At 70.1% G+C, this 57,671-nt stretch carries 50 protein-coding genes (1 of these 50 running past the window's edge); 23 read left to right on the forward strand and 27 right to left on the reverse strand.

What is annotated here, in order from left to right; translation table 11 throughout:
• The first annotated feature begins 136 nt into the window (after positions 1-136).
• Entirely contained in the window at positions 137-1,126 is a 990-nt protein-coding gene (locus IEY88_RS27890; protein ID WP_189157844.1) for a LacI family DNA-binding transcriptional regulator, read from the forward strand.
• Positions 1,123-1,677, forward strand: a complete 555-nt coding sequence (locus tag IEY88_RS27895; protein ID WP_189157845.1) for a hypothetical protein — start codon at positions 1,123-1,125, stop codon at positions 1,675-1,677. The genes IEY88_RS27890 and IEY88_RS27895 overlap by 4 nt, the downstream gene beginning before the upstream one ends.
• On the opposite strand, the gene IEY88_RS27900 is transcribed toward IEY88_RS27895, so the two are convergent.
• The 5 genes from IEY88_RS27900 to add form a co-directional block, all read right to left on the reverse strand.
• Positions 1,653-2,189: an O-acetyl-ADP-ribose deacetylase gene (locus tag IEY88_RS27900; protein ID WP_189157846.1), complete on the reverse strand. Its 537-nt coding sequence runs from the start codon at positions 2,187-2,189 to the stop codon at positions 1,653-1,655. The genes IEY88_RS27895 and IEY88_RS27900 overlap by 25 nt on opposite strands.
• A complete protein-coding gene (locus IEY88_RS27905; protein WP_189157847.1) occupies positions 2,164-3,429 on the reverse strand; it encodes a tannase/feruloyl esterase family alpha/beta hydrolase in 1,266 nt (421 codons plus the stop codon). The genes IEY88_RS27900 and IEY88_RS27905 overlap by 26 nt, the downstream gene beginning before the upstream one ends.
• A gap of 11 nt (positions 3,430-3,440) precedes the next feature.
• A complete protein-coding gene (locus tag IEY88_RS27910) occupies positions 3,441-3,809 on the reverse strand; it encodes an STAS domain-containing protein (protein ID WP_189157848.1) in 369 nt (122 codons plus the stop codon).
• Positions 3,810-3,882: 73 nt separating this feature from the next.
• Positions 3,883-4,815, reverse strand: coding sequence for a helix-turn-helix transcriptional regulator (locus tag IEY88_RS27915; RefSeq protein ID WP_229693830.1), 933 nt, complete (start codon positions 4,813-4,815; stop codon positions 3,883-3,885).
• 67 nt (positions 4,816-4,882) lie between these two features.
• Entirely contained in the window at positions 4,883-5,890 is a 1,008-nt protein-coding gene (add, locus tag IEY88_RS27920; protein WP_189157849.1) for an adenosine deaminase, read from the reverse strand.
• A gap of 186 nt (positions 5,891-6,076) precedes the next feature.
• Between add and IEY88_RS27925 the strand changes: the two genes are divergently transcribed.
• From IEY88_RS27925 to IEY88_RS27935, 3 genes are read left to right on the forward strand one after another with little or no spacing between them, the layout of a single operon-like run.
• On the forward strand, positions 6,077-6,559 hold the full coding sequence (locus IEY88_RS27925) for a nucleotidyltransferase domain-containing protein (protein ID WP_189157850.1): 483 nt from the start codon (positions 6,077-6,079) through the stop codon (positions 6,557-6,559).
• 10 nt (positions 6,560-6,569) lie between these two features.
• Positions 6,570-7,292, forward strand: coding sequence for a class I SAM-dependent DNA methyltransferase (locus IEY88_RS27930; protein ID WP_189157851.1), 723 nt, complete (start codon positions 6,570-6,572; stop codon positions 7,290-7,292).
• A 60-nt stretch (positions 7,293-7,352) separates the two neighbouring features.
• The gene (locus IEY88_RS27935; protein ID WP_189157852.1) at positions 7,353-9,095 is read left to right on the forward strand and encodes a hypothetical protein; all 1,743 of its coding nucleotides are present in this window, start codon (positions 7,353-7,355) and stop codon (positions 9,093-9,095) included.
• Here the strand turns inward: IEY88_RS27935 and IEY88_RS27940 are convergent.
• The gene (locus IEY88_RS27940) at positions 9,075-9,470 is read right to left on the reverse strand and encodes a nuclear transport factor 2 family protein (RefSeq protein WP_189157853.1); all 396 of its coding nucleotides are present in this window, start codon (positions 9,468-9,470) and stop codon (positions 9,075-9,077) included. The genes IEY88_RS27935 and IEY88_RS27940 overlap by 21 nt on opposite strands.
• Positions 9,471-9,527: 57 nt before the next feature.
• Between IEY88_RS27940 and IEY88_RS27945 the strand changes: the two genes are divergently transcribed.
• The gene (locus IEY88_RS27945) at positions 9,528-10,100 is read left to right on the forward strand and encodes a PadR family transcriptional regulator (RefSeq protein ID WP_189157854.1); all 573 of its coding nucleotides are present in this window, start codon (positions 9,528-9,530) and stop codon (positions 10,098-10,100) included.
• 15 nt (positions 10,101-10,115) lie between these two features.
• Positions 10,116-10,424, forward strand: coding sequence for a hypothetical protein (locus IEY88_RS27950; RefSeq protein ID WP_189157855.1), 309 nt, complete (start codon positions 10,116-10,118; stop codon positions 10,422-10,424).
• Here the strand turns inward: IEY88_RS27950 and IEY88_RS27955 are convergent.
• Positions 10,421-10,813 carry a GNAT family N-acetyltransferase gene (locus IEY88_RS27955; RefSeq protein WP_229693831.1) on the reverse strand — a complete coding sequence of 131 codons (393 nt, stop codon included), beginning with the start codon at positions 10,811-10,813 and terminating at the stop codon, positions 10,421-10,423. The genes IEY88_RS27950 and IEY88_RS27955 overlap by 4 nt on opposite strands.
• Positions 10,814-10,886: 73 nt before the next feature.
• Between IEY88_RS27955 and IEY88_RS27960 the strand changes: the two genes are divergently transcribed.
• The 4 genes from IEY88_RS27960 (at position 10,887) to IEY88_RS27975 (ending at position 15,303) form a co-directional block, all read left to right on the forward strand.
• Complete coding sequence (locus IEY88_RS27960; protein ID WP_189157857.1) at positions 10,887-11,399, forward strand: hypothetical protein; 513 nt, start codon at positions 10,887-10,889, stop codon at positions 11,397-11,399.
• A gap of 63 nt (positions 11,400-11,462) precedes the next feature.
• On the forward strand, positions 11,463-12,767 hold the full coding sequence (locus IEY88_RS27965; protein ID WP_229693832.1) for a PepSY-associated TM helix domain-containing protein: 1,305 nt from the start codon (positions 11,463-11,465) through the stop codon (positions 12,765-12,767).
• A 129-nt stretch (positions 12,768-12,896) separates the two neighbouring features.
• Positions 12,897-13,916: a YbaB/EbfC family nucleoid-associated protein gene (locus IEY88_RS27970; RefSeq protein ID WP_189157858.1), complete on the forward strand. Its 1,020-nt coding sequence runs from the start codon at positions 12,897-12,899 to the stop codon at positions 13,914-13,916.
• Positions 13,917-13,983: 67 nt separating this feature from the next.
• The gene (locus IEY88_RS27975) at positions 13,984-15,303 is read left to right on the forward strand and encodes a M28 family peptidase (protein ID WP_189157859.1); all 1,320 of its coding nucleotides are present in this window, start codon (positions 13,984-13,986) and stop codon (positions 15,301-15,303) included.
• Here the strand turns inward: IEY88_RS27975 and IEY88_RS27980 are convergent.
• On the reverse strand, positions 15,300-17,264 hold the full coding sequence (locus IEY88_RS27980; protein ID WP_189157860.1) for a putative bifunctional diguanylate cyclase/phosphodiesterase: 1,965 nt from the start codon (positions 17,262-17,264) through the stop codon (positions 15,300-15,302). The genes IEY88_RS27975 and IEY88_RS27980 overlap by 4 nt on opposite strands.
• A gap of 194 nt (positions 17,265-17,458) precedes the next feature.
• Between IEY88_RS27980 and IEY88_RS27985 the strand changes: the two genes are divergently transcribed.
• Together IEY88_RS27985 and IEY88_RS27990 are read left to right on the forward strand one after the other, a co-directional pair.
• Complete coding sequence (locus IEY88_RS27985) at positions 17,459-18,460, forward strand: sugar ABC transporter substrate-binding protein (protein WP_189157861.1); 1,002 nt, start codon at positions 17,459-17,461, stop codon at positions 18,458-18,460.
• Positions 18,461-18,549: 89 nt separating this feature from the next.
• Positions 18,550-19,974 (forward strand): amidohydrolase family protein, encoded by a 1,425-nt coding sequence (locus IEY88_RS27990; protein WP_189157862.1) that lies wholly within the window; start codon positions 18,550-18,552, stop codon positions 19,972-19,974.
• On the opposite strand, the gene IEY88_RS27995 is transcribed toward IEY88_RS27990, so the two are convergent.
• The 3 genes from IEY88_RS27995 to IEY88_RS28005 all read right to left on the reverse strand — a co-directional run bounded on the left by IEY88_RS27995 (position 19,958) and on the right by IEY88_RS28005 (position 24,420).
• Positions 19,958-20,944, reverse strand: a complete 987-nt coding sequence (locus IEY88_RS27995) for an alpha/beta fold hydrolase (RefSeq protein ID WP_189157863.1) — start codon at positions 20,942-20,944, stop codon at positions 19,958-19,960. The two genes, IEY88_RS27990 and IEY88_RS27995, sit on opposite strands and share 17 nt — an antisense overlap.
• A gap of 63 nt (positions 20,945-21,007) precedes the next feature.
• The gene (locus IEY88_RS28000) at positions 21,008-23,494 is read right to left on the reverse strand and encodes a helix-turn-helix transcriptional regulator (protein ID WP_189157864.1); all 2,487 of its coding nucleotides are present in this window, start codon (positions 23,492-23,494) and stop codon (positions 21,008-21,010) included.
• Positions 23,495-23,535: 41 nt separating this feature from the next.
• Positions 23,536-24,420 (reverse strand): DUF5829 family protein, encoded by an 885-nt coding sequence (locus IEY88_RS28005; protein ID WP_229693833.1) that lies wholly within the window; start codon positions 24,418-24,420, stop codon positions 23,536-23,538.
• Between the two features lie 62 nt (positions 24,421-24,482).
• On the opposite strand from IEY88_RS28005, the gene IEY88_RS28010 reads away from it, so the two are divergent.
• Entirely contained in the window at positions 24,483-25,541 is a 1,059-nt protein-coding gene (locus IEY88_RS28010; RefSeq protein WP_189157865.1) for a class I SAM-dependent methyltransferase, read from the forward strand.
• Between the two features lie 14 nt (positions 25,542-25,555).
• On the forward strand, positions 25,556-26,251 hold the full coding sequence (locus IEY88_RS28015; RefSeq protein ID WP_189157866.1) for a MerR family transcriptional regulator: 696 nt from the start codon (positions 25,556-25,558) through the stop codon (positions 26,249-26,251).
• Here IEY88_RS28015 and IEY88_RS28020 read toward each other — a convergent pair.
• The 5 genes from IEY88_RS28020 to IEY88_RS28040 form a co-directional block, all read right to left on the reverse strand.
• Positions 26,248-27,549, reverse strand: a complete 1,302-nt coding sequence (locus tag IEY88_RS28020; protein ID WP_189157867.1) for a serine hydrolase domain-containing protein — start codon at positions 27,547-27,549, stop codon at positions 26,248-26,250. The genes IEY88_RS28015 and IEY88_RS28020 overlap by 4 nt on opposite strands.
• A 23-nt stretch (positions 27,550-27,572) precedes the next feature.
• A complete protein-coding gene (locus IEY88_RS28025; RefSeq protein WP_189157868.1) occupies positions 27,573-29,144 on the reverse strand; it encodes a HEAT repeat domain-containing protein in 1,572 nt (523 codons plus the stop codon).
• 67 nt (positions 29,145-29,211) lie between these two features.
• The gene (locus tag IEY88_RS28030) at positions 29,212-30,852 is read right to left on the reverse strand and encodes a glycosyl hydrolase family 8 (RefSeq protein ID WP_229693834.1); all 1,641 of its coding nucleotides are present in this window, start codon (positions 30,850-30,852) and stop codon (positions 29,212-29,214) included.
• A 199-nt stretch (positions 30,853-31,051) separates the two neighbouring features.
• Positions 31,052-32,686: a glycosyl hydrolase family 8 gene (locus tag IEY88_RS28035; protein ID WP_229693835.1), complete on the reverse strand. Its 1,635-nt coding sequence runs from the start codon at positions 32,684-32,686 to the stop codon at positions 31,052-31,054.
• A gap of 120 nt (positions 32,687-32,806) precedes the next feature.
• Entirely contained in the window at positions 32,807-33,637 is an 831-nt protein-coding gene (locus IEY88_RS28040; protein ID WP_229693836.1) for a patatin-like phospholipase family protein, read from the reverse strand.
• A 159-nt stretch (positions 33,638-33,796) separates the two neighbouring features.
• Between IEY88_RS28040 and metH the strand changes: the two genes are divergently transcribed.
• From metH to IEY88_RS28055, 3 genes are all read left to right on the forward strand, one after another.
• Positions 33,797-37,372: a methionine synthase gene (gene metH, locus IEY88_RS28045; RefSeq protein WP_189157872.1), complete on the forward strand. Its 3,576-nt coding sequence runs from the start codon at positions 33,797-33,799 to the stop codon at positions 37,370-37,372.
• 124 nt (positions 37,373-37,496) lie between these two features.
• On the forward strand, positions 37,497-38,531 hold the full coding sequence (locus IEY88_RS28050) for a sugar ABC transporter substrate-binding protein (protein WP_189157873.1): 1,035 nt from the start codon (positions 37,497-37,499) through the stop codon (positions 38,529-38,531).
• A complete protein-coding gene (locus IEY88_RS28055; RefSeq protein ID WP_189157874.1) occupies positions 38,528-40,450 on the forward strand; it encodes a putative bifunctional diguanylate cyclase/phosphodiesterase in 1,923 nt (640 codons plus the stop codon). Before IEY88_RS28050 ends, IEY88_RS28055 begins: the two co-directional genes overlap by 4 nt.
• A 152-nt stretch (positions 40,451-40,602) precedes the next feature.
• Here IEY88_RS28055 and IEY88_RS28060 read toward each other — a convergent pair whose 3' ends face one another.
• Entirely contained in the window at positions 40,603-41,541 is a 939-nt protein-coding gene (locus IEY88_RS28060; RefSeq protein WP_189157875.1) for a phosphotransferase, read from the reverse strand.
• 54 nt (positions 41,542-41,595) lie between these two features.
• Between IEY88_RS28060 and IEY88_RS28065 the strand changes: the two genes are divergently transcribed.
• Positions 41,596-42,036, forward strand: coding sequence for an NUDIX domain-containing protein (locus IEY88_RS28065; RefSeq protein WP_189157876.1), 441 nt, complete (start codon positions 41,596-41,598; stop codon positions 42,034-42,036).
• Here IEY88_RS28065 and IEY88_RS28070 read toward each other — a convergent pair.
• Positions 41,991-42,599, reverse strand: a complete 609-nt coding sequence (locus tag IEY88_RS28070; protein ID WP_189157877.1) for a TetR/AcrR family transcriptional regulator — start codon at positions 42,597-42,599, stop codon at positions 41,991-41,993. The two genes, IEY88_RS28065 and IEY88_RS28070, sit on opposite strands and share 46 nt — an antisense overlap.
• A gap of 231 nt (positions 42,600-42,830) precedes the next feature.
• On the opposite strand from IEY88_RS28070, the gene IEY88_RS28075 reads away from it, so the two are divergent.
• The gene (locus IEY88_RS28075; RefSeq protein WP_189157878.1) at positions 42,831-43,763 is read left to right on the forward strand and encodes a ketopantoate reductase family protein; all 933 of its coding nucleotides are present in this window, start codon (positions 42,831-42,833) and stop codon (positions 43,761-43,763) included.
• A 139-nt stretch (positions 43,764-43,902) separates the two neighbouring features.
• Here the strand turns inward: IEY88_RS28075 and IEY88_RS28080 are convergent, their stop codons facing one another.
• Together IEY88_RS28080 and IEY88_RS28085 are read right to left on the reverse strand one after the other, a co-directional pair.
• Complete coding sequence (locus IEY88_RS28080) at positions 43,903-46,911, reverse strand: amidohydrolase family protein (protein WP_229693837.1); 3,009 nt, start codon at positions 46,909-46,911, stop codon at positions 43,903-43,905.
• Positions 46,912-47,039: 128 nt separating this feature from the next.
• Positions 47,040-47,429 carry a hypothetical protein gene (locus tag IEY88_RS28085; protein ID WP_189157880.1) on the reverse strand — a complete coding sequence of 130 codons (390 nt, stop codon included), beginning with the start codon at positions 47,427-47,429 and terminating at the stop codon, positions 47,040-47,042.
• 188 nt (positions 47,430-47,617) lie between these two features.
• Here IEY88_RS28085 and IEY88_RS28090 point away from each other — a divergent pair, with 188 nt between their 5' ends.
• Positions 47,618-48,772 carry a metallophosphoesterase gene (locus tag IEY88_RS28090; RefSeq protein ID WP_189157881.1) on the forward strand — a complete coding sequence of 385 codons (1,155 nt, stop codon included), beginning with the start codon at positions 47,618-47,620 and terminating at the stop codon, positions 48,770-48,772.
• On the opposite strand, the gene IEY88_RS28095 is transcribed toward IEY88_RS28090, so the two are convergent.
• Positions 48,759-49,289 carry a histidine phosphatase family protein gene (locus IEY88_RS28095; RefSeq protein WP_229693838.1) on the reverse strand — a complete coding sequence of 177 codons (531 nt, stop codon included), beginning with the start codon at positions 49,287-49,289 and terminating at the stop codon, positions 48,759-48,761. The genes IEY88_RS28090 and IEY88_RS28095 overlap by 14 nt on opposite strands.
• A complete protein-coding gene (locus tag IEY88_RS28100) occupies positions 49,286-50,194 on the reverse strand; it encodes a hypothetical protein (RefSeq protein ID WP_189157882.1) in 909 nt (302 codons plus the stop codon). Before IEY88_RS28100 ends, IEY88_RS28095 begins: the two co-directional genes overlap by 4 nt.
• A 377-nt stretch (positions 50,195-50,571) precedes the next feature.
• Between IEY88_RS28100 and IEY88_RS28105 the strand changes: the two genes are divergently transcribed.
• The gene (locus IEY88_RS28105) at positions 50,572-51,687 is read left to right on the forward strand and encodes a hypothetical protein (RefSeq protein WP_189157883.1); all 1,116 of its coding nucleotides are present in this window, start codon (positions 50,572-50,574) and stop codon (positions 51,685-51,687) included.
• Here the strand turns inward: IEY88_RS28105 and IEY88_RS28110 are convergent.
• Together IEY88_RS28110 and IEY88_RS28115 are read right to left on the reverse strand one after the other, a co-directional pair.
• Positions 51,640-52,842 carry an MFS transporter gene (locus IEY88_RS28110; protein ID WP_229693839.1) on the reverse strand — a complete coding sequence of 401 codons (1,203 nt, stop codon included), beginning with the start codon at positions 52,840-52,842 and terminating at the stop codon, positions 51,640-51,642. The two genes, IEY88_RS28105 and IEY88_RS28110, sit on opposite strands and share 48 nt — an antisense overlap.
• Before the next feature lie 64 nt (positions 52,843-52,906).
• On the reverse strand, positions 52,907-54,259 hold the full coding sequence (locus IEY88_RS28115; RefSeq protein WP_229693840.1) for a gamma-glutamyltransferase: 1,353 nt from the start codon (positions 54,257-54,259) through the stop codon (positions 52,907-52,909).
• 100 nt (positions 54,260-54,359) lie between these two features.
• Here IEY88_RS28115 and IEY88_RS28120 point away from each other — a divergent pair, with 100 nt between their 5' ends.
• A complete protein-coding gene (locus IEY88_RS28120; protein ID WP_189157885.1) occupies positions 54,360-54,953 on the forward strand; it encodes a DedA family protein in 594 nt (197 codons plus the stop codon).
• On the opposite strand, the gene IEY88_RS28125 is transcribed toward IEY88_RS28120, so the two are convergent.
• From IEY88_RS28125 to IEY88_RS28135, 3 genes are all read right to left on the reverse strand, one after another.
• A complete protein-coding gene (locus IEY88_RS28125) occupies positions 54,860-56,068 on the reverse strand; it encodes an MFS transporter (protein ID WP_189157886.1) in 1,209 nt (402 codons plus the stop codon). The two genes, IEY88_RS28120 and IEY88_RS28125, sit on opposite strands and share 94 nt — an antisense overlap.
• A 48-nt stretch (positions 56,069-56,116) precedes the next feature.
• Entirely contained in the window at positions 56,117-57,328 is a 1,212-nt protein-coding gene (locus IEY88_RS28130) for an MFS transporter (protein WP_189157887.1), read from the reverse strand.
• A 154-nt stretch (positions 57,329-57,482) separates the two neighbouring features.
• On the reverse strand, positions 57,483-57,671 hold the 3' end of the coding sequence (locus tag IEY88_RS28135; protein ID WP_189157888.1) for a carbonic anhydrase family protein. The gene runs 546 nt beyond the window's last position; only the last 189 of its 735 coding nucleotides appear in the window; its start codon lies beyond the right edge, outside the window; the stop codon is at positions 57,483-57,485.

A 57,671-nucleotide genomic window follows, 5' to 3' on the forward strand; every position in this document is an offset into this window, starting at 1 on the left:
ATGCGAGACATCGTTGGCTCCTACACGGCGGGCTATGCGTGGACGCGCTCTCAGGCGCTAGATTTGCATCGTTGTTCCAACGATGTAAAGACCCGGGTTCGTCCCGGTCTTTTTCCCGGTACTTCTTCTGGAGGCTGTGTTGGCCACGCTCAAGGACGTCGCCCGCCTGGCGGGCGTCTCGGTGAAGACCGTGTCGAACGTGGTCAACGGCTATTCGTTCGTGAAACCGGACAACCGCCGCCGCGTCGAGGAGGCGCTGGAGGCGACCGGCTACCGCCCGAACCTCGGCGCTCGCAACCTGCGCCGCGGCCGCACCGGCTTCATCGCCCTGGTCCTGCCCGAACTGTCGATCCCCTACTTCGCCGAACTGGCGGGCCTCGTCATCGCCGCCGCCCAGGAGCACGAGTGGAACGTGCTCATCGAGCAGACGTTCGGCACCCTGGCCGGCGAACGCTCGGCGCTGGCAGCCCTCGGCCCACACCTGGTCGACGCCGCGATCCTCAGCCCGGAAGCCCTCCAGGTAGACGACTTCCAACTACCCGTGCCCGCCGTCCTGCTGGGCGAGCACGCCGTGGACGTCCCGATCTCCCGCGTGGGCATCGACAACGTGGCCGCCGCCCAGGCCGCCGTCCGCCACCTGGTCTCACTGGGCCACCAGCGCATCGCCGCGATCGGCGCCCACCCCCACCGAGGCACGGCGGCACTGCGCCTCGAGGGCTACCGCCGGGCCCTGGCCGAGGCGGACCTGCCGTTCGTCGACGAACTGGTCGTCCCGGCCCTGAACTACCACCGCGCGGACGGCGCCGCCGCGATGAGGTCGCTGCTGGACCTGCGAAACCCGCCGGACGCCGTGTTCTGCTTCAACGACCTGCTGGCCATCGGCGCCATGCGAGCGGCAGCCGAACGCTTCGTGCGCGTCCCGTCCGACCTGGCCGTGGTGGGCTTCGACAACAACGAGGAAAGCGTTTACAGCTCGCCCTCCCTGACCTCCGTCGCCCCGGACAAGGCTGCCATCGCCCAGGCCGCCGTGGACCTGCTGCACCGGCGGGTCGAGTCCAGCGAGTTCCTGGAGAACGTCGAGACGCCGTTCTCGTTGCAGGTCAGGGAAAGTACGGTGGCGCGGTGACGGTGACGTTCGGCCCCGATCACATCGTTTTCACGGCCTACGAGTTCCCGTGGGCCAGCGTGCACCCGCACGGCTTGTTGCCCGCTGCTCACGTGCGGGACGTGTCGACGGTTCTGCAGCCGGAGATCCGCACGATGGCCGGCGAGACGCTGTTCCTGTCGGTTGATGATCGGCCGGCGCTGGTCGAGTTCTGCCGGCGTCACGGGATCGGGGAGGTGGCGCGGCTCGACGTGTGGGGGAACCTGTTCGAGCCGTTCCTCGACACCGAGTTCACGGACTCGCAGAAGGCCGCGACCGACGCTCGCTTGCACGCCGTAGGGCTTTCGCAGGCGTCGATCGACTCGATCCGAACGCGTCTCACGCCGCTGATGCACGCCTACAACTTCGACAGCATGTTGTGGGATTGGACTGATCTTGGGTTGTACGACCTGCTTTGCGCGATGAACGGCAAGCTCGTGCCGGCCTCGTTGCCGGCGACGCTGGGTGATCTCGGCGAGGTTTACCGGTGGGCGATGGAGATCGCGGACTACGGGCGCGCGAAGGCGTCGTAGGAGCGTTGGTCGAAGAGGACGAACCTGATCAGGTCCAGCTCGGAGTCCTCGACCGCGGCTCGGGCGATTCGGGCGGCGTCCTCGATCGGCCAGCGGTAGATGCCGGTGGAGATCGCGGGGAACGCGATGGTGCGTGCGCCCAGGTCAGCAGCCACCCGCAGTGCGTTGCGGTGGCAGTCGGCCAGGAGCGGGGAACGGTCCTCGGTGGCCGACCAGACCGGGCCGACGGTGTGCACGACCCAGCGTGCTTTCAGCTTGCCGGCGGTGGTGGCGACGGCCTGGCCCGTCTTGAGGCCGCCGCCGTAGTGACCCGCGCGGAGCTTGCGGCAGTCCGCGAGGATCTCCGGTCCGCCCTTGCGGTGGATCGCGCCGTCCACCCCTCCCCCGCCCAGGAGGGAGGAGTTGGCGGCGTTCACGATCACGTCGACTTCCTGCTCGGTGATGTCGCCGAGGACGTACTCGATGGTGGCCACGCCCCCGATTGGATCACGAAAGCGGGCAGGTCGACACATCCACCGGCCGCGCCAGCGTCCCCGACCGAGGCGGCTGCACCCCGTCCAGCCACCGCTCCAACGCCACAAAAGCAGCCCGATGACAAGGCGCCAGGGGCCGCAACCGATCCGGATAGGCATCCACCAGCCCGTCGACGTGCGTGCCCTGCTCCACCCGGTAGTACCGGTGCAACCGATCAGGCGTCATCCCGGCATACACATCAGAATCCTGCGAGATCGGCAGCAACACGTCGTAAGTCCCGTGCACGGTCAGCAAGGGCCGCTTGACCTTCCCCGTCAACGCGACCCGCGACACCAACGGCCCGGCGACACGCCGCCGGTCAAAATACGAGTAGTCCGCGTCGCACAACGGCGTCCCCGAGGCGCAGAACGGCACTCCAGCGTCCAGGTCGCCGTCGAACCCCGGATCGAACTCCTCGCGGTAGATGCGTTGCGTCAGGTCCCAGTAGTAGCGGTAGTGGTAGTCCCACAGGAACTCCGTGCCGGCCGGGAAGCCCGCCGCGACCATCGCCTCGTGCGCGCCCGGCTCGCCGGCCAGGTAGGCAGGGTAGGCGCGCAGGACCGGTGGCAGGAACGTCAGGGGGTTCGGGCCGCGGTCCGTCCACAGTGTTCCCTCCCAGTCGACGCCGCCGTCGTAGAGGTGCGGGCGGTTCTCCAGTTGCCAGCGGACGAGGTAGCCGCCGTTGGAGATGCCGGTGGCGATGGTGCGGCGTGGGGTTCGGCCGTAGCGTTGGGAGACAACGGACTTCGCCGCGATTGTGAGCTGGGTGAAGCGGTGGTTCCACTCCTCCACCGCCCGGCCGTCGCGGTAGAACTGGGCTCCGGTGTTGCCCTTGTCGGTGGCGGCGAAGGCGTAGCCGCGGGACAGGACCCAGTCGGAGATCGCGCGGTCGTTGGCGTACTGCTCGCGGACGCCCGGGGAGCCGGTGACGACGAGGCCGCCGTTCCAATGGTCGGGCAGTCTGACCACGAACTGGGAGTCGTGCCCGCTGTGGTTGGTGTTGGTGCGCGAGGTGTCCGGGAAGTAGCCGTCGATCTGGATGCCCGGGACGGCGCTGGGGACGGGCAGGGCGGTGCTCGTGAGGCCCGCCCAGTCGGCCGGGTCGGTGTGGCCGGTGGTGACGAGGCCGGTCGTGGTGAGGTCGGTCAGGCGGGCGAGTCGCTGGTGTTCGGCGCCGGGGACCGTCATCGCGGACGTCGGCGGGGTGAGCGCTAACACCAGTACCAGCGGGAGCAACATAGCTGGTCAAGCTAGTTGTGACGGCTCCTGGGCGACATGGCTGCCTCCCACACAAGGCCCGCTTTGAAGGTGGCGAAGCCGAACAGGTCGAGCACCCGGCGGACCTGTGGCTGGGTGTCGTGCACGGAGAACGACTTGCCGTTGTGGTGTGCCGCGCACAGCAGGAGCAGCAGGGTGCGCAGGCCGCCCGCGGACAGGAACGTCACCTCGGCCAGGTCGATCGAGACGCGGTCGGTGGTGGTGTCGGTGATGCCGGGCAGCACGGCGGCGAAGAACGCCTCGCAGGTGGTCATGTCCATCTCGCCCTGGCAGGTGACCACGAAACGGGCACCGGAGCGTTGCGTCCGCACGGCGAACGGGCTGGACTCACAGGTGGTCATGAACCACTTCACCGCACCGCGCGCCCGTGCGATAGCAGCGGAAACGAAGCGGTGGCGCGAAAAACGAAGTGTCTCAGCCCGACCGGAGGGTCGTCGACGGCGCGACGTCGTAGGCGGCGCGGTAGTGCGCGGCGAAGACGCTCGGGCGGGCGTAGCCCCATCGGGCCGCGATCTCGGTGACGGAACCGTTGCCTGCCCTCAGGTCGTCGTGGGCGCAGGACAGACGAACACGTCTGAGGTAAGCCATCGGCGTGGTGTCCAGGTGGTGGCGGAAGGCCAGTTGCAACGCACGGATGGACACGCGTGCGGCGCGGGCGACGTCGGCGGCGGAGATGTCCCTCGCTGCGTTGTTCTCGATGAACGAGACCGCGCGGCGCAGGCTCTTGGGGTGCGCGTCACGCCGGTCGGCCGGCGTCGGCTCGGCGGACGTGGTGTTCGGGAACGTGGCGAGGGTGATGGCCACGAGCAGGTGGGTCGCGTTCGCCGTCACCAGCGGGTTGTCCTCGAAGCGGGTCAGCACCTCGTCACGCAGGTGCACGCACGTCGACCACCACGTCGTCGCGGCCGGGGACGAGACCGGCCGGAACCCGGTGAACCGGGCACCGTCTGCCACCTCGTCGATCACCGACTGGGGCAGCGTGACGGTCGACAGCCGCGGGTCGACGATGGCGCCGACGAAGGAGCTGTCGGGCGGGGCGCTCAGGAACACCTCGCCCGGCAGCCAGAAGCGGTCTTCCCCGCCAGACCCGTAGTAGACCATCCCGGCGCCGGCGTGTCCGAACACGTAGTTGTGCATCGGGTCGACGGTGACCTCGATCCCGATGCGCCCGTGCAGTTCGTCGAACCGAACGCGCCCGTTCACCTGCGACGACATCCAGATGTGCGGATGCTCGACGCCGGACTTGAGGCGCATGTGGCCGTAAGTCGCGTTGAGCACCTCGTGCGCCGCGTCCAGTTCCGTCGCCTCGACGACCTGCTCCACGTGCTGCACGATCCTCGTCCACACCGGGAATGTCCACCGGCCAAACGATCGGTTCCGTTGGTGTGGAACCGATCGTCCGGCGCGAGGACCGCTAGCCCGCCGAGGCCAGGACGCCCGCGATCTCCTCCAGCAACGACGTCTTGCGGTCGTTGGGCAGGAACGAGGCCAGCACAGCGTTCTCGGCCAGCCTCGCGACGTCCGCACGACCGAGCCCGAGCGCCGTGGCCACCGCCAGGTACTCGCCCTCCAGCGTCGCGCCGAAGAACGGCGGGTCGTCGGTGTTCAGCGTGACCACCACGCCGGCGTCGAGCATCCGCCGCACCGGGTGCGCCTCGATCGACGCCACCTGTCGAGTGCGGACGTTGGAGGTCGGGCACACCTCCAACGGGATCCCCTTCAGCGCCAGGTGTTCCATCAACCGCGGGTCCTCGTGGCAGCTCGTGCCGTGGCCGATCCGCTCGGCCCGCAGGTCGCGCAGCGCCGACCAGATGGTCTCCGGGCCGGTGGTCTCCCCCGCGTGCGGGACGCTGTGCAGGCCCGCTTCCCTTGCCGCGTCGAAGAACGGCGCGAACTGGGCGCGACCGACGCCTTCCTCCGGTCCGCCGAGCCCGAACGAGACCAGGCCGGCCGGACGTTCGGACCGCGCGAACGCCAGTGTCTCCCGGCCGGCGACCAGGCCCTTCTCACCGGGGATGTCGAAGCACCAGGCCAGGTCGACGCCCAGCGCCGACGCCGCCGCGCGACCGGACTCCAGCCCCGCGAGGAGGTCGTCGCCCGCCATGCCGTCCGTCAGGTGGTTGTACGGCGTCACGGTGACCTCGGCGTACCTCACGTTCTGCCGCGCGAGTTCGCGGGCCAGGCCGACGACGAGGGTGTGGATGTCGGCGCGACCCTTCAGCATCGACTGCACCGCCCAGTACACCTTCAGGAAGTGGTCGAAGTCCCGGAACGCGTAGAAGCGCGCCAGTTCGGCGCGGTCGGCGGGAACACCGGCCTCCGGGTGGCGGCGGGCGAGTTCCAGGACGGTGTCGAGGCCGGCCGAGCCGACGAGGTGGACGTGCAACTCGACCTTGGGCAGGGCGTGGACGAACGAACGCATGGCAAAGCTCCCCGTGCGAGGTGAAGGTGAGAGGGCGAGGCGGACGGGACGACTCAGGGAGCGAGGTCGCCGCGTTCGGTGTCGGCGCCGTAGAGCGGCAGTTTGAAGTCCGGCACGATCCCCAAACTAGCAGCAGCGCGGGAAATGCGGTGGCGGCGTTTCCGGCGCGGTTGCACGATGTGGCACGTGACCGGTGAGGACGTGCTCGAGATCTTGGCCGCGTTGCGGGACTTCGACGTTCACACAGGTGGCGGCTGGGGCGTCGACGCACTGGTCGGCGAGCAGACGCGCCCGCACGGCGACCTCGACCTCATGCACCGCGAGGAGCAGGAACCGCAGGTCCTCGAGGCGCTCGCCGCGCTGGGTTTCGCGGAGACGTTGTCGTGGCGGCCGGTGCGGTTCGTGCTCACCGATCCCCGTGGACGTGAGATCGACCTGCACCCGTTGCGGTTCGCGCGGGACGGCAGCGCGGAGCAGTCCTCGCTCACGCCTGGCGAGCCGTTCCATTACCCGGCATCGTGCTTCGTCACCGGCACGATCCTCGGCACGACCGTGCGCTGCCTCTCGGCCGAGCAGCAGTGGCACTTCCACCAGGGCTACCAGCCACGTGAGCGGGATCTGCACGACCTCGCCCTGCTGCGGGAGAAACTCGGTGGCCACGCGGTCTAGCGTGGGTCGGGTGAAGGGATTCAACCCGAGCTTCGGCCCTGAAACAGCGAAGAACTACGACAACTCACCTCGCGGCGACGAGGCCGACACCGTGCGGTTCCTCAGAACGTTCGGCGCGAGTGCACTGGAGTTCGCGATCGGCACCGGCCGGATCGCGTTGCCCCTGAAGGAATCCGGCGTCGAGGTGGACGGCGTCGAGCTCTCCCCCGACATGGTCGCGCGGATGCGGGAGAAACCGGGTGGCGACAGCATCGACGTCGTCATCGGCGACATGTCCAGAGACGGCACCGACCGCACGTATCCGTTGGTGTACCTGGTCTACAACACGATCACGAACCTGCTCACGCAGGACGACCAGGTGCGGTGCTTCGAGAACGCGGCACGCCACCTCACCCCGGACGGGGTCTTCGTGGTCGAGTGCGGCGTGCCGAGCTGGGCCGCGCGGCAGCGTCACCAGTTCATCGACGTGGAGACCGTCGAGGTCGACCACGTCGAGCTGGACGTCAACCGCTACGACCCCGTCACCCAGCTGCTCGACGAGAACCACGTGCACATCGGTGTGGACGGCATCCGGTTCGGTGCGATCCGGCAGCGGCTGTCGTACCCCTCCGAGTTCGATCTCATGGCGCGGATCGCCGGGCTGCGGCTGCGCGAGCGGCACGGCGGCTGGAACGGCGAACCGTTCGTCGCGGACAGCAAGCGGCACGTGAGCGTGTACGAAAGAGCCGCGTAACGTTCTGCGGCGGCGACCGAGTTCCTCTGTGTCCACTCAGGCGGCACAGAGGAGGCGACGATGATCGCAGTCGTTCCGGTGCGGTACGCGGCCACGGACAGCGTCTGGTCGCGCGAGCAGTTCGAGAACTGGATGCGGCCGGGCATCGACCACGGCCTGGGGGACTTCTGGTGGCGGTGCTCGCGCGGCCTGTACGACGTGAGCAGCCGGGTGTACGACCCGGTGGAGATTCCCAACCCGATTCCGGTGTCGGACAACCAGAAGCGCGCCGAGCTGCACGAGGCCGTGGTGAAGGCCGCGGCCGCGGTCGACTGGGCGCACACGGACGTCCTGCTGATCTGGCTCGCCCGGCCGACCGGCTGGTGGGGCGGTGGTGAGGTGTCGGTGCCAGGCCCGGACGGGCAGCAGAAGAACATCCGGGTGACCGTGGTCGACTCGATCACGCCGTTCGACGCGGCGTGCCAGGAACTCGGACACGGATTCGGGCTCCAGCACGAGATCGACTCCGCCGGCCGGGAGTACGCCTCGCCGTACTCCGCGATGAGCTCCCGCGGCTACGGCCCGACGGCGCCCGGCAACCAGAGCTGGGTCCGCAGGCCCGCGGCGGCGCTGCCGGACGGCGGCCCGAACATGCAGTCACCGCACGTGGGCGTACCGGCAAACCGCATCGTCGGGCCGATGGTGCCGAGCGCGCACCTGTACGGCGACCCGCGCTTCCGCGACAGCTCGTCGGTGGTGCACGTCCGCGCCCTGCCCGCGAAGACGCGGCTGTACAAGCCCGACTACGTCTCGCCGGGCTCGGGCAAGCCCGTGCTGCTCGCCGTGCCGTCCCAGCGACGTGACGGGCGAACGTTCCTCGTGGAGTTCCGCCGCGCCGCGACCGGGGCCTACGACCAGGGCATCGGGGTCGAGGGGCTGGTCGTGCACTCGCCGAACCCCGACGGCTGGGTGCGGTACGACGGCGTGGCCGACCTCCGGAACACCGAGTGGGCCTGCCCCGCGGGCAACTTCGCGCTGCGGTTCGACGCGGTGAGCGAGGACTACGCCGATGTCGAGGTCCGCGCGGAGTCGGTGGTCTCGTTCCCGATCCGCGGGGTCCTGCTGGCGGGCGGGTTCCGCACGCAGCACCAGCTCAACACCATGTCCCGCGACGACATGCGCAACACGCTGATCGTCGTCATGACGTCGCTGAGCAAGCAGAACGACTACCAGCGCTACGACAACGACACGCTGGCCGGCATGGGCGCGGTCATGGTCTTCCTGCGCCGCAACGGCCTGCGCGACGACGCCGCGCTCAAGAGCATGACGGCCGACGACCAGCGCAACGTCGCGATCGTCGAGCTGCACTCGCAGACCGGTGCGGGACAGGCGTTGCAGGGCTTCACGAACCTGCAGCTCGCCCAGATCGCGCTGGGCAGCGACCTGGCCACCCGCGGCAGACGTCCGGGGGCGACGTCGTTCTACGGGCGCGGCGTGCTGCTGGCCGGCCGGTTCCGCACCCAGCACCAGCTCAACACCATGTCCCGCGACGACATGCGCAACACGCTGATCGTCGTGATGACCTCTCTGAGCAACCAGACGAACTACCAGGCGTACAACGACGCGGACCTGGCCGGCGTCGGCGCGGTCATGGTGTTCCTGCGGGAGACCGGGATCCGCGACGACGCGGCGTTGAAGACGATGTCGGCCGACGACCAGCGCAACGTGGCGATCGTCGAGTTGCACGCGCAGACCGGGCGCAACCTGCAAGGGCTGAGCAACCTCGATCTGGCGTTGACCGCGTTAGGAGTTGAACGCTTCTAGCGCTTCGGCCTTGATCTGCTCGAACTGCTTCGCCATGGCCTCGGACAACGCCTGCGCACCCGAGAGCGGGCGCACCATGACGGTGAACTCGTCGATCAGCCCGTTCTCGTCGAGGTGCAGGAAGTCGCAGCCCTGGACCTCCTTGCCGTTCACCTCGGTCCGGAACACCAGCGCCAGGTTCTGGCCGTCGACGATCTCGCGCTCGTAGCGGAAGTTCTCGAACACCCGCATGACGCCACGCAGGATCGCCGCGGTGATCGGCTTGCCGGGGTACGGGGAGAACGCGACGGGGCTCGTGAACACGACGTTGTCGGCCAGGCACGCCGCCATCGCCTCGGTGTCCCGTGCCTCGACTGCCTTGCGGAATGCGTGCACGATCCACTCCCCTGTACTCAACTTGTTGACTAGGCGGATGCACCGTAACCTGCTGGTATGTCGCTGCGCAACGCCGTGATGGCCGCCCTGCTCGACGGTGAGTCGTCCGGCTACGACCTGGCCAAGGCGTTCGACGCGTCCGTGGCGAACTTCTGGATCTGCACGCCGCAGCAGCTCTACCGGGAGCTCGACCGGATGGAGGCGGACGGGCTGATCGCCGCCCGCACGGTCGAGCAGGAGCGGCGGCCGACCAAGCGCCTCTTCTCGCTGACCGCACAGGGACACGAGGAGCTGACGAGGTTCACGGCCTCGCCACACAAGCCCACCGCGATCCGGGACGAGCTGCTGGTGGCTGTGCTCGCGGCGGACTCGGGTGACGTGGAGGCGGTCAAGGCCTCGATCCGCGAGCGCAGGCAGTGGGCCGAGGCGAAGATCGCGCGGTACGAACGGCTGCGGGCCAAGCTGCTGGGTGATCGCACGGAGGACGAGTTCCTCGCCACCGCCGAAAGGGTCGGGCCGTACCTGACGTTGTTGCGCGGCTTGTCGTTCGAGCGGGACAACGTCCGGTGGTGTGCCCGGTGCCTCACCGTGCTGGAGCGGCGTGGTGCCCGGCTCGACACGGCCGGGTGAGGTTGAATCGGGTTCATGAACGGCATCTCGGCTTTGCAGGAGGCACTGGGCGCGCCCGCGGCGGAGGCGCGCGACAGGTTCGCGGGGCGGCTCAACGGCTACCTCGAGGGGTCCGACGTCGTGCACGCCGTCCGGTTGCAGGGCTGGCTCGGGCTGGAGGTGCCCGGCCCCGGCTGCCACGTCGGCACGGGCAGCTGGGACTTCACCCGATTCAAGGCGACGACGTCCCCGGTGACGTGCGGGCGGTGCCGCAGCGCCGGTCTGCTCACCAGCTCGTTCACCGGCGGCCCGCACCAGCAGACGCTGGACCTGGAAGGGATCTAGAGGGCCGCGCGGTTGCGCAGGCCCATGCCGGTCAGCGCGGTCAGGCCGAGGCGCTCGTAGTACGGCCGCAGCGCGTCGTCGCACACCAGGTCCACCGAGTACAGATGCGCCGCCTCGGCCACGATCCGCCGCATCAGCTCCGTGCCGATGCCCTGCCCCTGATGGGCCGGCAGCACCTCCAGCCACGGGATGAACGCGGTCAGCACGCCGTCGCTGATCATGTTCACGAACCCGACGACGTCACCAGCCGAGCGCGCGATCACCACGCGGTAGCTCCCGTGCAGCACGGCGAGGTGCTGGGCGGGCGACGGCGGTGCGGGCCAGCCCACGAAGAAGCCGGCGAGATCGGCTTCTACAAGGCCACTGAGGTCGGTGCTGTACGAGATCACCGCCGCATTGAACCAACCTCCCACATCTTTCGTAGCGGTAATTCCGCCCGGTTCTGTGGTTAAGCTCCTGGTCATGCCCCTGCCGACCGCTCCGCTGCGCCGTGCGCGCTGCGCTGCCGCCGGCATCGTCAACGGCAGTCTCGCGGTGCTCGCGCACTCCAGCGCGGACGGTCAGCTGCCCGCGGCGGGACTGGTGTTCTCGCTGGTCGCGCTGCTCTCGTGGGCGACGTCCGGGTTCGCCCGGCACGAGCTCACCTGGCAGCGGCTGCTCCTGCTGATCGGCGGCGGGCAGCTCGCGATGCACGTCCTGGTGTCGCTCGCGGCGTTCCGGCACACGCACGAGGCCGAGCCGACGCGCATGATCGCCTCGCACGTCGTAGCGACCGCGCTCACGGTCGTCGTGCTCGCCGTCGCCGAACGGTCCGTGCTCGCGCTCGCCCGTGCCGTCACGGCGGCGCTCCCCCGCAGGCCCACCGTCCTGCCCGCCACCGCTCCCCTGGTCGTCGCCACGCCTTCACTCGCGCCGGCCGCGATCGTGCTCCTGGACGTGCTGTCGTGGCGCGGTCCTCCGGCTGAACAGGTCTGAACCCCCTTCCACAGGGCCGCTCACCGAGCGGTCCTGCCCCTGTTCACGCCCATCTGGAGCACCATGACCACCACAGCCGCTCCGTCACGCACGTCGTTCGCGTGGCGGGGACTCTTCCTGCGCCTGCACTTCTACGCCGGAGTGCTCGTCGGCCCGTTCATCCTGATCGCCGCGCTCACCGGCGTCCTCTACGCCCTCACCCCGCAGCTGGAGTCGTGGATCTACTCCGACCAGCTCCGCGTTCCCGCGACCGCACAACAACTTCCGCTGTCCAAGCAGGTCGACGCCGCTCTCGCGACCTCACCGCAGGGCTCGCTCGTGGCGGTCCGGCCGGCCCCGGAACCCGGTGCCACGACCCGCGTCCTGTTCTCCGAGAAGGGATTGGGCGAGTCCGAACGGCGTGCGGTCTTCGTCGACCCCGGCACCGGACGCGTCACGGGTGATCTCGTCGTCTACGGGTCGAGCGGGGTGCTGCCCCTGCGCACGACACTCGACCACCTGCACCGCAACCTGATGCTCGGCGAGCCCGGCCGTCTCTACAGCGAGCTCGCCGCCTCCTGGCTGGGGGTGGTCGCGCTGGGCGGACTGGTGCTGTGGGTCTCGCGGGCCCGCAAGAGCAAGCGCATCCGGGCGCACGGGCTGATCGGCGTGTGGGTGCTCGCGGGCGCGTTGTTCCTGTCCGCCACCGGTCTCACCTGGTCTGCCTACGCCGGTGAGAACGTCGCGATGCTGCGCACGGCGGTCGGCTGGTCCACGCCGACGTTGAAGATGTCCGGCGCCGGTGAGGGCCACGGCGACCACGGGCCGGACATCTCCCCCTCCCCCTCCACAGGTGGGCCCGGCGAGATCGACGAGGTGTTCGGTGCCGCGAGGGGCGCGGGTCTCGACGCGAAGGGCATCGAGATCAGTCTGCCCGCCGAGGCCGGGAGCGCGTGGAAGGTCGCCGAGATCGAGAAGGGCCTGCCGTCGCAGGGCGATGCCGTCGCGGTCCAGGGCGGGAACGTCGTCGGCGAGCTCAGGTTCGACGACTTCCCGCTCGGCGCGAAGCTGACGCGGTGGGGCATCGACGCGCACATGGGCATGCTCTTCGGCTGGCCCAACCAGGTGGTGCTACTGCTCATCGGCTGCGGACTGATCGCCTCGGTCGTACTCGGTTACCGCATGTGGTGGAAGCGCAGGCCCACCAGCGGGTTCGGCCGTCCGACGCCGCGCGGTCAGTGGCGCAAGGCACCCCGCGGAGCTGTGATCGGGCTCGGTGCCGGCGCCCTGGTCGCCGGGTGGTTCGCACCCCTGCTCGGGATCAGCCTGCTGGCCTTCCTGGTCGTCGACGTGCTGCTCGGACGGCGGACCGAAAAGGCGGCCTCCTGACCGTCCACTGTGGACACGGCTTGCCTGATCTGGACATTTACGGCATATTAACGGTCAGGTGAGCCGGGAAGTCTGGTCGGCCCGTCGTCACAACCAGGTGATGGTGGACAGCTGACGAGGGGTGCCCCCATGACACTCATTCCCCACGCCATCCCTCTGATCAACGATCCGCAGGTCGTGCACGCGCTCGCCGCGCGCTGGCGCCGCACCAGGACGTTGCTCCTGCTCTCCGCCGGTGTCCTGCCGGTCGCCATCGGCATCGTCTGCGTCGTGCTCGCCGGGATGACCTCGGCCGGGCAGCGGATCATGCCGTGGTGGTCGGCGATCCCGGCCGTCGCCGCGGCGGCGTGCGCGTGGGCGTTGCTGACCTGGTTGCGGCGCAACGGGTTGAGCGACCCGCACTCGTGGCTGCCCGCCACCACGCTGATGACGAGCGCCCAGCTCGTCCTCGGCGTGCTGCCGGGCTCGGGCATCGCGCTGCGGCTCAGCCCCGGTGCGGCGATCGCGGTGAAGGCGTTGTGCGCGGCCGGGGTGCTGGGTGCCGGATCGGCCAGCGCGCTCGCCCGGCTGGCCCATCGTTCGCTGCTCTCCGCACCGGTGCTCGAACTCGGCTCCACGGCGTTCCCGCTCGTACTGGTGCACCGCGGCACGCGTCTGGTGATCGGTACCGAACGCGCGGACTGGACCACGCGGGAGGGTTCCCGGGTCGACTCCGGGGTCTCGTTCGCCCGCATCCTCCGCGTGACAGCGCACTCGCACGCGATCGTGCTGCACACCGCGTCCGGTTCGTGGACGGTGCCCGTGGCGGATCCGGCGACCGCGCAGGCCCTGCTGCGGCGCCGGATCGAGTGGTGGGAGGAGCGCCGCGACGCCGCCGCCGAACGCGAGCAGCGCCGGTACCTCGATCTGGTGAGGTTGCTCGCGGCGGTCAGCGGTGAGGCCACGCGTGGCGGCATCAGCGTCACGGTCGACTCGAACGGCCTCACGACGGGCATCGCGCTGAGCGCCGAGGTGCGCGCTCTCGAACCGGAAGTGCTCGCGGCGCAGCTGATGGCGTGCGTGCAGAAGGCACGGGCCGACGCACGCCGGCAGGTCGAGGACCTCGTCCTGGACCACGCCGACGACCAGATGGCGAAAGCCAGCCACTAGTCGGTTGCCCCGCGCCGGTCGTCCTGCCTACGTTCGCCCGGAGAACTTCGGGAGATGGGGGGACGACATGCGCAGACGTGACTTCTTCGCGGCGGCGGCCGGGGTGGCCGCTGTCGTGGCCAATCCCGCGAGCGCGCTCGCGGCCACCGGGCAACGACCGGGCGCCTCGCACCTGCCCGACCTCCACCTCGGCGACTTCCCCGTCGTGGCAAGGGTTCGGGCGCGCAATGCGCTGGAGCACCTGAAGGTCCTGAGCGACAAGATCGGGCCGCGCATCGGCGGCACCGCGTCCGAGCACCGGGCGCGCGACTACCTCGTCCGCGAGCTCAAGGCGTTGCGGTACCAGGTGACGACGCAGCCGTTCACCGTGCCGGACAAGTACCTCGCCGACGTCAACGGCAGGTGGCAGGCCGGGGCGTCGCGCTTCGGCACGCTCGGCGTCACCGTCAAGGCCCCATTCGTCGAGGTCGTCGACGGCGCGCTGCCGGACCTCACCGGCAAGATCGCGTTCTACGTCAACGCCCCCGCCGGCTCCGCTCCCACGCACGCGGCGATCGAACGCGGTGCGGTGGCGGTCGTCCTCGGCCGGATCTCCGCGACAGCCAGCAAGTCGAGCGCTTTCTCCCCCACGCTCGACCGGAACGTCGCGGTGCCGGTGATCGGCCTCGCCCAGGTGCACACCGAGAAGCTGCGCGCCCAGGGTTCCGGCGAGCTCACCATCAGCACCGTCCACCACCCGAACCTGACGTCCTACAACGTGATCGCGGACCGCCCGGCCACGTTCCCGTGGCGTGACAACGGGGTCGTGATGGTCACCGCGCACTACGACACCGTGCCCGGTTCGCCGGGCGCCAACGACGACGGCAGCGGCACGGTCCTGTGCCTCGAACTGGCCCGCGTCCTGCGCCACCTGCCGACGAACAAGGCGCTGCGGTTCGCGTTGTGGGGCTCGGAGGAACAGGGCCTGCTCGGCTCACGGCACTACGTCTCGCAGCTCCCGCCCGAGGAGATCGCGCGGATCAAGGGCGTGTTCCAGAACGACATGGTCGCCACCAGCCACGACCCGGCTACGGCGTACTGGCTGCTGTCCGTGGACGGCGCCGACAACGCGACGACGGCGGCGGTGCGCGCCGCGGCCGGGCGGCTCGGCTACGACCCTCGGGTGCACGGGCCGGTGGCGCGCGGATCGAGCGACCACGTGCCGTTCCACGAGAAGGGCATGGCGTCGGCGAACTTCAGCTGGCGCGGCGAGGGCGGACCGGCCCAGCTGGAGCCGATCTACCACACGCCGGAGGACACGATCCGCGACAACATCAGCCCGGAACGGCTGCAGGTGTCGCTGGAGCTGATCGGGGCGGCGGCGTACCGGCTCGCCAGCCAACGCTAGGGAGCAGGTGCGATCAGCTCGTTGAGCATCCGGTCCCGCAACCACACGGCGAACTCGTCCGCGGGCAACGGCCTGCTCAGGCAGTACCCCTGCACGATGTCGCAGCCCAGGGCGGCGAGGGCGGTCCACGTCTCCTCGTCCTCGACGCCCTCGGCCACGACCTCCAGCTCGAGGTTGTGCGCGAGTCCGAGCAACGAGCGGGTGATCGCGCCGCTGGACGAGTCCGAGCGCATGTTCGTGGTGAACGAACGGTCGATCTTCATCTCGTGCACCGGCATCGTGCGCAGGTAGGCGATGGACGAGTAGCCGGTGCCGAAGTCGTCGATCGACAGCCGCACGCCCAGTTCCCGCAGGCGCGTCAGCACGTCGGTCGCGCGGAGCGGGTCGGCGATGATAGCGCTCTCGGTGATCTCCAGGGTCAGCACGTCCGGCGGGCGCCCGTGGCGGTGCAGCGCGGCGGCGACCTGCTCGGGGAACGTCCTGTCCTGCAGGCACTGCGCGCCGACGTTGACCGAGATCGGGACGTCCCAGCCGGTGAGGTGCCAGGTGTGGCACTGGGCCAGGGCGTGGTCGAGCACGTACCGGGTGAGCGGCTCGATGAGCCCGGTCTCCTCGGCGGCCGGGATGAACCTGTCCGGGCCGAGCAGTCCGAGGCGCGGGTGCTGCCAGCGGCACAGGACCTCGGCGCCGCAGACCGTGCCGGTGCGCAGGTCGGCCTTCGGCTGGTAGTGCAGGACGAGCTCGGCCTGGTCGATGGCGCGGCGCAGGTCGCTGATCACCGTGAGCTGGGCCGCGTTGTGCTGGTCGAGGCAGGGTTCGTAGACCGACGTGCCGAGGTGGGCGCGCTTGGCCGTGTACATCGCGATGTCCGCGTGCTGGAGGAGTTCGTGCGCGTCGGCGGAGTCCGTCGGGTACAGCGCGACGCCGATGCTGCAGCCGACGTCGACCGTGAGACCGTCGAGGTCGACGGCCTCGTCCAGCGCGCGGTGCACGCGTTCGGCGACGATCAGGGCGTTCGCGGCCGTGCTCACCGACGGCAGCAGGACGGCGAACTCGTCGCCGCCGAGCCTCGCCACGGTGTCGACCTCGCGCACGGCGCCGGTCAGGCGGGTCGCGACCAGTTGGAGGAGCCGGTCCCCGAACGCGTGGCCGAGGGTGTCGTTGATCGGCTTGAACCGGTTGAGGTCGATCAGGAACAGGCCGAGCGGGTCACCGGTCTGGTTGCTGCGGCGGATGGCCTGCGTGGTGCGCTCGGTCAGCAGCGTGCGGTTGGCGAGGCCGGTCAGCGCGTCGTGCATCGCCTCGTGCTCGCTCTTGGCGGCCTGGCGCAGGATCTTGCGGCGGTGGCCGAGCAGCACCACGCCGCACAGGCCGACCAGGCCGAGGTCGACGACGAACGCGACGATCGCGGCGACCCGGAGGCGGCCGTTGCGCAGTTCCGCGGAGCGCAGGTAGTCGGTGGTCTCCAGGCGTTTGAGCTGCACGACCGTGGAGAGCTGTTTGCGCAACGACACCAGCGTGAGCTCGGCCTCGTACGCCTTGCGCAACGACGCGGCGGAGTCGCCCCGGTCGCCGGCCGCGACCGTCTCGCGCAGCAGACCGCTGTAATCGCCGTAGAGGTCACCGACGATCGTGGCCGCGCGGACGTCGGCGGGCGTGCCGTTCGAGCGCAACCAGCGCAGGCTCTCGTCCGCGGCACCGGCGGCGTTCGCGACGGGCTGGCGCATCACCGGCGTGCCGGATCGGACGTAGTCGGTGAGGGCGTGGTCGGCGACGTCGACGTTCTGCACGACCAGGCCCCAGTGGTCGCTGGCCTCGTTGAGCTCGTGCAGGTGGGTGGCGGCCTGCTGCATGCTCAGGCTCGTCCACAGCGCGAGGCCTGCCAGCGCGGCGAGGCCGACCGTCAGGCTGATGACGGTCGTCTGCACCGTGGTGCGAGCCTCGACCCAATTCGACAGCATCTATTGGCGCCTCACGTGGACATCGCTTTCCGGCGAAGGTGCTATTGGTACGCAGCCAAAGGATTCCACGCAAGCCGACACCACGACCAGCGGTGCACTAACCTTGACCGCTTTCCTCGACCAACTGATGGGGCTTCTCCATGGTCCGCGCTGTCCGTGCCGTCCTGCCTGCGGTTTTGCTCGCGGTGACGGGGGTGAGCGGATGCGGAGCGGCGCAGACGTCCGATGACCCGCCCACAATCGGGTTCCTGGCGCAGAACACCAGCCGCGACTTCTCCCGCGAGATGAGCGAGGGTTTCCAGGCGGGCGTGTCGATCGCGGGTGGTGTCCGGGCGGAGGTCACCGGACCGGACACGCACGACGGTCTCAAGCAGGTCGAGCTGCTGAGGGACCTGGCGACCCGCGCCAAGGGCGGCATCGGGGTGTCGGCGGTGGCGCCGGAGCTCATGGCCGAGCCGGTGGCCCAGGTGATCGGGCAGGGCATCCCGGTGATGGCGGTCGCGGGCGGCCAGGTCGCGCCGGGCAGCGGCGTCAAGCTCATGATCGAGAACGACGGCTTCGAGCTGGGCAAGGTGCTCGCGGACGCGACGGCCGACCGGTTGCCCCCGGACGCCGCGGGCAAGGTCGTGATCGGCAGCAACTCCCCCGGCATGCCCGCGCTCGACCGGCGGGCGCTGGGGATGCGGGCCCGGCTCGCGGAACGGCTGCCGAAGCTGCAGGTCATCGGCCCGCTCGACACCGGGCGCGACCTCACGACGAACCTCGCCACGTGGCAGCGGCTGGCCGACGCGAACCAGGACGCCCTCGCGTTGCTCGGCGCCGGTGACGTCGACGCGATCAACCTCGCGACCGTGCACGCGGAGAAGAACGCGACGTGGCTGGCCGCGGCGTTCAGCATCGACCCGAAGGCGCTGCAGGGCGTCAAGGAGGGCCATCTGTTCGCGACGATCTCCGCCGAGCACTTCCTCAAGGGCGCGGTGGCCGGGTGGATGCTCGCCCAGCACGCCAAGAGCGGCCGGAGCCTGCCGGAGGGCTGGTTCGTCGCACCCGGACTGCTGGTGCAGGCGTCCAACGTGGACGAGATCATCCACCGCCAGTCCGGTGAGGCCACCCGGCTGGAGGCCGCACGGCCGCAGATCGACGCCCTCACCGCGAACTCGCTGAAGTACCTGCGTCCACTGGACCAGGCGCGCTGAGCCAGGCGGCGCAGCAGGCGTTCCACGGCGGTGACAGGCGGCGGAGGCGTCGGCGAGCATGGCGGCCACCCCCGTCTCCTGGAGGTCGCATGATCACCCGCCGGACGCTCGCGAAATCCGTGGGCGTCGCACTGGCCGTGGGCGCCACCACCGGCGTCGCGAGCGCGGACACCGAGCACACACGCCGCGGCCGTCATCTGATCCGCGACGGTGCCGTTGTCACCGTCGACAAAGCTCTCGGGGTGCTGCCCCGCGCGGACGTCCTGATCGACGACGGCAGGATCGCCGCCGTCGGTCGTGACCTGGACGCCCGCGGCGCGAAGGTGGTCGACGCGACCGGCATGATCGTGATGCCCGGTTTCGTCAACACCCACCACCACATGTGGAGCGCGCTGGGCCGCAACTTCGTGGCCGACGGCTTCCCGTACTTCGCGGCGAAACGGGCGACCTCCACGCTGTACGAGGCCGCGGACGTCTACCGCAGCGTCCTGCTCGGACTCGCCGAACTGGCGAACGCGGGCGTGACGACCGTCCACAACTGGTCCAACAACACCCGCTCCCCCGCGCACGCCGACGCCGAACTGCGCGCGCACCGCGATGGCTTGTTGCGCGCCCGCTTCTCGTACGGCCACGTCGACCAGATGCCACGGGACGTGCCGATGGACCTGACGGACGTGGATCGGGTGCGGCAGCAGTACTTCGCGGGCGGCACGGCGTTCGACGGCCTGGTGCACCTCGGCGTGTGCGTGCGCGGGTTGTCGCAGAGCGCGGAGCCGGCGTTCTTCGCGGACATGGAGGGCGTGGTGGGACGCGGTCTGCCGGTCGCGATCCACGCCGGTCAGTCGCCACCGCGGATCGTGGACGCGGCCGACTACGAACGCCGCGGCTGGCTCGGTCCCCAGACGTTGCTGTGCCACTACGTCACGGCGCTGGACAGCGACATGGAGATCATGGCGCGGACCGGGACGCCGCTGTCGTGGTCGCCGCACTCGGAGTTCCGGCTCGGCGCCGCGGGTGATCCGCGGGACGCGCTGCTGCGGTTCCGCCGGGTCGGGGTGCCGGTGTCGCTGTCGTCGGACGCCACGTCCATCGCGCCGTCGGACATGTTCGAGGCGATGCGGCTCGTCTGGAACACCGGCATCCCCTGGGCAGGAACGCCTTCCGCCGGTCTGCCCGAGGTCGGGTTCCGCGACGTGCTGGAGATGGCGACCCTGAACGGCGCCCGCGCGCTGGGCCTCGGCGACGTCACCGGGTCGATCACCGTGGGCAAGCGCGCGGACGTGATCCTCGTGCGTGCCAACGACATCAACCTCGCACCGGGCGGGTTGTTCGAGACGACGCTGGTGCAGGCGGCGACCGCGGCCAACGTGGACACGGTGTTCTCGGACGGCCGGATCGTCAAGCGCGGCGGCCGCCTCGTGGCCTACGACGTCGACCGGATCGTGCGGGACGCGCGGGCTTCGTCGCTGCGCATCCGCACGACCGCGGGCGGGATCCTCACGCCCCCGAGCTGATGTCGAGCACGGCCTTGGTGAACGCCTCCGGGGCCTCCTGCGGGACGTTGTGCCCGATGCCGTCGAGGATCCGGTGCTCGTAGCGTCCGCTGAACTGCTTGCGGTACGCCATGCCGTCCTTGTTCGGCCCGTCGAAGTCGCTGGCGATCGTGATCGTCGGAACGCTGATCACCGGCTTGGCCTGCAGCTTTCGCTCGAGCCCGTCGTAGCGGTGCTCGCCCTGCGCGAGCTGCAGGCGCCAGCGGTAGTTGTGGATGACGATGGCGACGTGGTCGGGGTTCTTCCAGGCCGTCGCGCTCTGGGCGTAGGTGGCCTCGTCGAAGTTCCACTGGGGCGAGGCCAGCTTCCAGATGAGCTTGTTGAACTCGTAGGAGTTCTGCTCGTACCCCTTCACACCCCGGTCGGTCGCGAAGTAGTACTGGTACCACCAGCCGAGTTCCGCCTGAGGGGACAGCGGTTCCTGGTTCTGCTGGAGGTTGACGACGAGGTAGCCGCTGACCGACACGAGCGCCTTGACGCGTTCGGGCCAGAGTGCGGCGGTGATGCACGCAGTCCGCGCACCCCAGTCGAACCCGGCGACGGTCGCCTTGCGGATCTTCAGCGCGTCCATGAACGCGATGACGTCGGCGGCGAGGGCGGACTGCTGGCCGTTGCGCATCGTGCGCGCGTGCAGGAAGCGGGTGGGACCGTAGCCACGCAGGTACGGGATGAGGACGCGCTGGCCTCGTGCGGCCAGGGCCGGTGCCACGTCGACGTAGCTGTGGACGTCGTAGGGCCAGCCGTGCAGCAGGATCGTGACCGGGCCGTCGGCCGGGCCGATCTCCACGTAACCGATGTCGAGCAGGCCGGCCCGGACCTGCTTGACCGGGCCCCAGGACGGCGTGGAGGCGTGCGCGGTCGCGGTGGTCACGAGGGGTGCCGCGAGGCCCGCCACGGCCACTGCCTGGGAGAACTGTCGCCTGCTGATCATGGCATCGACCGTAGGGGCGGTGACCTGGGCGTCGCGAGCGTCAGGTGACGGTGATCGGGTACGTCACTCCGCCAGGGCGTCGCGCAGTTCGGCCCGAGCCGTGACCCCGAGCTTGGGGAAGATCCGGTGCAGGTGGGTGCTGACCGTGCGGTGCGACAGGTGCAGCCGCTCCCCGATCTCCTTGTTGGTCAGCCCGTCCGCCGCCATCCGCGCGATCGTCAGCTCGTGCTCGGTCAGCTCGCCGTTGCCACCCCGCGACTCACCGGACGCCCGCAGCTCCTCGCGAGCGCGTTCCGCCCAGTCCCTCGTGCCGAACGCCTCGAACGCCTCCGCGGCCGCCTTGAGGTGCGGCCGGGCCTGGGCTGCCCGCCGCTGCCTGCGCAACCACGCGCCGAACGCGAGCTGCACCCGTGCGCGGTCCCACGGCGAGCTGTCCGCGTCGAGAGCCGTCTCGAACAGCGCTTCGGCGTGGTCGTCCGCCGCCAGGAGGGCCCGGGCGTACCTCAGGCCGGACGCCAGCGCGGGCGAAGCAGTGGCGGCGTCGAGCTCCTCGACGATCTTGCGCGCCTCGTCGGCGTGGCCGCTGCGGGTCGCGGCCTCGACCAGTTCGGGCAGCACGTACCGCCGCAGGGCCAGCTGGTGGGCGGGGTCGGCCGGGTCGTGAACGCGGCGCGCGGCGGCGAACGCGTCGGCGTAGCGGCCCTCTCCCAGCGCGGCCAGGCTCCTGGCCAGCTGGACGGTGGCGAGCACCGGCCGCGCACCGGCGGCCAGGCCGATCCGTTCGGCGTCCGCGGCGAGCTCGGCGGACCGCTCGTGCTCTCCGTGCAGGGCGGCGATCTCCGCCAGCACGGCCGTGGCCAGGCCGAGCATGTACGGCTGGCCGGTCTCCTCGGCGAGGCGGGCGGCCTCCTCGGCCACCGGTTCGGCGGCGGCCACGTCGCCCAGGCGGGTGCGGCTCCAGGCCTCGACGGCGAGGGCCCTGGCGAGGAGCCCGAACTGTCCCTGCGCCCGGAAACCCCGTTGGGCGGCAAGGGAGAAGCGCACGGAGTCGGCGAACGCGCCCACCTGGAGGGCGGCGCTGCCGAGCAGCCGGAGGGTGGCGGGGTCGTCGCGCTTCCCCCGAGCCTCCCGCAGCCCCGCCACCACCGCATCGCCCTGCCGCACCGGGCACACGTAGGCCGTCATCGCCAGCATGCGCGGATCACGCGGGTCGATCGGCAACGTCCGCGCCACCGCGGCGATCCGTTCCCGGGTGGCGGCCCCGGGCTCGACCCAGAAGCACCGCATCGCGACGCTCCAGAAGATCCGCAGGCCCAGTTCGACGTCGCCGCCGGCCACCACGGACTCGGCCAGCCCGACCAACTCGCCCGGCCCCGCCACGCCCACGCCGTCGTCGAACGCCGTGGGCAACCACGTCACGAGCGCGCGCTCGCGCGGGGTGAGGTCGAGGCCGCGCACGTCGAGCAGGATCCGTTCGACGTCGTCCCGCCGTCCCGCCTCGGTCGACAGTTCGGCCGCCCGCAACAACCTCCGGGCCCGCTGACCGGCTTCCCCCAGCTCAGCGGCCCGTTCCAGCGCGCTCACCGCACTGGCCGCGCCACCGCGTCGCAACGCCCGGCCGGCCGTCTTCTCCAGCAGGCAGGCCACGTTCTCGTCGGCCCCGGTCGCCGCGCCCGCCAGGTGCCACGCGCGGCGGTCCGGCTCACCGGTCACGAAGGCGAGACGGCGGTGGGTGTCGCGCACTTCCGAGACGTCGGCCGCGCGCACGATCGCCGACCTGATCAACGGGTGCCGAAAGGCGCCGCCGGAGTCCACCAGCCTGGCCTCGACCGCGGGCGCGAGGTCCACGGGAGACTCGCCGCCGAGGGCCAGCACGAGCAACGCCGACCGCACCTCGGCGGGCAGGGCCGAGGCACGCGCGGCGAACGTCTCCTCCAGGGAACCGCCGCCGAACGGGAGCTCGGTCAACGCCAGCGGGTTTCCGGCCGCCTGCGCGAGCACCCACGACCGGCGTTCGGGATCCAGGCCGGGCGCGGCGGCATCGAGCACCCGCGACGACTCGGCGGCCGCCAGCGGTTCCAGAGAGAGCACGGGCACCCCGGCGAACACCGGCGTCCTCGCGGCCACCACCAGCGTGCTTGCGGACAGGCGGCGGGCCACGAACCCGAGGACGTCCAGGCTCGCCTGGTCGAGCCAGTGCGCGTCGTCGACCAGCACGACGGCCCGGGCCGCGTCGAGCACATCGAGCGCGGCGAGCCCCACCAGGTGCACGGGCGGCACGTCACCGTCGGAGAGTCCGAAGACGACCTCCAGCGCGACCCGCCGCACACCGGGCAGCGCGGACAGGTCGAGGAACGGGTGCAGGACCTGGTGCAGTCCGGCGTAGGGCAGGTCCTGCTCGGCCTCGACACCGACGACCCGGTGGCCGTCGAGGCAGGCGAGCAACGCCGACTTGCCCACGCCGGGCTCGCCGATGACGAGCAACGACCCGCCGGAGCCCGCCAGCGCGGCCAGCCGCTCCCGTTCCCGATCCCGCCCGACCAGCGACACCCGCCGACCACCCCGTTCGTTGATCCGTACGGACTAGGGTGTCAGAAAGTCCAGACCGCGCGCTTGCCCGGACCCACCACCAGCGTGGACGTGCCCAGCTTCTCGACGTGTCGCCCGACCACGCGGTTCAGTGCGAACTCGACCCGCTCGAGCCCGGTCCGCCCGAGCGGCGCCTCGTCGAACCGCATCGTGGTGCCGCCGCGGGTGGCCGTGACCGAGCCGTCCTCGGTCCACAGCGAGAACCCGCCGGCGCGCAGCAGCGGCAGGGTGTCCGCGAGGTCCGATGGGGTGACGGCGAGGCGGATGAAGGTGATGTCGCGCATCAGCTTGTCCTGGTACGCGTCCGGCAGGTACCGCTCGCGGGTCACGTCGCCGGGGAACCTCGCGGGTCCCACCTTGCTGCGCGGGTCGTCCATGTACTCGTCGCGGTACTCCATCGCCCAGGCGCCGAACCGCTCGTACTTCTCGACCAGGAACAGCGAGTCGAACCACGGCACGGGCTTGCCGTCGCCGAAGTCGCGGGTCTGCAGGAAGTCGATCGGCTTCTCCCCCGCGGCACGCAGGCGGACCTTGAGCTTCTCGATGTCACCGTCGCGCTCGGTGGAGAGCCCGAGACCGGCGGCGCCCAGCTCACCGTCCTGGCCCGGCACGTCCCCGAGCCCGAACACCTCCAGGTAGGTCTCCCTGCCTCGCAGGTAGCGCCCCGTCCACACCTTGCCGTCGGCGCCGGTCGTGGTGCGCACCTCGAAGTCCGCGAACTCCCTGAGGTAGCGCGAGTGCTCCACCGCGTCGGCGGTGGCACGGTCGAACGTGCCCCACGCGTGGTTGTAGAACAACAACTGCCGCTCTCCCGCTTGTGCCGGTCCGGCAACCGACACGACCAGGACTACGGCCAAGATCATGCAGAACACCCGTCGGATCCCCATACAGTCGATCGTAAAACGGACAGGCTCAAGTCGGACTCGAGCCGGACGAAGGGGACTCCGTGGTGGACACCGCCAGGTGGACGGTTCTCGCTCCGCTGCTGCAGGCCGCGACCGCCGGCCGTGACCTGCTGGACTCCACCCTCCGCGGGCTGACCCCCGGAGCCGTCATCGCCGAGGTCCTCCGCGAGATCGGCGAGCACGACGTCCGCCTCGACCTCCGCTTCGACGGTCACACCACCTCCCACCTGCGCACCGACGCCGGCGTGGTGGTCACGCTCGACCTCGCCGACGCCGTCCGCGGCCTCTACGGCACCGACGCCCGCCCGTGGCCGAGCCTCGCCGTCACCACGCCGAACCCCGACCTCGACGAGCACGGCATGGCCGGCTGGTTCCACAGCCGCAAGGGCCTGGCGCAGTCCGTCCAGGAGCTCCTGTCCGCCCTGAAGCCGGTGCGGCGCGACCTGGGTGAGCTGGCCGTCGAGTTCGGCTCGGACAAGTGGGGCGACCTGCACTGGTACACGCAGCACTACGAACGCCACTTCGCCCGCCTGCGCACCGAGCCGGTGAAGGTGCTGGAGATCGGCATCGGCGGCTACGACGACCCGGACAGCGGCGGCGCCTCGCTGCGCATGTGGCAGCGGTACTTCCAGCGCGGCCTGATCCACGGCCTGGACATCGCGCGCAAGAACGTCACCGGCCCGCGCATCACGACCGTGCGGGGTGACCAGTCCGACGCCGGGTTCCTCGACCGGCTGGGCCGCGAGCTCGGCCCGTTCGACGTGGTCATCGACGACGGCAGCCACCTGAACGAGCACGTGCGCACGTCGTTCCACGCCCTGTTCCCCCATGTCCGCGCGGGCGGTCTCTACGTCGTGGAGGACCTGCAGACCTCGTACTGGCCGAGCTGGGGCGGACACCCCGACGCGACCCCCGCCACCTCGATGGGCCTGCTCAAGTCCTTTGTGGACGGCCTGAACCGGGCCGAGGTGGGCGATCCGCGCGGCGAGGGCACCTACCTGGAGCGCAACATCAGCGGGATCTCCTTCCACCACAACATCGCGTTCGTGGAGAAGGGACTCAACGCCGAGGAGGGCGGCCCGGCGTTCCTGCGCACGTTGTAGGGCATCATGCAAGGGTGATCACGATCGGCCAGGTCGCCCGGTACGCGGGCGTGACGATCAAGGCGGTGCGGCACTACCACAAGGTGGGCCTGCTGCCCGAGCCCGAGCGCGACCACTCCGGTTACCGCCGCTACACCGCCCAGGACGCGATCGCACTGGTCAAGATCCGCACGCTCGCCGAGGCCGGTGTTCCCCTCGCCCGCGTGAAGGACCTGCTCGTGGCGGACGAGGAGGAGTTCGCCGCGGCGATCAAGGAGATCGAAGAGGCGTTGCGCCGCCGCGAGGAGAAGATCCGGCTGGCCCGCGAACGGGTGCTGGGGCTGCGTTCGGGCAACGCGCTGCTGGTCTCCCCGGAGGCCGCCGCGATGCTGGACCTGTTGCGGGACATGGGAGTCAGCGAGCGGGGCGTCCGGATGGAACGCGAGGTGTGGGTGCTGATGCAGGCCGTGGCGCCTCGGGAGGCGGCGGTCTGGCTCGCGGACAAGGCCGAGTCGCTGGCCGATCCCGAGTTCCGGCGGATCTACCTGGCCTACGACGAGGCGTTCGACCTCCCCGTCGACGATCCGCGGCTGCCGGACCTGGCGCGGCGGGCGGCGGACTGGCTGTCCCGCAGGCCCGCCGCCCCGACTGCCGATCCGGAGGTCACCGCGCTGGCCCTGTCCGCCGCCGGCGCCACCTCACCTGCGTGGGAAAGGATGGCGGCGCTCTAGACGCGACCGAACATCCGTCCAGCGAGATCGACCCCGACGATCACACCGTCTGCGTCGCGCGTGAAGAACCCGCGCTGCCCGGTGAACGCCCCGGCCGTGATCATGTACTCGTCGCGCGGCAGCAGCGCCATCGGGAACGGCGCGTGGTCGGCCGGCAGGTCCGACTCCGCGGCCGCGCGGATCTCCGGCCGGATCAGCACCTCCAGCACCAGCCCCGACCCGGTGTCGTCGATGGTCATGACCATCGCGTCGTTGTCGTACCCGCCGGCCACCTCGTCGGCGTCGGAAGCGTTGTACGGCAACGGCTCTGGGTCGCGGTCCACCAGTCCGGCGAAGTGCGCGAGCGCCTGCCGCACCACCGCCTGGTTGAACGGGATCCCGTCCGGCCCCTGGTTCGCGACCGACACCACCGCGAACCCGAGCGACGGCACGATCAGCAGTTCGGCGAACTGCCCGTTGGACGACCCGCCGTGCCCGATGGCCGCCACCCCGTCGATCGTGCGCAGGAACCACCCGACGCCGATCGCGTCACCGAGGTTGCTGCCGCGCAACGCCGCCGTGGGCCTCCGCATCTCGGAGAAGTCGATGCCGTCCCCGTCACCGAGGTGGAACCGCGCCCACGCGAGGAGATCCGCGATGGAGGTCGCGATCCCGCCACCGGGGTTGTTGGCCCGCCAATGCCTCCACGGCCGCGCGACCTCACCCTTCTCGTGCCCGACGGCGAACCGGCGGGTCATCACCGCGTCCCGGTCGAAGTGCGTGTTGCCGAGCCCGAGCGGCTCCAGCAGCAACGCCGCGATCGCCTGCTCGTAGGTCTGCCCGGTGACGTTCTCGATGATCCGCCCGGCCAGGTTGAACCCGGACTGGCTGTAGGACGGCCGCTCCCCTGTCGCCCCGATCAGCTTCAGCTCGGCGAGCCCCTCGACGTGCCGGCGCAGCGAGTCGTCGCCCTCGCCGGTGTCCACCAGCGTGCCCCAGTCGAGCCCGGACGTGTGGTTCAGCAGCTGCCGCACGGTGAACGACCGCCCGTCGGCCAGTTCGAGCTCCGGCACGTACTCGTGCACCGAGGCGTCCAGCGACACCCTGCCCTGGGCGACCAGGCGCATGATCGCGGTGGCGGTGTAGGTCTTGGTGATCGAGCCGAGCAGGAAGAGCGTGTCCTCGTTGACCGGCAAGGGGTTCTCGACGCTGGTCACACCGTGGGAGAAGTGGTGCTCCCGGCCGGCGTGGAAGACGCCGGCGGCGGCGCCGGGGATGTCGAAGTGACGAGCGGTCCGGGCGATGAAGTCGTTGTCCATGCCCCTACCCTCGAACCTTGACCCTAGGGCAAGGTCAAGCCCTCCAGGAAACCGATCACCGACCGGGCAGCCGCTCGCACCCGCGAGTCGGGATCCGTGAGCAGTGGACGGACGTGCTCGACGCCCGCGGGATCGCGCAGCCTGCCGAAGGCTTCTGCAGCACGAACCCGGACCATCGCGTCGGAATGCTTGGTTCCGTCCTCCAGGGGACCACGGCTCCACTCCGGTTTGTACCCGACCAGCCACATGTACGCGCGGGCCACGTGCGGATCGCTCATCGAGACCCCCCACTGCTCGCCCTCGATGCGGGCCAGTCCACGTCCCGCCGCGTGGCGCACTGCCCTGTCGTGGTGGTGCGCGAAGAGGTTCCACAGCACCGGCAGCGCGCGAGGATCGCCGATGCGAGCCAGCGCGTCCGCCGCCAGAGCCGCGTGATCGGTGTCGGAGAGGCGGATCAACGTCGTCACCGCGCGTTCGTCGGCATGCCGGGTGAGCAGCTGGATCGCCCGATACCGCACCCACGCGTACGGGTCGTCGCACGCTTTCAGCGCCACCGCCACCACGTCGGCACCCCCGGTGTGGCCGAGTGCCTGCAGAGCGGCGGCACGCACGTCCTCGCTCTCGTGCTCGCACAGCGCTTCCAGCGTCGGCCCCGCCTCGGGCGACCCGATCGTGCCCAGGGCCTCGATCTGCCGGACCGGCTCTTCGGCCGTGTGCACGCTCTCGCAGAGCGGTCCGACCGCCTCGGCCGCCCGCAGCGAGGCCAGCGCGACCGAGGCCTCGTGCCACCAGAGAGGATCGGGCAGCGCCTCGATCAGCAGAGGCGTCAGTCGTTCGGCGTTGCGGTGCAACCACGCCCGGTCGTAACGCCAGGGCACGCCCATTGGGTGGCCGAGCACCCACTCCGGTGTCCCAGGTCCGCCGATCTCGGCCAGCCTGGCGGACGCGGCGAGACGTGCCCAGTGCCAGTCCTCCCCCTGCCTGAGCAGGACCGCGCGCAGGACCTCTGCCTCCCGTTCGTCACCCTCGCCACTCAGCACCGCGATCGCGGCCGTGGTGCCAGGTGCGCCGTCAGCCACCTTGCGCAGCAACCGTTCCCGGTCCAGCAGGCCCGCGCCGCGTGCCGCGTACACCGCGACACTCGCGGTCCAGTCGTCGCTGGATTCCCACCAGTGTTCGACCATCGCGGCCACCGCCGGTGTGCCGAGGTCGCTCGACTGGTCGCGCAGTCCACCGATCGCGCACTGGATCTGGTACCCGTGCCCGGCAAGGGGGTCTGCATCCCCCTTGGGCGCGACGAAGCGGTGGTCCGCCTGCAACGCCGCACGCACCGACGCCACATCTCGCATCACCCGAGCAGAGGCCGAGCACGACCTGAACGCCTGCACCACTTGAAGCACCCGCGAGGAAATGCCCTCACGCACGAGGTCCTCCACGGACACGGGGACGGCGTGCAACCACACCGCCTGCCGCACGACATGGTCCTCCACGACACCGGCAGCCCGTTCCAGGTGGTCCAGGAACAACTCGCCGTCGTACCGAAGCTCTCCTCTATGCGCCCGTGCTGCGATCCTGCGTGCTCTTTCTTCCCCCATCACCACAGTGAAGCGAACGAGAACCGCCTTTGTACCCAGGTTTTCCCCTGGGGACAAAGGCGAGGGCCTACGGGATCCAGTGGTTGCCGGACACCGTGATCATCACCTGCAGCTGGATGCTCGCGCCGAAGTAGGTGTTCGTGTCCACCGGCGTGTTCAGCATCTTGTTCCACAACGCGTCGAGCCAGGCCTGGCTGCCCGGGTCCGTCGTGGCCGACACCGCGAACGGCGCGAAGAACGCCGCGTCGCTGCCGCTGTCGATCTGCGTGCCGTTGAGCGAGTAGCCGACCGCGATCCTGTTCGGGTCACCGCCGGTCTTGCTCTTGATCCACGAGTTCATCTTGCGGGCCGCGGCCAGCGACCTGGTGTCGCCGGTCAGGGCGGCGTCCGCGCCGATGCGCCACGGGTCGCGGCACGCGTTGTACCAGTACTTGCCGTCGGTGGCCGCTTCCTCGAGCATCTCGCCGACCGCGGGCTTCGCCGTGGAGTTGGTGTCCTGCACGAAGTCCGGCAGCAGGCCGGTGCTCGACGCGTACTTCGACTGCAGCGTGGCGATCAGGTCCTGGTGCCTGGTGCGGATGGTGTCCCAGGCCGAGTCGCCGGTCGCCTTGCGGAACGCGCGGAAGTGGTCGGACATCCAGTCCGACGAGCGGGAGCCGTAGTACTGCCTGCTGTTGCCCGAGTTGGACCAGTCGCCCATGAGCAGCAGGTTCGTGTTCGGGTTGATGAGGCTCTTCTTGATGGCGTTGACGTTCTTCACCGCGAGCTGCTTGTAGTTGTACGTGCCGGTGCTGCCCCACTGGCGGTCGGCCAGCAGCAGTCCATAGGCGGTGTCCATGTCGCCGTCGGTCGCGCTGTCGCTGCCGCTGACGCTCTTGCAGGAGGCGTCCTGTCCGGCGGCCAGCAGGTCGGGGTTGTTGACCGACGGGTGGGCGAGCTTGTACTTCAGCAGGCCGTCGAAGATCTTGCGGGCGTCCGGGTCGGCGCCGGCCATCTGCGCGGTGATCACCATGCCGTAGCCCTGGGCCTCGGCGACGTACGGGTGGTCGGCGTCCGGCGAGATGATCTCGTACCAGCCGTTGCCGCAGTTCTGCTTGACGAACGCGGCCTTCCACTTCTTGTAGTACTCGACGATCGCGGCGTCCAGCGTGGACGTGCTGCCCGAGGGCCGCAGGATGCCGGCCGCGTACGGGGTCTGCCTGCTGCCGAACGGGTAGCCCAGGCCGGTGGAGGGCGGCGTCGTGGTCAGGGTGGTGGTCGGCGGGGTGCCGTCACCGACGCCGTAGACCTCGAACTCCCACAGCGAGTACCCGTACGTCGTGCCCCGGGCCGTGCCGTAGACCCGGACGTACCGTCCCGAACCGGACACCGTCAAGTCGTCGGTGGCACCGTTCCCGGTGCTGGTCGTGAACACGTCGGTCCACGCCGAGCCGTCCGGGGAGGTCTGCACGCGGTACGACCTGGCGTACGCGGCCTCCCAGCTCAGCTTCACCTTGCTGATCGTGTGCGCCGAGCCGAGGTCGACGCTGATCCACTCCGGGTCGTGCCCCTCCTCCGAGGCCCACCGGGTCGAGGTGCTGCCGTCGACCGCCCTGCCCGCCTCGAAACCGGATCCCTCCACGGAGGAGGCCGTCACAGCCCTGCCGCGGGAGACCAGTGGATCCGCCGCCGATGCGATGGTCGTGCCTGCCACGAGCAGGCCGAGCACGAGCCCAGCCGCTCCTAACGCCGTCGTTCTGCCGCCCACGGCCGCCTCTAGCGATTAGTTAACAAAGCTGTCAATACGAGCCGGAGGACCGTAGGCAGGCATATGCGCAGCTCACAAGAGGTACTGACCAGTTGTTGCGCGTTCGGACAGCACGCGGCCCCGGAGGTCTGGACCACCCTCCGGGGCCGCGCGGAACGGGTCAGGGCACCCAGTGGTTGCCCGTGACCGTGATCATCACCTGGAGCTGGATGCTCGCGGAGAAGTAGCTGCCGCCGTCCACCGGCGTGCGCAGCATCTTGTTCCACAACGCGTCCAGCCACGCCTGGCTGCCCGGATCGGTCGCCGCCACCACCGCGAACGGCGCGAAGAACGCGGCGGCGCTGCCACCGGAGATCTGCGTGCCGTTGAGCTGGTAGCCCATCGCGATGCCGTCGGGGTTGCCGCCCGTCTTGGCCTTCACCCACGTGTTGAGCTTGCGGGCCGCCGCGAGCGACTGGGAGTCACCGCTGGTCACCGCGTCCGCGCCGATGCGCCACGGCACGCGGCAGGCGTTCCAGTAGTACTTGCCGTCGTTCACGCTCTCCAGCACCTGCCCGGCCGGCGGGCGCGCGGCGGAGTTCGTGTTCTCCACGAAGTCCGGCAGCAGACCGGTGTTCGGCGCGTGGTTCTGCTGCAGCGACGAGATCACGTTCTGGTGCGCGGTGCGGATCGTGTCCCACGCCCCGTCCCCTGTCGCCTTCCGGAACGCCCGGAAGTGGTCGACCATCCAGTCCGACGACCTCGAGAGGTAGTAGTACTGGTCGCCCGCGCTGGACCAGTCGCCCAGCTTGAGCAGGTTGGTCTGCGGGTTGACCTCGCTGGCCTTGATCGCGTTGATGTGCCGGATCGCCAGCTGCCGGTAGTCGTACGTGCCGGTGCTGCCCCACTGCCGGTCGGCGAGCAGCAGCCCGTAGGCCACGTCCATGTCACCGTCCGTGGCGCCGTCACCGCCGTTGACGCTGCGGCAGTTCACGTCCTGCTCCGCCGCGAGGAGGTCGCGGTTGATCGAGGACGGGTGGTCGATCTTCCACTTGACCAGCCCGTCGAAGATCCTGCGGGCGTCCGGGTCCGCACCGGCCATCTGCGCGACGACGACCATGCCGTAGCCCTGCGCCTCCGCGACGTACGGGTGGTCGGCGTCCGGTGAGATCACCTGGTACCAGCCGTTGCCGCAGTTCTGCCGCACGAACGCGGACTTCCAGCGCTGGTAGTAGTCCACCACCGCGGCGTCCAAGGTGGACGTCGTGCCGGACGGGCGCAACGTGCCCGCCGCGTACGGCTGCTGCCTGCTGCCGAACGGCACGCCGACCCCGGTGGGCGGAGTGCCGTCACCGACGCCGTAGACCTCGAGGTCCCAGAGCGAGTAACCCCACTCCGTGCCCCTGGTCGTGCCGAGCACCCGCACGTAACGGCCGGTGCCGGACACGGTCAGGTCGTCGACGCCACCGTCACCGGTGCTCGTCGAGAACACGTCCGTCCACGCGCCACCGTCCGGAGAGGTCTGCACGCGGTAGGCCCTGGCGTACGCGGTCTCCCAGTTCAGCCGCACCCGGCTGACGGAGTGCGCCGAGCCGAGGTCGACCCGGATCCACTCCTGGGCGGTGCCCGAGGCCGAGGCCCACCTGGTCGACGGGTCGCCGTCCACGGCCTTGTCCGGTTCGAGCCCCGCCACCTCCACGGAGGAGGCCGTCGTCGTCCTGCCGAGGGAGACCAGCGGATCCGCCGCCGAAGCACTGGTCGTCCCTGCCGCCAGGAGCGCGAGCACGAGCGCTCCCGAGATCACTCTCTTGCCCACAACCACCTCTGTTCCATTGGTTAACAAACCTGCCTGATCGCAGACGGCGCGACAGTAGGCGGGTCGGTCACCTCCGGACAAGAGGCGCGAACCAGTTGTCCTGAGACAAGAACGGCGGCCCTAGTTCCAGACCTCCCGGACCGACTCGGCGATCGAGACGGCCTGCGCGTACCCCGCCTCCGCGGCGGGCTTGCGCCGCGCCGGGTCCAGCAGGTTCGTGCCGATCGCCGTCAGCGCGGCACCGTCCGGGCTGATCACGATCGACGGCACCCCGAGCTTCGCGGCCTGGGCACCGGGCGTCGCGGCGGGGCTGGCCGACCGCGTCAACGGCGCGATGACCACGACCCGCTCGTACCCGGCGGCGAGGTCGACGTTGGCCACGGACCGCATGCCGCCGTCCATGTACCGGCTGCCGTTGATGCTGACCGGCGGCCACACCAGCGGCACCGCGCAGCTCGACGCCACCGCCTTCACCAGCGGCACGCCGCTGTCCCGGTCGAACGCCACGAACTTGCCGTTCGCGGTGTCCACGGCGGTGACCTTGAGCGGACGCTCCGGCCAGTCCTTGATGGACAGACGGCTGTCGAACACCTCCAGCCGCGACTCCTCCGACGGCGTGCGGGCCTTCAGCGCCGCCCTGCCCAGCCGGGCGCGCTTCCGCGCGGGCGTTCCCGGCATCACGTAGGAAAGCGCGTACCTGACGACCATCCACGAAGTGAGACGGGCCGGGATCTCCCCGTCGGGCGGCAGCAGTTGGCCCGCGTAGAGGTCCGCGAGCGGCGCACCTCCCGCCAGCTCCGTCGCCACGACCGACCCTGCCGACGTCCCGACGAACAGGTCGGCGTCCGTCAGGTCGACGCCCTGTTCAGCCAGCCCGTGCAGAATCCCCGTCTCCCAGGCGATTCCGGTGACGCCACCGCCGCCCAGCACCAACGCGCGTTCTCCGCTCACAGCGGTCATCCTACGAAGTGGGACCGGTTCCTGGTCCATGGTCGCGGTTGGTAACCTTGACGGCGAAGCCGAGAAGCGCTGCAACGGGCCACCACGCCTGCCACGCTCGGCCTCGCACCACCACGTACCAAGGGCGCTTCCGACTCTTCGGGAGCGCGCGTGGCTGGTCTCAGGTCTCTGTTGAACTCTCGCATCGCCGTGCTCGACGGCGCGTGGGGCACGATGTTCCAGCAGGCCAAGCTCTCCCCCGCCGACTACTACGGCACGGAGTACGCCGACCACACCCCGGACGTCGCGGGCGACCCGGACCTGCTCAACCTCACCCGCCCGGACCTGGTGCTCGACGTGCACCGGCAGTACCTCGCGGCGGGCGCGGACATCACGACCACCAACACGTTCACCGCCACCTCGATCGGCCAGGCCGACTACGGGCTCGAGAGCCGCGTCCGCGAGATGAACATCGCCGGCGCGCGGATCGCCCGGCAGGCCGCGGACGAGTTCGGCGGCCGGTTCGTCGCGGGCTCCGTCGGCCCGCTGAACGTGACGCTGTCGCTGTCGCCCAAGGTCGAGGACCCCGCGTACCGCGCCGTCACGTTCGAGCAGGTCAAGGCCTCCTACGCGGAGCAGATCTCGGCACTGCACGAGGGCGGCGTCGACCTGCTGCTGATCGAGACGATCTTCGACACCCTGAACTGCAAGGCCGCCATCGCCGCCGCCCGCGAGGTGGCGCCCGACCTGCCGCTGTGGATCTCGGTGACGATCGTCGACCTGTCCGGCCGCACGCTGTCGGGCCAGACCGTCGAGGCGTTCTGGGACTCGATCGCGCACGCGGAGCCGCTGGTCGTCGGCGTGAACTGCTCGCTGGGCGCCGAGGAGATGCGTCCGCACGTCGCCGACCTCTCGCGCCTCGCGAACACCTACGTCGCGTGCCACCCGAACGCCGGCCTGCCCAACGCGTTCGGCGGCTACGACGAGACCCCGGACGAGACCGCCGCCCTGCTCAAGGACTTCGCGGGCAAGGGCATCGTCAACGTCGTCGGTGGCTGCTGCGGCACCTCACCCGCGCACATCAGGGCCATCGCGGACGCCGTGCGCGGGATGGACGCCCGCGAGGTGGTCCAGCCCCGCCACACCACCCGCTACAGCGGCCTGGAGACGTTCGAGGTCGGCCCCGACACCGGGTTCGTGATGATCGGCGAGCGCACCAACGTCACCGGCTCCGCCAAGTTCCGCAGGCTGATCGAGGCCGACGACCACAACGCCGCGCTCGCCGTGGCGCTGGACCAGGTGCGCGGCGGCGCCAACCTGCTCGACGTCAACATGGACGCCGACCTGCTCGACGGCGAGCAGGCGATGACGACGTTCCTCAACCTCATCGCGACCGAGCCGGAGATCGCCCGCATCCCGGTGATGATCGACAGCTCCCGCTGGACCGTGCTCGAGGCCGGGCTGCGGTGCGTGCAGGGCAAGGGCGTGGTCAACTCGATCAGCCTCAAGGAGGGCGAGGAGCCGTTCCTGCGGCAGGCCCGCACGATCCGCGACTACGGCGCCGGTGTCGTCGTGATGGCGTTCGACGAGCAGGGCCAGGCCGACACGGCCGACCGCAAGGTCGAGATCTGCGGCCGCGCCTACGACCTGCTCACCCAGAAGGCGGGCTTCCCGGCCGAGGACATCATCTTCGACCCGAACGTGCTCGCGGTCGCGACCGGCATCGAGGAGCACAACGGCTACGCCAAGGCGTTCATCGACGCCCTGCCGCGGATCAAGGAGCGATGTCCGGGAGTCCGCATCAGCGGCGGCATCTCGAACCTGTCGTTCTCGTTCCGCGGCAACGACGTCGTCCGCGAGGCCATGCACTCCGCGTTCCTGTTCCACGCGGTCAAGGCCGGGCTGGACATGGGCATCGTCAACGCGGGCCAGCTCGTGGTCTACCAGGACATCAAGGCCGACCTGCTGGAACTGGTCGAGGACGTCATCTTCGACCGGCGCGAGGACGCGACCGACCGGCTCGTCACCCACGCCGAGACGGTCAAGGGCCCCGGACAGAAGCGCGTCGTCGACCTGTCGTGGCGCGAAGCCCCGGTCGGCAAGCGCCTGGAGCACGCGATCCTGCACGGTGTCGTCGACTTCATCGAGGAGGACACCGAGGAGGCCCGTCAGGCCCTCCCCCGTCCGCTGGACGTCATCGAGGGCCCGTTGATGGACGGCATGAAGGTCGTCGGCGACCTGTTCGGCGCGGGCAAGATGTTCCTGCCCCAGGTCGTGAAGAGCGCGCGCGTGATGAAGCGCGCCGTCGCGTACCTGGAGCCGTACATGGACGCCGAGCCGAAGGCGACGGCCGGCGGCAACGGCAAGGTCGTGCTGGCCACGGTCAAGGGCGACGTCCACGACATCGGCAAGAACATCGTCGGCGTCGTGCTGGGCTGCAACAACTACGAGGTGATCGACCTCGGCGTGATGGTGCCCGCCGCGAAGATCCTCGACACCGCGATCAAGGAGCACGCCGACGTCATCGGCCTGTCCGGGCTGATCACGCCGTCGCTGGACGAGATGGTCTCGGTCGCCGAGGAGATGCAGCGGCGCGGCATGAAGCTGCCGCTGCTGATCGGCGGCGCGACGACCTCGAAGCAGCACAACGCCGTGAAGATCGCCCCGGTCTACGACGAGCCGGTCGTCCACGTGCTCGACGCATCCCGGGTCGTCGGCGTCGTCTCCGACCTGCTGGACAACCGGCGGGCGCACGAGCTGAACATCGCGAACCGCGCGGAACAGGCCCGGTTGCGCGAACAGCACGAGAACCGCAAGTCCGTGCCGTTGCTGAAGCTGGAAGACGCCCGCGCGAACTCGGAGAAGGTCGATTTCTCCGAATTGCCGACGCCGCAATTCACCGGAACCCGCGTGCTGACGCCCTCTCTGGGCGAACTGCGCGAGTTCATCGACTGGACGTTCCTGTTCCTCGCATGGGAGCTCAAAGGCAAGTTCCCCGCGATCCTGGAACAGCCGGTCGCGCGCGAACTCTACGACGACGCGACGACGTTGCTGGACGAAATCGTCGCCGGCGAATTGTTCGAGGCGAAGGGCGTCTACGGCTACTGGCCCGCGCATTCCGACGGTGACGACATCCTGCTCGAGAACGGCGTGCGGATTCCGATGCTGCGCCAGCAGACGCAGAAGCCGTTGTCGCGCCCGAACCGCTGCCTTTCGGACTACGTGGCTCCCGAGGGCGACCACATCGGTGGGTTCGCGGTGACGATCCTCGGCGCCGGGAAGCTGGCCGCGAAGTACGAGGCCCAGAACGACGACTACCGCGCCATCATGGTGAAGGCGCTGGCAGACCGGCTCGCCGAGGCGTTCGCCGAGTGGATCCACCTGCGGGCGCGGCGCGACTGGTTCGAGCCGGACGCCAAGCCGGAGCTCGCCGACCTGCACGCCGAGAAGTTCCGCGGCATCCGGCCCGCGCTCGGTTACCCGGCCTGCCCGGACCACACCGTGAAGCGGGAACTGTTCGACCTGCTGGGAGCGGAACGGGAAATCGGGATCTCGCTCACTGAATCGTTTGCGATGAACCCGGCGGCGAGCGTGAGCGGCCTGATCTTCCAGCACCCCGGCGCGAAGTACTTCACGGTCGGGCGGCTGGGTCGCGACCAGGTGCAGGACTACGCGGCGCGGTACGGCAAGCCGCTCGCCGAAGTCGAGCAGTGGCTGCGCCCGAACCTCGGTTACGAACCGGCCTGAGGGTTCCGGGACGTGAAAGCGCTTCCCGGGAACGGGAGGCGTTGTCCCGATTGGTGCCAATCGATGTAGCATCGGCCGCTCTGGAGATCAATCACCCGTAGGTCGAGCGAGCCCGAGGTCATCCATGCGAGCTGCGGCGCTGGTGCTGGGTCTGGTGCTGTTAGCGGCGTGCGGTGCCGCCGGGTCGTCCGAGGCGTTGCCGCACGTGGGTTTCGTCGTGAAGCGCACGGGCGGTTCCTTCGCCCAGGAGATGACGAGTGGTTTCCACGAGGGCGTCGGCCGCATCGGCGGGGTCAGCGCGACGGTGACCGGGCCTCCCGGGCAGGACGGGCACAAGGAAGTCGAGTTGTTCCGGGATTTGACGCTCGCCGCGAAAGGCGGAATCGCGGTGGCGACGTCGGAGCCCGCCCTGATGGCGCCTTCCATCGGTGAGGCGCTCTCGCAGCACGTCGCGGTGGTCGGTGTGGACATGCGGCTCACCGCGAGTTCCGGGGTGAGACTGCACATCGGTAACGACAACTATGAACTCGGCGAAAAGCTGGCTGACGAGTTGATGCGCCGATTGCCCTCGGACGCGACCGGGACAGTGGTGCTGGGAAACACCGCTCCGGGACTCGCCGGGTTCGACGACCGGGCCGACGGAATCCGGGGTCGGTTCGCCGAAAAGCTACCGGGGGTAGTGGTGCTGGGCCCGTTCGACACACAACGTGACGACGCCGCGAATCGCGACGCGTGGAAACGTCTGGTGGCAGCGAACCCGAACGCCCTCGCGTTCGTTGGTACGGGCGACTGCGACGGCGTCAACCTCGCCGCGCTCAGGACCGAGAAGTCGGCGAGGTGGCTGGTGGGCGGGTTCGGGGTCGACCCGAGAACGTTGCAGGCGGTGCGGGACGGCGCGATGGTCGCGTCCATCTCACCCGAGCACTACCTCAAGGGCGCTGTGGCAGGCTGGCTCCTCGCACGGCACGCGAAGGGCGGCGCCGCGCTGCCGGAGGGCTGGATCGAGACGCCGGGACTCACGGTGACCACCGCGAACCTGGACCGGATCCTGCACCGGCAGGAGTCGGAGAAGGCGCGCAGGGAGTTCTTCCAGCCTCAGATCGACAGCTTCGTCGAGGATCCGGCGAGCTGGGTGCGACCGTTGGAGCAGGCACGGTGAGCTTTTGGGAAGGCCGCGCGACCGCACGGGTGGCGACGGTGGGGCTGACGCTCGGGCTGCTGGTCCTCGCGGGACTGGCGTTGTGGAGCAGCATCGACGCGCGGACCACGACCGCGCACGTGCGGGAGCTCAACGACTCCAGTGAGCGGTGGGCCCGCGTGCTGGAGCACATCAACGTCTCCGACAACGCGTTGCGCGACCTGCAGGTCGCGCGGACCCAGCAGACCGTCGAGCCGCTGGAGAACTCGGTCGGTTCGGCGCGGGCGGAGCTGGAGTGGCTGCGCGTCAACGGCACGTCGTCCGACGCTGATGAGGCCGGCAAGCTGCTGGCGCTCTACGACCAGAGCACCGCCATGTTGCGCGCGGTCATCGTCGGCACCGACCCGTTGCAGGCGGACCAGGCGGGCCTCGCGCACTCCTCGTTGCGGCGCCAGATCTCCTCGACGATCGGGAGCCTGCGCCTCGACACCACCGAGTACCTGCGCACGGCCGACGAGAAGAACGCGCGGCTGCGGATCGCGCAGATCGTGGTGTTCGTGCTCGACGCGGCCCTCGTCGCGCTGTTCGGCATGGTGCTGCTCGGGCAGCGCCGCATGATCCTGCGCCAGGCCGCGAAGAACGAGCACGAGGCGCACCACGACACCCTGACGGGCCTGGCGAACCGCGCGTTGCTCGCGCGGCGGATGGAACAGGCCGTCGAGAAGGCGCGCAAGAAGGACGAGCCGCTGGCGTTGCTGATCGTGGACCTCGACAGGTTCAAGGAGGTCAACGACTCGCTCGGGCACCACACCGGCGACCTGCTGCTGCGCCAGGTGGCGAACCGCCTGTCGTGGGCGGTGCGCGACACGGACCTGGTGGCGCGGCTGGGCGGCGACGAGTTCGCGGTGCTGCTGCCCGGCGTCGGCTCGGCAGAGAACGCGAGCATGGTCGCGGAGAAGATCCTCGGCGCACTGGCGATGCCGGTGACGCTGGAGGGCCTGGAGCTCGAGATCGCGGGCAGCGTCGGTGTGGCGCTGTGCCCGTCGGACTCGGGCGACGGCCACGAACTGCTGCGGCACGCGGACATCGCGATGTACGCCGCGAAGCGCGAGAAGTCCGGTGTCGCCGTCTACGACGCGCGCCTGCACGAACGCGGCGCCGCCCACCTCACGGCCGTGACGGAGTTGCGGCACGCGATCGACCGCGGCGAGCTGTTCCTGCACTACCAGCCCAAGGCCCTGGCCGACACGGGCGCGGTGTGCGGTGTCGAGGCCCTGGCCCGCTGGCAGCACCCGGCGCGCGGTCTCGTGCGTCCCGACGAGTTCATCCCGATCGCCGAGGAGAACGGGCTCATCGAGCCGCTGACCCGGTACGTGATCGACGCGGCCCTGCGGCAGTGCCGCGCGTGGTCGGACGCGGGCTGGGAGGTGCCGGTCTCGGTGAACGTGGGCGCGGCCTGCCTGCACCACACCGAGTTCCCGGGCGACGTGGCCGACCTGATCAAGCGCCACGGCCTGCCCGCGCGCCTGCTGACGCTGGAGATCACCGAGTCCGCGATCATCTCGGACCCGGACCGCGCCGTGGAGGTGTTGCGCGGCCTCACGGAACTGGGCGTGCGGCTCTCGATCGACGACTTCGGCACCGGTTACTCGTCGATCTCGTACCTGCGCAGCATGCGGGTGCACGAGATGAAGCTCGACCGGTCGTTCGTCACGCACATGTGCACCGACGCGGGCGATTCGGCGATCGTGCACGCCCTGGTGGCGCTGGCCCAGAACTTCGGGTTGCAGGCCGTCGCGGAGGGCGTGGAGGACCAGGACACCTGGACGGCGCTGGCCAAGGCCGGCTGCGACGTGGTGCAGGGGTACTTCCTCAGCGAGCCGTTGCCCGCCGAGGAAGTCGTTGCCTGGCTTGGGGATCGTGCCGCGGCTCACGCGTAGCGCGGTGACCGCTGACCTTCGCCGCGTCTTTCGCTCCTCAGACGGGTGCATCGCGGCGCCGCCCCCCGCCCTCCATATCGGGCATATGGGGGGCGGGGGGCGGTGTCGTGAGGTGCCCTGCTGAGCAGTGAAAGACACGGTGAAGATCGCGGTCACCGCGCGTACGAGTCGGTGTCCCGCCACTGGTTGATGAACGGCTGCATGAAGTCGACCATGGCGGGAAGCTGGTGTGCCGTCGACAGGTACGCGATCACCCGGATCGCCCCGACCGCGTTGACGAACCGGAGCACCTCGGGATCCAGTTCGCGCAGCCCGTTCTTGCGCGCGCCGCGGTTGTAGGCGGCCTCGTACTCGAGGCCGAGACCGGCCAGGTCCCACTCGGCCGGGCCGTAGGTGATCAGCTCGAAGTCCGAGAACAACGGGCCGTCGGTGCTCGCGAAGATGTTCGCGGGCGGTGAGTCGCCGTGGATGGGCTGCAGCGAGACACCGGGGAACTTCGCCTCGAACGCGGCCTGGGAGCGGACGAGCGGCTCCAGCACCTCCCACTCCGCCCGCGCCCGCTGGAGGTCCTCCGCGGTGACGATGTCCAGGCCTTCGAGCCTTTCGAGGCCCTCGCGGACGAACCGAGGTTCCGCCGACGACAGGAACTCCAGTTCGCCGGGGTAGTCCTGCAGTGCCTTGTGCAGGTCGGCGGAGAGCTCGGAGTTCCTGACGTAGTCCGGCTCCTGCGACTTGTCCTCGTCGGTGAACGGCCAGAAGGTGATGGAGAAACCGTCGCGCTGCACGGGTTTCCTCGGGACGAGCGGGCTCGGCGGGATCACCGGCGTGCCCTGGTCGTGCAGCCACTGCGCCACGTCGAGTTCCTGTTGCTGGCGCCGGGCCAGTGACTCGAGGGTCGTGGTGTGCGGCAGGACGGTCGGGATGCGGGCCACGACCGGTGCCGGGGCGAGGTGCACGACCACGGAGAACAGTTCGTAGAGCACCTTGCCCTCGGTGATCTCCAGGCCGAGTTCGCGACCTGCCGCCACCGCGGCGTCTCGTGCGGCGTTGGAGCGGTGTGCGATGTCTTCAGGGGTCGCGAAGGCTGTCATGGCACGATCGTGTCACGACCCCTCGGCTCGACGCAGATCATTTACGGTGGGGCCATGGCCGACCGCCACCTGATCGACGTCCACCTGGTGCTCGTGCGCGACGGAGAGGTGCTGCTGTCCCGGCGCCGGGACTCCGACCCCCGGTTCGACGGCCTCTGGCACCTGCCGTCCGGCAAGCTCGACGCGGGCGAGTCGGTGCTCGCCGCCGCCTCGCGGGAGGCCGCGGAGGAGATCGGCGTGGTGATCGAGGCCGGCGACCTGAGGCACGTGCACACGCTGCACGCCAACGGATCCGGCGTCGAGCCCCGGCTCGGGTTGTTCTTCGAGGTCCGGCGGTGGGGCGGGGAGCCGGTGAACCTCGAGCCCGCGAAGTGCTCGGCACTGCGCTGGTTCGGGTTGGACGCGCTGCCCGGCGACATCATCACCTACTCCGCCGCCGGGATCACCGGCTACCTGGCCGGGGAGTCGTTCGGACTGCTCGGCTGGACCCCCTGAACGAGCCCGTCCAACACCAGCGTGACCACACCGTCCGCCTCCGCCCGCCACCCCGGCCGGTCGTGCGCCGAACTGATGCCGTGCAGCGCCACCATGACCGGCCCGGCCCCCACGTCGCCTCGCACCACCCCGGCCTCCACAGCGGCGGTCACGAGCCCGGTGACGGCCTCCTCCAAGGCCCTGCTGCCCTCGGCGAGCGCGTCCGAACCGGTGGTGGCCATGAGCGTCGCCAGCGTCCGGGCGAGGCCGTGGTGGTCGTCCAGGTAGCCGACCACGTCACGGAGGAAGGTCGCCAACGCCTCCAGCGGCGGCACCGCGGCCTGCAGCCGGCGAGCCCGCTCGCACAGTGCGACGACCTCCTCGTGGTAGACCGCCTCGGCCAGCGCCTCCCTGGTCGGGAAGTGGCGGTACAGCGTGCCCGTGCCCACCCCGGCGAGCCGGGCGAAGTCGTCGAAGCGCAGGTCGAAGAACTCCCCCGTCTCGACGATCTCCCTGGCCTTGGCCAGCAGTGCCTGGCGGTTGCGCTGGGCGTCGGCGCGCAACGGCTTCCCTGACGTTGACAAACGGAATCCGCCTCCATATTTTCGGAAGTGGAGATTGTCTCCACTTACATCCTAGTGGTGTGGCTCAGGACGTTGCCGGTGAATTCGTGGTCAGGCGGCTCTGTCGTGGTGCCTCCCCCACGCCCTCGTACTGGTTGTACGGGGGCGTGGGGGAGGTGCCGCGACAGAGCCTGCTGAGCGCGGATACGCCGCCATCGTCCTGTGTCACGCCACCGACCCACGAGGTGGACCGTGAAGATCCTGATGTTCGGCCGCGGCGTGATCGCCACCGTGTACGGCTGGGCTCTGGAACGAGCCGGGCACGACGTCGAGTTCTACGTCCGGCCCGGCCGCGCGGCGGAGTACGGGGGCACGACGAGCCTCGACCTGCAGCGGCGGTTGTGGGGGCAGCGCGTCCAGCAGGAGTGGCCGGTGCGCTTCCGCGAGGAACTGGGGCCGGACCACGACTTCGACCTCATCGTGCTGAGCGTGGGGCACCACCGGCTGACGGAAGCGGCGGCCTTCTTAGCACCCCGCGTCGGCAACGCCACGGTGCTGATGTTCGGCAACATCTGGACCGAGCCGCTGGACGCGATCGGGGACCTGCCCGCCGACCAGGTCGCATGGGGCTTTCCCCAGGCGGGCGGCGGTTTCGGTGAGAACGGCGTGCTGCGAGCGATGTTGATGCCGTCCGTCCTCTTCGGAACCCTCGGACCGCGGACCGAACGGGATCTGGCCGTGCGCCAGGTGTTCCGCGACGCCGGGTTCCGGGTCAAGGAGGTACCGGACATCCGCGGCTGGCTGCTGATCCACTTCGTGTCGGACGCCGGTCTGTTCTCACAGGGGCTGCGGCTGGGCTCCCTGGCCGATCTGGCGGGGCGCCGGCGCGACCTGCGCGAGGCATTGCTGGCCGGGCGCGAACTGCTGCCGCTGGTCGAGGCACGCGGTGTCGTCGTGGGACGCCGTGCGCTGCTGTTCCGCGCGCCGGTCTGGCTGACGGCTCCCCTGCTCGCCTGGCTGACCGCTCACTTCGGGCCGTTGCGCGACAACTTCGCGACGCACTCGGACCCCGAGGCCGAGGAGCCGCGGGCGATCTGCCGGGACGCGCTGGCGGAGGCTCGGCGGCTGGGCGTGCCGGCACCGCGGCTCGCGGCAGCGGAACCGCACTTCGCGACGCGCGTCTGAAGCCCGGTCACCGTGGACGGACGGCGCTCGTGCATCCGCCCGGCCGGGGCGTCTGCGCCGGACGGGAGGGCCCTCGGCGACAAGCCTTGGGCGCACTCCCGTTCGACATCCTGCCGGCGCCTGGCCAGCAGTAGGAGCCTCAGTGATCGCAGCAGACCCGCTCGGCCCACTCCGGTTCGTGCCACCAGTGCTTGTTCTCCGCTGACGGCAACGGGTCGAGCGCGGCGGTCGTGGTGAGGGCGGACGGCTGCCGCCGGTAGGGCTCGAGCAGATCGGGGACGCGGTGGAGCACGCCGCCGACCATGACCTGCTCGACGTTCGCCGCCGTCTTGACGTCGGCCAGCGGGTTGCCCCGGACGAACGCGATGTCCGCCGTCGCACCGGGCTTGATCGCGCCGAGCGGCAGGCCGAGCCACTTCGCCGGGTTGCGGGTGGCGGTGATGAGCGCTTCCCTTGGTGTGAAGCCGTATTCGACGAGTGCGCGCAGGTTCTGGTGCGTGGCGGTGGCGGGGCTGTCGAGCGGCGCGTCGGTGCCGGTGATGACGAACCCGCCGCCGCGGTGGACCTTCAGCGCGAACTCGACCCAGCCCCGCAGGATCGCGCGGGACGACGACCCCGCCCGGGTGCCCTGGGCGTTGGCGTCGGCCAGGTAGCGCTCGTACTCCCACGACGGGTAGAGCACCCGCGTGCGTTCGTCGGTGACCAGCGACTTGTCGTTGTCGTACAGGGCACGTGACTGGAACAGCGTGGGCGTCACCGACATGCCGGAGGCGGTGAACAGCGCCACCACGTCCTGGTAGGCCTTGCCCTGCCGGGTGATGGTGTGGGAGTAGCCGAGCCGGTTGGTGGCGCCGACGTGTTCCATGCCGTCCATGCCGATGTTCGCGGCCGGGTACAGGTAGTGCGACGACAGCGGCACGCGGGACCGCCGCACGGCAGCGCGTTGCAGCTCGACGGGCAGGCGGACGTAGGTCTTGATCATGTCGTAGCCGAGCTCGTGGGCACGGCGCAGCTCGAGGTCGAGCTGCGCCCTGCTCAGGGTCGGGCGCATGAAGTTGTAGTAGACGCGGGAGCCGTCGACGGCCTCGCCGGTGGCGTAGAACCGGGGCCCGGTCAGGGTTCCCGCCGCGAGCGCCTCCCTGGTCTCGATCATCTGGTAGACCGGGTCGCCGGGCGAGCGGACGGTCGTGATGCCGTACGCGAGCCAGACGTTGCCCTGCCGCGCGCCCCACTGGCGGCCGCGCAGGTGCCAGTGGTTGTGGGCGTCGATCAGGCCGGGGATGGCTGTCAGTTCCGACGCGTCGACGTCGGCCTTGCCGCGGTGCGGGCGGATCTCCCTGATCGTGCCGTTCTCGACGACGATGTCGACGTTCCGCTGGAGCTCGTGCGCCTCGCCGTCCCAGTAGGCACCGACGCGGATCACCCTGCGTTCCGGCTTGGCGGGCTTGCGCCAGGTGAGGCCGTGCCGGATGGTCGTGACCCGTCCGTCCAGAGTGGACTTCCGGATCCGGCCGTTGTTGAGGTACACCAGGGCGTCGTCGCCGTGCCAGGCCAGCGAGTCCGTGACCTCGCGGGTGACCTGACGAGGTTCGCCCAGGAAAGTACCCTTGGCGTCGACCGGGACGACCCACGCGACGCTCTCGACGACGAACGCGATGTGCCTGCCGTCCGGCGACCACACCGGCCCGTCGTCGCCGCGCGTGGCGATGGACCGGAACGGCATCGGCTCGGTGTACTTCAGCTCGCCGCTGGTGAGGTCGATGCTCAGGATCTGGCTGGTGCCCTCGCGGAACCGGCGCGAGAACGGCTTCACGGCGGCCAGCGCGACCGTGCCGCCGTCCTTCGACCAGGTCGGGCGGCCCGGCTGGAACAGCGTCGGCGTGACCTGCCTGCGCGCCTGCCGGTCCGTGATCCACACCTGGCCGTCCTGGTCCAGGTAGGCGACCTTCGTGCCGTCCGGCGAGAAGCGCGGCGTGGTCTGCGCGTGCGGGGCCGGTGCGTACTGCTCGTCCTCACCGGAGGCCAGATCACGGACCCACAGCTGCGCGACACCCGTGCGGTCGCTGGCGTAGACGATCTTCTTGCCGTCGGGCGAGAAGTCCGGGTCGGAGTCGAAGTACCTGTTGTCCGTGAGCTTTGTGGCCTTGCCGTCGCTCAGCACGTACAGGGCGTTCAGCGCGCGGAACGCGATCTTGCCGTCGCTCGACACCACCGGCCCGGCGATGCCCTTGACCGCGCCACCGGTGAGGTTCCTGGTGCGGTGCGGCCTCCGGTTCGTGCGCACCGGCACCGTGGCTTCGAACGGGATGTCCTTCACAGACCCGTTGGCACGGCTGCGGATCCGGCCGTCCGCCGTGTAGAGGACGCTGTCGCCGTCCCAGATCGGCGCGAACCCGAAGACGTCCTCACCCGTGACCACCGCGGTCGTGCCGAGCACCAGCTCGGCCTGACCGGGCCGCATCCGGGTGTAGCCGGGCTGGTCACCGGGCCCGAAGGCGGCCCCGAACAGCTGCGTGCCGGTCGGTGCCGTGACGAGCCGTTCGCGCTTGCCGTCCAGCGTCACGGTGTCGACCGCCGCGTTGCCGACGGTGAAGATGATCCGCTTGCCGTCCCGCGACCACTGCGGCGCCGCTGCCTCGTCCGGCACCCCGGTGAGCTGCGTGATCGTGCCCGTGGCCAGCTCCAGGAGGTGCACGCCGTAGCTGCCGGCCCGGTCGCTGACGAACGCCAGGTGCTTGCCGTCCGGCGAGAACGCGGGCTCCCGGTGGTCGTAGCGGCCCTGGGTGAGCTGCCTGAGCCCGCGCCCGTCGAGCCCGATCACGTACAGGTGGTAGTTGCCGTCCCGATAGGACTGGAACGCGATCTGGCCGCCCGGCCCGAACGACGGCAGGGTGGCGTCCTGGAGCTCGTCGGTGAGCTTGCGCGCTTCCCCACCGGTGGCAGGCAGAACCCAGATGGCGGTGATGAGGTCGATGGCGAGCCACTTGCCGTCACGCGACCGCGAGACCGAGATGTTGGTGCCCTGCGTCAACTTCACTCTCGTGCCGGACTCCGCCTGCGCGGTGCCCACCGTGAGCGTGGACGCGGCGGTGGCGACGGCAGCGGCCTGGCCGGTGCGGGTCAGCAGTTCACGGCGGGACAGTTCCACGACGGCACACTCCCCAGTGTCTTCTCCCCTAGGAGATCCACCCTGGCACCGCCGAAGCCCTGCGCCATCGACCATTCGGACCAGCATCCACCACGTGGGACGCTGGTCCCGGCCGGACGGGAAATGGGTTACAGGGCGAGCGCGCCCTCGATGCGGGCCACCATCGCGTCCTCGGCCTCCACCACCACACCGTCGGCCTCGGCGACCTCGCGGCAGATCGCCAGCACGGCGCGCGGGAAGTCACGGGCGTCCTCGGGCGCTTTCGCCGTCAGCGTCTTCATCGACGAGCGCAGCGCCTCCAGGACGACCGGCTCGATCTCCTCGTCGGTGCCCGCGGGAACGGACGGGCGGGCGCCGCCCAGGACGCCGCGCAGGTCGGGTGACAGGTTCGCGAGCGCGCGCAGGCCGGCGAACCGCTCCTCCAGCACGGGGCCGGGGTCGGCGTGGGAAACCAGCAGCATCGCGCCGTACACGGCGGTGCGCAGCGTGCGGCTCTCCTCGTCGGTGTAGAAGATCATGTGGCCCACTCTAGGTCGTCGGGTCAGGCGGTTGTGCCGGTGATGATTAGAGGACTCTCCAGCCGTTGCGCGGTTGCCTCCGAACTGGGAAAACGCCTGTGACGGAGGTCTAAGCGCCCGGAAGCGAACAAACTGGGTGGTTTGTGCGTTGAGATGGGTTACACACTCACTCCCAGGAGGATGTCCGCATGACGACGACCGCTACCCGGCCCCGCATCACGGTTCGGCGGGTGGTGTTCACGCTCGTCCTCTTCACCGTGACGACGTTGCTGTTCTGGGTGCCGTTCGAAGGGCTCTTCGCGGCCAGTGCCGAGTGGCCCGACCCGGTCCGGCCCGTCGCCGCGATCGTGTTCGTCGCGGCCGCCATCACCATGATCGTGCTGTTCACCCAGCGCGGCAGTGACCGTGCGGCGCGGATCTCCCAGTTCCTGCTCGGGTTCGTGTGGATCGCGTTCGTGTGGACGCTGATCTCCGACCTCGTGCGGCTCGGCATGGCGGTGGCCGGCGTCGAGAACCCGTTCCGCTCCCGTTTCATCGCCGTGCTGCTCGCCGTCCTCATCGTCACCGTGACGATCTACGGCGTGTACGAGGCGATGCGCGTGCCGCGGATCAAGCGGCAAGACGTGACGATTCCCCGGCTCGACCCCGCGTTCGACGGCCTGACCGTCGCGGTCATCACCGACACGCACTACGGCGCCATCAACCGCGCGAAGTGGTCCAGGGGCATGGTCGACGCCGTCAACGGGCTGAACGCGGACGTCGCCGTGCACGTCGGTGACATCGCGGATGGCACCGCCGAGCAGCGCCTGGAGCAGGCCACCCCGCTCGGCGACGTGAACACGCCGCACCGCTTCTACATCACCGGCAACCACGAGTACTACTCCAACGGCCAGGGCTGGGTCGACCTGATGACCCGCCTCGGCTGGAAGGCGCTGCGCAACGAGCACGTGGCGCTCGAGCGCGACGGCGCCAAGCTGGTGTTCGCGGGCGTCGACGACGTCACCGCCAGCCACTCCGGCGAGCCCGGCCACGCAGCCGACCTCACCCACGCGTTGCACGGCGCCGACTCCACCGCGCCGGTCGTGCTGCTCGCGCACCAGCCGTCGGAGATCAAGAAGGCCGTCGGCGCGGGCGTGGACCTGCAGCTGTCCGGGCACACGCACGGCGGGCAGATCTGGCCGTTCCACTACCTGGTGCGGCTGCAGCAGCCGGTGGTCGCCGGCCTGAGCAGGCACAGCGACCGCACCCAGCTCTACACGAGCCGCGGCGCCGGCTTCTGGGGCCCGCCGATGCGCGTGTTCGCACCCAGCGAGATCAGCCTGCTGACGCTCAAAGCCGCGTGAGGTGCCCGCTGTCGTTGAACCGCACCAGGCTGGGTGACTCGCCGGTCGTGTAGCGGACGACCGTCAGCGCCGCGTGGTCGTGGTTCAGCGTCAGCCAGCGCTCGGGCGGGGCGTCGAGGGCGTCCCGCACGAGCCAGCCGATCAGGAACGAGTGCGTCACGACCAGCACCGGGCCGTCGCCGGGACGCGCGAACCGCGTCTCGGCCTCGTGCGCCAGCGCGGGGCCGCGGGTGCGTTCGGACTCGGGGAACCGGTCGAAGAACTCGTCGTGGTCGGGGACGAAGTGCGGCACGAAGTCGTCGGCCGCCGCCTCGACCCGGCCGGGCACGCGCAGGACGCCGGCGAGGATCGACGCGGTCTCGGTGGTGCGGGGCGACGGGCCGTGGTGCACCGCCGCGAAACCCGTGCCGCGCAACCGTTCCGCCAGCGCCTCCGCCTGCTTGCGGCCGCGCGCCGTCAGCCGGGCCCCGTCCTTCGTCGCTTCGCCGTGCCGGACCAGGTGAAGATCTCGTGTCACGCCGTGCAGTCTGCCTTGACGGCACTGGCGGCGTGATGGGCGTAGGTGGGTCCGGAGTTGTTCCAGTCCTGACCTCGCGTGACGAGCTGGATGGTCAAGTTTCCGCTGGCCTTGAACTTCCCGGCGCTGACCCACTGGCCGCGCTTGTCGACCTGCTTGATCGCGAACGACGCCATCGGGGTGCCGCCGACACCGTTGCGGTCGAACACGTAGTACACGGTCGGGTTACCCCCGACCTCCTCCGTACCGCCGTTCGGCACATGCACGGACACGTCGCACGAGCCGGTCACCGCGAACGTCCACATGCCGTAGGCGGAGTTGTCATCGCGGCGGGCGTCACCCGACATCGGGATCGACACGAACGTCGAGCCGCACTTGCCGTCGCCGTGGTCGACCCAGCCCTTCTTGCCGTCGCGGTAGGAGCCGACGCTGGTGAAGCCACCGCAGCCGGGACCCGTCATGAACGACTTGGCGCCACCGGGAGCCCTGGCGGTGTCCCCGGCGGGCGGCGGGGCGGCGTTCCGCGTCGTCGACGGCACCAGACCGAGGGCGGACGAGGCCAGCGTCGGGTCCATGCTGCTCGACGCCTCCTCGGGAAGCTCCTCCGGCGGGGTGATCAGACCGGGGATGTAGCTGTGCGACGGCTGCGCGATGCCGGTGTCACCGCCGCCGGAATTGCCGTCGAACGTGGCGATGGCGATCACGCCGAGCACGAGGAGCGCGGCGATGGCGGCGATCGCGGCGGCACGGGGCTTGAGCGGTCCGGCCTGCTTCGTCTCCTCCTGCTGGGGCAGGTCCCCGGCCGCGGCCCAGCGGGCAGCACCCCGGGCGCGGGCGGCCTCCATCAGCGCCGGGTCGGGCGCCAGATGGCGCTCGGTGGGTTCGTCGGGGTACTGGGTGGGCACGGAGCGCAGTGTGCCAGGGACACAGGGCCACTCGAACGCGTGGTTCTTTCACGAACGGGTTGTTTGAACTCAATGGACCGCACGCTGTGTCGCCTGTTAGCCCGTTTCGTCCACGCACCGTGACGACGACCGGCGGAACTCGGAGCGATTCCTGACTCGTGAGTCAGGCTAAGCACCGTCCTACACCTGCGCACACCCGCTCCGGCAGACCCGAACGAGGGGATCTTGTTCCGGTAGCCGTGTCACAGAACGAAAACACCTGCAGAACGCGTTGATCTCGGTGAATTTTCGGGCAACGCCGGTACGCATTCGCGGATCGACCTCCGCCGCGGCGACGGTGGTAGCCAAGCTCGCGCGGCCCGCCTAGGGTGCCCGCCATGCCCTCAGGTAGACAGGCCGTCGTGCTGCTTGCCGCCCTCGTGGCGGGTTGCGGCACGGCGATCCCCGGTTCCCCCGTCGCAGGACCGCAGTTACCTCAGAACTCGGCGTCCCAGACCGTCACCGTCGTGACGACGACGCCTCCGGCGAGCAGCGCCGCTCCCCCGTCGGCTCCGCAGCCGCCACCACCGCCGCCTCCTCCCGCCGCGAAGTTCGGCAACCCGAACGGCGCCGCCGCCGTGCCACCGGAAGCCGCCGCCGAGGACACCTCGAAGCCCACCCGCGTGATCGGCACCGGCACTCCCGCGACCTGCACGTCGCAGGCCGTGGTCGACGCCCTCGCCGCCGGCGGGGTCGTCACGTTCAACTGCGGGCCGCAGCCCCACACCGTCCCGATGGCCGCGACCGCGAGGGTCCGCCAGCGCACCGTGCTCGACGGCGGTGGCCGGATCACGTTGAGCGGCCAGGGCCAGCGCAGGCTGATCGACCAGAACGGGCCGCGGCTGGTCGTCCAGAACATCACCCTCGCCGACGGCAACTCGACCGGCGACCAGGCCGAGGGCGGTGGTGGCGGCGCGATCATGGTGCTGGGCGGTCAGCTGAAGGTCGTGAACTCCCGCTTCGCGAACAACAGGTGCGACGCCAACGGCCCCGACCTCGGCGGTGCCGCGATCCGCGTGACCGACTGGGCCCAGAAGACGCCGATCCACATCACCGGCAGCACGTTCGAGGGCGGCGTGTGCTCCAACGGCGGAGCGCTCAGCAGCATCGGCGCGTCGTGGGTCGTGCTCAACAGCCTGATGAGGAACAACAAGGCCATCGGCCGCGGCGCCAACCCGGCGCGCGGAGGCACGCCGGGCGGCGGCAGCGGTGGCGCGATCTACAACGACGGCAACACGTTCACGCTGCGCGTCGCCGGCACGCTGATCGAGGACAACCAGGCCAACGAGGGCGGTGGCGCGGTGTTCTTCGTCAGCAACGACAAGTCCGGCTCCATGTCCGTCGAGGGCTCCACGCTGCGCCGCAACCCGAGCCTCGGTTTCGAGACCATCAAGGGGATCTTCTACCTAGGCTCGGCCGAGAAGCCGAAGGTCACCGGCTCGACGATCCAGTGAGCCCGCGACGAGCAGCAGTGCGAGGCCGAACACGGACATCGTCAGGCTGAAGCCGTAGACCCAGCGGAAGCCCAGGCCCTGGGAGACGCCGAGCAACGCGCCCGCGACCATGCTGCCGACGATCTGGGTGTTGCTGAACATCGTCGTGGCGTGGCCGGGACGAAGGGGGTCGAGGCTCTGGAAGTACGTGATGCCAACGCCCATGATCAACGAGATGACGGTGGCGTGCAGCAGCTGCGCGGCCATCACCTGCCAGATCGAGTCGGTGAACACCATCACCCCGTGGTAGCCCAACGCGATCACCGCGCCGATGAGCACGAGCCTGTGCTGGGACATCCGGTTCGCGAGCGAGCCGAACCACAGCATCATCGGGATCTCGAGCGCCGCGCACAGACCCATGGCGAGCCCGGCGTCACCGGCCGTGCCGTTCAGTTCGGTCGTGATGAACAACGGCAGTCCGCTCACCGCGAGCGCCACGGCTCCCTGCAGGAACAGGAAGGCGGCCGACACGACCACCATGCTGCCGCGCGCGGTTCCCGCCGCCTCTTCCTCGGTCTTCTCCTCCTCGACCCGCGCGGGCGGGATCGGCAGGGTGAGGGCGAGGACCGCGACGCCGAGCTGGAGGACGGCGGTGGAGGCGAAGAGACCGATCCAGCCGGTCTGCGCGACGAGCAGGGCGGCCACCGGCGGTCCGGCGACCCACGCGACCGAGAGCAGCGTGCGCAGGACGCTGACGACCATCGACGGGCCTTGGGAGACCTGACGGCCGTACGCGAACAGCTGGGGCAGCAACGCACCAGTGATCGCGATGAACACCACGGACGTGCCGAGCAGGTACCAGTAGTCGCGCAGCACGGCGAACAGGCCGTAGCCGATCGCGCCCGCGACACCGCCCGCGGCGAGCATGTACCGCCGCTGCACCCGGCCGTCGGAGAGCCTGCCCATGATCGTGCTCGCCACGACCTGCGCGACCGGGCTCACGATCAGGAAGAAGCCGAGCTGGAACGGCGTGACCTTGATCTCGCTCGTGAGGAACAGCGAGCCGAACGGCAACGCGAACGCCATCGAGAGGCCCGACACGACGCTGATGCCGGAGAGTTGGAGGAACGTACGGGACAGGAGCGGCGAGGATCTTCTCTCGCTGAGTGCCGTCACCCGTTGATCGTGCTCTTCGAGCGGTGAATCAGGAAACCAGATATCCCATTATGCGGGCAAAATCTCACACGATGACGATCGCGCCGTCGCGGCGGTGATCTGCACCACCCCTGAGCAGGCCGGATCCGGTCATTTCGACCACCTGGCAGCCGCCGAAGAACATGTTCGGAGCGCGGAACCGGGTGATCGGCAGCGCACTTTCCGGTCGGATTCCCGGTTCAACGTGGAGGTGGTCTCCGCTCAGGTGCATCCGGGGTGCGTCGACCGCCTGCTGAGCGGGCATGCCGCGGTCGAGGACGTTCACGAGCACCTGCAGGATCGCGCCGCAGATCCGGCTCGACCCGGCGCTGCCGAGCACGAGCTCGGTCCGGCCGCCGTGCGTCACGACGGTCGGCGCCATCATCGACGGCAGCCGGTCGCCCGGCGCGTGGCTGAAGAACCCGTCCGGCGACAGGTCCTCCTCCCCCATCATGTTGTTGAGGTGCACTCCCGCGATCGAGATGCCGGAGCCCGCGCCGTTAGTGGTCGTGACGCTGCACGCCGTGCCGTCCGCGTCGAGCACGGAGATGTGCGTGGTGGAGCCGAGGCGGTTCAGGTGCGTCTTCGGGGTGGCGAGCGCGCGGATCAGGTCCTGCTGCGACGGGTTGTCCGGCAACGCTTCCAGCATCTGCGTGAGCACCGCACCGCCCGCCGCCGGTGGTGGGTTCGTGTGGATCTCACGGCCGCGATGCCACACGTGCAACGGTTCGCGCCGCACGGCTTCGTACGCCTCGAGGTCCGCGCGGGTGAGGTCGCCGCCCTTGCTCCCGATCCAGTCGGTGATCGCCGCCGCGATGTCACCGCGGTAGAACGGCTGGGCGCCGTCGCTGCCGAGCCGGTCGAGGGCCTCGGCGAGTTCGGGCTGGACGAGGAGCTCGCCCTCCTCGAACGCGGTGAGCCCCGCGCTGTGGGCGAGCGGCAGCAGCAACGACGTGACGTACGCCTGGTACCGGTTGACCCGATGGCCTTCACGCGCGTGCATCGCCGCTGTGGCCACGAGTTCGTGCAACGGCGCACGGCCGTAGGTGGCGGCGATCGCGGCACCGGCGGGCATCCCGTAGGCGGCGACCGACGACGGTCCCACGTGGAACTCCTGCTCCGCGTCACCGAAGTGGACGGTGATGGGGTCGAGCGGAGCCCTCTCGCCGGTCCTGCCCCGCCCCGGCGCGACGGCCGAGAAGTCCAGCAGCACAGGGGTTTCCCCGGCCGGCGCGATCATCATGTACCCGGCGGAACCCAGCCCGGTCAGCAACGGCTCGGTGACGCACGACGTCAGCATCGCCGCGACCGCCGCGTCCACGGCGTTCCCCCCGGCGCGCAGCATCGCCGCGCCCGCCTGAGCGGTGAGCGGGTGGCCCGCCGCGATCGCGCCTCGCACCGTCGACCTCCAGAAGTGAAGGCGGTCAACGGTAGACCCGTGCGCGGCGGGGCGGGAACGCGAGGGGTTCAACAACGGGGCAGAACGGGTATTTCGAACCATGGAGTGGATCACTCGGCTGATGGAGGCGTTGGGCTCACCCGGCGCGGGGTTGCTGGTCGCGCTGGAGAACGTCTTCCCACCGGTGCCGAGCGAGGTGATCCTGCCGCTGGCCGGGTTCACCGCGGGCCAGGGCAAGATGTCGCTGATCGCCGCGATCGTGTGGACCACGATCGGCTCGACGGCCGGCGCCCTGGTGCTCTACGGACTGGGCGCGTGGCTCGGGCTCGACCGGTTGCGGCGGCTCGCGGACAAGATCCCGTTCGTCACGGTGTCCGACGTGGACAAGTCCGACGCGTGGTTCGACAAGCACGGCAGCAAGGCCGTGTTCATCGGGCGGATGGTGCCGGTCGTGCGGAGCCTGATCTCCATCCCCGCCGGGGTGTCCGGGATGCCGATCATGAAGTTCACGCTCTACACCGCGGCGGGCAGCCTGGTGTGGAACAGCGCGCTGATCCTCGCCGGGTACGCACTGGGCGACAACTACGAGCTCGTCGACCGCTACCTGGGCTGGCTTTCGACGGCCGTGCTCGCCGTGCTGGCCATCAGCGTCGCCTGGTTCGTGGTCGCCCGCGTCAAGGAACGCCGTTCGTAGACCAGCGCCGCGGCCGCGATCGCGAGACCCGCGACCGAAAGCGCCACACCGACCCACGCCGTCGAGGTGTAACCCCAGCCCGCCGCGATGGCCAGGCCACCGAGCCACGCGCCCGCGCCGTTCGCGACGTTGAGCGACGAGTGGTTGGACGAGGCCGCGAGCGACGGCGCTTCCGGCGAGGCGTCCATCAGCTTGATCTGCAGGGCGGCCGCGAGGATCTGGATGGTGAAGCCCAGCAGGAACAGGAAGACGAACAGGAACACCGGGATGGTCGCGGTGAGCCCGAACAGCGCCAGGATCACGGTGACCGCGATCAGCCCGCCGAACACCGAGCCCGTCACGGACCGGTCCACGAACCGGCCGCCGAACGTCGCGCCGAGCGTCATGCCGAGCCCGAACACCGCGAGGATCCACGGCACGACCCCGGACGCCAGGCCGGCGACCTCGGTCGTCAGCGGGGCGACGTAGGAGTAGACGGCGAACATGCCGCCGAAGCCGATCATGCCGGTGAAGATCGCGAACCACACCGTGGGCCGGCCGAACGCGCGGACCTCGCTCTTCATCGACGCGCCCTCGACCTTGGGCACCAGCGGCACCCAGGCCGCGATCGCCGCCGCCGTGACCAGCGCGATCACCGCAACGGCCAGGTACGCCGTGCGCCAGCCGATCTGCTGCCCCGCCGCCGTGGCCAGCGGCACGCCCACGAGGTTCGCCACGGTCAGACCGACCATCACGCGCGCGACGGCCGTGCCGCGCCGTTCAGGAGCAACGAGCGTGGCGGCGACAACGGCCGCGATGCCGAAGAACGCGCCGTGCGGCAGCCCCGCGACGAACCGTGAGATGAGCAGAAGCCCCTTGTCCTGGGCCAGGGCCGACAGACCGTTGCCCAGGGCCACCGCCAGCATCAGGCTGATCAGCATGCCCTTGCGCGGGAGCTTGGCGCCGAGCACCGCGATCAGCGGCGCGCCGACGACGACCCCGGCGGCGTAGAGGCTGATCGCGTGGCCGGCCTCGTAGTCGGGGATGCCGAACGTCTCCGCGATCTGCGGCAGCAGGCCCATCGTCGCGAACTCGGTCGTACCGATGCCGAACCCGCCGAGCGCGAGAGCGGTCATGGCGCGGGTGGTGTTCAAGGCTTCCCCATGGTCGGTGAGCAGCAGAGACTAGTTAGCTACCGCATCGATTTTACGGGTCTTCTGAAGCGCTTCAAAAGACTCCGGGGCGGTGCCGATGCTCACACGCCGATCGAGGAATACCGACACCAGCGCGATGACGAGGCCACCGACCGCGAGCAGCGCGCCGATCCAGTTCGGCGCGGTGTAGCCGAGGCCGCGCTCGATGGCGAGCCCGCCGAGCCACGCGCCACCGGCGTTGCCGAGGTTGAACGCCGCGATGTTCGCCGCGCTGGCGAGTGCCGGCGCGCCCTCCGCGGTCTGCATGACCCGCATCTGCAACGGCGGCACCGTCGCGAACCCGGCCGCGCCGAACAGCACGATGGTGATCGCGGCGAGCACCGGCGAGTGCGCCGTGAACACGAACGCCGTCAGCACCGCCGCCAGCGAGACCAGGATGACGATCACGCTCTTCATCACCGACCGGTCCGCCGCCTTGCCACCGATCAGGTTGCCCGCGAACAGCCCGACGCCGAACAGCACGAGCAGCCACGTCACGGCACCTGACGAGAAGCCCGCGACCTCGGTCATCATCGGCGCGATGTAGGTGAACGACGCGAAGACGCCCGCGAAGCCGAACGCGGTCATCAGCAGTGCGAGCCACACCTGCGGATTGCGGAACACGGCGAGTTCGCTGCGGAGGTCGCCGCCCTGCGCCTGTTGCTTCGGCACGAGGAACACGATGCCGAGCAGCCCGATCACGCCGAGCACGGTCACCGCCCAGAACGTCGAGCGCCAGCCGAGAGCCTGACCGAGTGCCGTGCCCATCGGCACGCCCAGAACGTTCGCCACGGTCAGACCGGTGAACATCAACGCGATGGCGCTCGCCCTGCGGTGCGGCGCGACGAGGTCAGCGGCGACGACCGAGCCGATGCCGAAGAACGCACCGTGCGCCAGCGCCGCGACCACACGCCCGCTCATCAGCACGCCGTAGGTGTCCGCGAGCGCGGAGACCAGGTTGCCCGCGATGAACAGCACCATCAGCCCGAGCAGCATCTTCTTGCGCGGCAGGCGCCCGCCGAGAACGGTCAGCAACGGCGCGCCGATCACCACGCCGAGCGCGTAACCGGAGATCAGCAGGCCCGCACTCGGAATGGAGACACCGAGGTCGGTCGCGACCTCCGGCAGCAGTCCCATGATCACGAACTCGGTCGTGCCGATGGCGAAGGCGCTGATCGCGAGGGCGAGCAGGGCGACAGGCATGTCACACGGTCCTTGAAGTCGGAGGTTGTCAGCGCGAGCAATAGTTGCATACGCTGGCAATTGCACGCGACTCCTGTATCGGTGAAGCGCATCACCCCCGGACACGGCGAAGGCCGGCTCCCGCAGTAGGAGCCGGCCTTCTGCCAACGGTACGTCAGATCCGCGGGACGTCCACGAACGTGCGGCCGTTGAGCGGCTGCGTCGCACGGGCGTTGCCCGCGGTGAACAGACCCTTGAAGCGCGCGATGGTCGCGGCCGTCACGTGCTGCTCGCCGGTGAGGTACCACTCGACGCCCTCGGTGAACGGCGCCGTGGTGAGCGAGCCGGTGTAGTGCAGGGTGTG

It is taken from the genome of Lentzea pudingi, assembly GCF_014646255.1.
GTDB classification, from domain to species: Bacteria; Actinomycetota; Actinomycetes; order Mycobacteriales; family Pseudonocardiaceae; genus Lentzea; species Lentzea pudingi.

Bases quoted from the DNA above. Each gene is read 5' to 3' on its own strand.
- IEY88_RS27975 (WP_189157859.1), top strand. From the start codon at position 13,984: ATGCGCAGACGTGACTTCTTCGCGGCGGCGGCCGGGGTGGCCGCTGTC.
- IEY88_RS28105 (WP_189157883.1), top strand. From the start codon at position 50,572: ATGCCCTCAGGTAGACAGGCCGTCGTGCTGCTTGCCGCCCTCGTGGCG.
- IEY88_RS28130 (WP_189157887.1), bottom strand. From the start codon at position 57,328: ATGCCTGTCGCCCTGCTCGCCCTCGCGATCAGCGCCTTCGCCATCGGC.
- IEY88_RS27965 (WP_229693832.1), top strand. From the start codon at position 11,463: ATGACCACCACAGCCGCTCCGTCACGCACGTCGTTCGCGTGGCGGGGA.
- IEY88_RS28050 (WP_189157873.1), top strand. From the start codon at position 37,497: ATGCGAGCTGCGGCGCTGGTGCTGGGTCTGGTGCTGTTAGCGGCGTGC.
- IEY88_RS28025 (WP_189157868.1), bottom strand. From the start codon at position 29,144: ATGGGGGAAGAAAGAGCACGCAGGATCGCAGCACGGGCGCATAGAGGA.
- add (WP_189157849.1), bottom strand. From the start codon at position 5,890: ATGCGTTCGTTCGTCCACGCCCTGCCCAAGGTCGAGTTGCACGTCCAC.
- IEY88_RS27980 (WP_189157860.1), bottom strand. From the start codon at position 17,264: ATGCTGTCGAATTGGGTCGAGGCTCGCACCACGGTGCAGACGACCGTC.
- IEY88_RS28060 (WP_189157875.1), bottom strand. From the start codon at position 41,541: ATGACAGCCTTCGCGACCCCTGAAGACATCGCACACCGCTCCAACGCC.
- IEY88_RS28005 (WP_229693833.1), bottom strand. From the start codon at position 24,420: ATGGGGATCCGACGGGTGTTCTGCATGATCTTGGCCGTAGTCCTGGTC.
- IEY88_RS27935 (WP_189157852.1), top strand. From the start codon at position 7,353: ATGATCGCAGTCGTTCCGGTGCGGTACGCGGCCACGGACAGCGTCTGG.
- IEY88_RS27950 (WP_189157855.1), top strand. From the start codon at position 10,116: ATGAACGGCATCTCGGCTTTGCAGGAGGCACTGGGCGCGCCCGCGGCG.
- IEY88_RS27945 (WP_189157854.1), top strand. From the start codon at position 9,528: ATGTCGCTGCGCAACGCCGTGATGGCCGCCCTGCTCGACGGTGAGTCG.
- IEY88_RS28090 (WP_189157881.1), top strand. From the start codon at position 47,618: ATGACGACGACCGCTACCCGGCCCCGCATCACGGTTCGGCGGGTGGTG.
- IEY88_RS27905 (WP_189157847.1), bottom strand. From the start codon at position 3,429: ATGTTGCTCCCGCTGGTACTGGTGTTAGCGCTCACCCCGCCGACGTCC.
- IEY88_RS28085 (WP_189157880.1), bottom strand. From the start codon at position 47,429: ATGATCTTCTACACCGACGAGGAGAGCCGCACGCTGCGCACCGCCGTG.
- IEY88_RS28065 (WP_189157876.1), top strand. From the start codon at position 41,596: ATGGCCGACCGCCACCTGATCGACGTCCACCTGGTGCTCGTGCGCGAC.
- IEY88_RS27995 (WP_189157863.1), bottom strand. From the start codon at position 20,944: ATGATCAGCAGGCGACAGTTCTCCCAGGCAGTGGCCGTGGCGGGCCTC.
- IEY88_RS27910 (WP_189157848.1), bottom strand. From the start codon at position 3,809: ATGACCACCTGTGAGTCCAGCCCGTTCGCCGTGCGGACGCAACGCTCC.
- IEY88_RS27900 (WP_189157846.1), bottom strand. From the start codon at position 2,189: ATGTGTCGACCTGCCCGCTTTCGTGATCCAATCGGGGGCGTGGCCACC.
- IEY88_RS28120 (WP_189157885.1), top strand. From the start codon at position 54,360: ATGGAGTGGATCACTCGGCTGATGGAGGCGTTGGGCTCACCCGGCGCG.
- IEY88_RS28125 (WP_189157886.1), bottom strand. From the start codon at position 56,068: ATGACCGCTCTCGCGCTCGGCGGGTTCGGCATCGGTACGACCGAGTTC.
- IEY88_RS27960 (WP_189157857.1), top strand. From the start codon at position 10,887: ATGCCCCTGCCGACCGCTCCGCTGCGCCGTGCGCGCTGCGCTGCCGCC.
- IEY88_RS28020 (WP_189157867.1), bottom strand. From the start codon at position 27,549: ATGGACAACGACTTCATCGCCCGGACCGCTCGTCACTTCGACATCCCC.
- IEY88_RS27970 (WP_189157858.1), top strand. From the start codon at position 12,897: ATGACACTCATTCCCCACGCCATCCCTCTGATCAACGATCCGCAGGTC.
- IEY88_RS27990 (WP_189157862.1), top strand. From the start codon at position 18,550: ATGATCACCCGCCGGACGCTCGCGAAATCCGTGGGCGTCGCACTGGCC.